The following is a 57,264-nucleotide window of genomic DNA, read 5'->3' as shown; positions in this document are numbered from 1 at the left end:
CCCTGCGCCGCATAATAGGCCATGGCGCGGCGATTGACGACGTCGAGCACGTCGAGGCGGCCCACGCCGCGCAATCGGCCGCGAAGGTCCGTCAGCATGAATTCGATCAGCTGTTCCGCCTGTTCGCGCTGCTGCTCCGCCTCGCGCTGGGCGCGGATGGCCATGATCAGCGCCACCGCCAGAACCAGCACCGACAGCGTGGCCAGCGCCGTGGCGATCGCCACGCGGCGGAGCCGCCGCTGGACGTGCCGCTGGACCAGCAGGTCGAGCGGCACGCCGATGACCCCGGCGACCAGCTTCAGATAGGCGAGGAGACGGCCGTCGCCATGGCGCGTGAAGTCGGCCGCCGCGGGTTCATCGACGGCGCCAAACGACCGCGGCTGGCAGATGCCCGGCGGAAAGGCGGTTTGCGGCGTTCCCCTGACCAACGCGGCGAGGACGGGGCGATCGGGATGCAGCTGGCGGAATCGCCGGATCTCCAGGTCCACCCAGGCAGATTCGCGCGCGGCCGGCGAGCAGAGCACGATCAGGCAGGCGGACGCCGCCAGCGCCTCGTCCACCGCACCGCTCAGGCTGGCGGACGCGGCGAGCTCGCTGCGATCCATGAAGATCGGCGTCAGGCGGCGCGGCGCGACTCCACGCGCGGTCGAACGGCCGACCAGATGCCGGGGCACGCGATACCCTTCCAGCCAGCGATGGATCGCGCGCGCGATCGGCGCGTCGCTGTGGCTGTAGCTCAAGAATGCGCGATATTCCGGCTCAACGGCGACCTCGGGCTCCGCCGGTGGTGTCTCGCCTGGCGCGCTGGTGCCCATATCGCCCTCACGCGGCACGGACTCCCGGCCTTGGAACAAGGCACGCTGCTCCGCCCCCGCGCAACCCTGCGGTAACGCGGCCGGTGAAGGCAAGTGCAAACCCCGAACAACCGCAAATTGCGGGGGCAGCCGGCCCCGGCGCCCCGGTCCCGGACGATTTCCGCCGGAGACATGCCGTCGGCGTGCGGCACGGCCGTCACGCATCCGCGCGCGCCGATCGCGAGCCGAGTTGATCGTCGACCGCGCCGAGCAACAGCCTGGCGGCGTGCGCCAGCCTCGGCCGGTCCATTTCCAGGAAGCGCGCGGCGTGACGCGAAAAGTCGGCGTCGTTGCCGCGCCGCAGGGCGATCAACGCGCGGATCCAGTGCAGCCCGGCGACCAAATCGGGATGGGTATCCGCCGGGCCGATCGAAGGCCCTTCGCACGCGCGCAGATCAACCTCGGGGATCGCAAGGTTCATCAGCGCCTCGTCCATCAGCGCGGTGCGCTGGGCATCGGTCAGGGCGACCGGGGTCCGCCACGTGACGGGGATGGCGAGCGTCCATTCCGCGCACGGGTCGGCGGCCGCGCGCAGCAGCGTCAGCACCTGATCCAGCGTCACCTGGGCCGGAACGGAATAGCTGTAGGTGCGGATGACGTTGCGCACGAGATGCAGGCAACGAAACCCCATGTCGTGACCGAATTCGCGCTCGAGACGGCAGCACAGGCGGATGGCGGCGAGCAGGCGGTTGATCGCGCCCTGAAGATCGCCGGTGCGGTAGGCAAGATACGCCTCCGCCGGCAGCTGGAACGAGGCGGACGCGATCTGGGCATGTATCGACACCTCCGGCGCGGACGCGATCGCCTCCGCGCGCGCAAAGAGGTCGCCGGCCTCCACCATCAGCCCCTTGCGGACAGCCACCAGGCCGCTTTCGCGAACCTCCTCCGCGGCGATGATCGCGGTGACATCGGCCAGTGGCAGCGACGTGGCGAGTTTCATCAGGTAAGTGCTGCTGAAATCGCGGGCTGCATCGACCGGTGCGGTCGTGACATCGTGCTTGAGAAACGCACGCCGGGCGTCGGCCAGCCGGCGATCCGCAGGGGGACGCGGCGCAAGACCGCGCGGGTGGGCCATGGTCGTCATCAGTTGCATGCCAACGCTCCCTTCATCGCTTGGGGCTTGAGGTTCAGGTCCGCCGTCAGGTCGACGCCCAGCGGCATGCCGACGGCAAGGACGTCCGCACGCGCCAGCCGCGCCAGGAAATGCGCGACGCCGGCGCTGCCGATCATCAGGTCGGCGGTGGGGATGTGCGGGTTCTCGACCATCCAGGAGATCCCGTGCGCGTCGCGGCGCTGCAGGCCGATCAGCGTTGCGGAAATGCGCCGCGCGCGTGCGAGCCACTGCGGGTCGTCGAGGACCCGCGCGGCCTCCAGGTAAATCTCGCCCAGGCCGGCAAGGCCGTGGCACTGGCTGAGATTGGGATGACAGGGGCTGAGCGCGTGCGCACCCAGCGCATCGCGGGCAAGGTCTGCCCAGCGCGCGTCGCGATCGAGCGCGTAGAGCGCAAGCAGCGCCAACGCGATCCCCGGCCCGCCATGGCACCACCAGTGCCACGCATCGTCGGGGTCCTGCGCACGCGGCCACCAGCTGTGCGCTCCGTTACGTCGCGCCTGTCGAACCAGCCATTCCCCACCGGCCCGTGCCGCCGCCATGGCGTCGCGGTCCCCCCGGGCGCGGGCGTGCACCGCCAGGAAGTGGACGATTCCGGCGACGCCATGTGCGAACCCGGTATAGACGGTGCCCTCCATCCCGCTGACCCCGTCGGGCCATGCCCAGCTGCCGTCGGCGCGCTGACGATCGATCAGATAGCGCGCGCACTGGTCGGCATAGCGCGCCAGCCCCGGCAGGCGTGCGCCATACGCGGCCTGGAGCGCCGCCAATCCCTGGCCGGCTGCGCCATGCGTCAGATCGGGCCAGTCGAGCGGGCCGGAAAACACCTGGTCCAGATAGGCCTCGAACCAGCGGCCGCGATCGATGAGGCCGGCGTCGACCGCCTCGACAAAGGCGAGCGCGACCCCCGCCTCGCCAAAATGCAGGCCGGGCATCTGATCGTCGGGCGTCGCCGCATGCGCGAGCAGCCAGTCCACCGCGCGTTCGGCGAAATCGCCGACCTGCGCGGCGCGCGCGCCCAGCCGCACCAGCCGCGCCGCGCCATAGAGCACGCCCGCGACGCCGCGGTTCGCGCTGCGGAACAGCCGATAAGCCTGCGGCACCGACAGGCTGGCGTCATGGCCCAGTGCCTGGAGTTCGGGGGAGAGCGGCAATCCCGTGCGATCGTCGCGCAGACCGCCCGCGACCAGCCAGCTCAACGCACCGTCGAGCAGGGCGTCGTCCGCGCGGTCGGCGAGCGAGCTGATCGCGACCGTTCGCGCATCGATCCGGCGCAGGCGGGCCTCGACCTCGGCAATCGCCGGGCGGTCGGCCGGATCGGCGGCGAGCAGATCGACCGCCAGCGCGACCAGCGCCGACGGCGCACCGCTCAGCATCGCAAGGCGACCGGCAAGATCCGCATCCGCCGCCAGCGACATGCGCCTGGGATCGAACCCGGTGATCGCATTGGCGATCAGCGCGCCGACCGCGTACAGATCGTCGGCAAACGCGGCCGCGCCGCCGGCCTGTTGCTCGGGCGAGATGAAGCCCATCGTCCCCTGCATGAACAGCGCGTCGCGCTCGCCGACGGGAGCCGCCATTTCGAGGTCGAGGAGCCAGGTCCGGCCATCCGCACCGACGCGGACGTTGCGGGGCGACAGGTCGCGGTGGACGACCCCGCGGCGATGCAGGTCGCCGAGCGTCGCGGCGAGCCCGATCAGGTCGCCGATCAGCTGTTCGCGATGCGCGATATCGGCGCGATCATAGCGGCGGGCGGGTCGATCGGAAAAGTCGCGACCCTCGACATGATCGATTGCGAGGAACAGGCTGTCGTCGCGATCGAACACCATATGGTGCCGCGGAATGGCGACATCGTCGCTGAGCCACGCGGCGAGCGCATGCTGATGCGTCAGGCGGTCCCACATGTCGCGTCCCTTGGGGTCCGACATGCAATGGCGTCGGCCTTCCTTCAGCACGATCAGGCCGCATTGCTCGGCGGACCGCATGTCCGCGGCGAGGAACACCGATCCCTTGGAGTGCGCGCTCAGCGAATCGAGCAGGAGGAAGCCGGGACCGATGAGGCGCGAGGCGAGCGACGCGTCGGTTGTCGCGGCGGGTGCCAATGAGCGCGCGGAGGTCGATCCCCCGGCGGCGGGCCAGGCCGCGAACGGATTGGCAATGCCATCGGGCGCGACGAAAGGGACGCGATATTCGGCCCCCGCAGGCGCCGACCCGGCGGCCAGATTGCCGAGCCGGTCGCGCGTGAATGCCGGGTCGAACTGCCCGAAACGCGCATACAGCGTTTCGCCGAGCGGCAGGTCAGTGACGATCCGGGGCCCCGACAGGCCGGAAAGCAGGGGCAGGAGCGCCCGGGCCAGCGTCAGCGCCAGCGTGTCGGACGCGGGATAGATCGTCGCGAACTTTCCGATCTGGGTCGCGCCGAACGTCCCCTCGTTCAGCTCGCCGAGGATGCGTGCATCGCGGGCGATCTTGAACGGCGTGTCGTGCGCGCGCAGCACCGGCAGGATGCGCGCGATCACCGTCGGTGCCTCCACCTGGATCGACGAGATGTGCAGCTTCCAGCCGAAATCGCGGTCGGGCCTGCCCACCGCCGCCCAGACGCCGGTGTCGCGGACCTCAAGGCCCCTTGACGTCAATTCTGCCAGATAGTCGGTCGGCTGCATCTTTTCAGTCCCTCGTCATGACATCCGGGTGCCCGCCGGACACCCGGATGCCGGCGGTCAGCGCATGAAGCTGGCGAACCGCTGGTTGATCTCCGCCTGGACCCGCTCGCCGATTTCGGCCGGGTTGATCACCAGGCTGCCGGGATCGGTGCGCAGGCTGCTCGTCGCGCAGCTCACACCGCAGCTCACGCCGCAGCTGCCACCGCAGCTCACGCCGCAGCTTCCCCCGCAGCTGCCGCCGCAGCTGGCGCCGCAATTCTCCGCCAGGCTGCCGGGCGAGAAGCGCCCGGTCGCCAGGCCGACGACCAGGTCCTCGGGGTTGATGCGCAGGATCGCGGCCTTTTCCTCACGCGAGAGGAAGCCGACCGATCCGAGCGTCTCTTCGGTCTTCCAGACGAGATTGTGGAAGAATTTGGGGTCTTCCTTGGCCTGCCGGATCAGGTTGGCCATTCCCTCGATGTTCTTGCCTTGCATGATGTGTCCTTCCTCTGAATGTGCGTCTGCGACCCGACATTCAGGAGGGAGGCGATCCGGTTTCGATGGAGACCGGTCGTCTCGTTCGCTCCGACACCGTAACTGCACGGTTGCGGCGGGGACGAATGTGACCAAGATCACGCCTGGAGGATTTTTTCGGTCGTCGTGCTGGCCGACCGCGAGCGGGGAACGGTTATCCCGCGCGTTTCAGGGCCAGCGGGGCAGCAGCCGCCGCCGGTTCGACGGGCACTCCGGCTGCGTCACTTGCCAGGCGCTGAAGCAGGTCGCCGGCGGGCATCGGCCGGCCGATGAAATAGCCCTGCGCCATGTCGCAGCCGATCGACTTCAGGAAGTCGAGGCACGCGCTGTCCTCGACGCCTTCGGCCACGACCTTGAGCCCCAGTTCGTGCGCGAGGTTGATCGTCGAGCGGACGAGCACCCCGTCGCTGCGATTCTGGTGGGCGAACTGAATGAAGCTGCGATCGATCTTCAATTCATTGAGCGGCAGCTGCTTGAGATAGGTCAGCGTCGACTGGCCGGTGCCGTAATCGTCCATCGAGATCGCAATGCCCATGGCGCGGAACGACTGCAGCGCGGCGACCGCGCGATCGGGATCGTTCATCGTCGCCGATTCGGTCACTTCGAAAATGAGCGAGGCGGGCGCAACTCCGCTGCGTTCGATCAGCCCCCGCAACGCGGTGATGAACTCTTCCGAACTCAGCAGCTTGGCGGAGATGTTGACCGCACCGTTGATCGCATGGCCCTTAACGCGCCAGGCGCGCAGGTCGTCGATCGTCTGGGCAAGCACGTGCAGGGTCAGCTTCGCGATGCGATCATTCTGCTCGGCGAGCGGGATGAACAGGTCGGGGCGAAGGAAGCCGCGGACCGGGTGCTGCCAGCGCACCAGCGCCTCGACACTCGCGATCCTGCCCTCGCGCAGGTCAAGCTTCGGCTGATAGGCGACCTGGATCTCGCCGCGTTCGATCGCCTCGTCCAGCTCGCTCAGCAGCGACAGCTCGCGGTCGATCGCCTCGTCGTCCTGGGACTGGTGGACGTACCACCCGGTCCCAAGCGCAAAGGCCTGTGCCGCGGCGAGGCCGGCCTGGGCAACGGTGCGATCGACATGCGCCACCCCCGCGTCCTCGGCAAAACCGATGGCGAGGGTGACGTCGACGCGGCGCCCGGCGACATCGATCGGGCTGAGCATCGTGGTGCGCAGCGTCGCCACGCGCTGTTCGATGTCGGTCCGGTCGTAACAACGCCAGGCGAGCACCCGATCCTCGATACGATAGACGGTCGCCCCCTGGGACACGAGCGCGACCCGGTCACGAACGCGCCGGACCAGCTCTGCCGTCGCCGCACCGCCCAGGCCCGCCGCGATCTTTTCGAAATCGCCGACATAGGCGGTGAGCACGCCTTCGCCCCGATAGGTCTTGAGCGCGTCGATCAGCGCATGACGATTGGGCAGCCCTGTTTCGGGATCGTGCAGCCTGCGACGGCGCGCAGCGGCGGCGGCGCGCATGCAAAGCGTGGCAATCCCGGCACAGGCGATTGCGACCAGTGCGGGGGCAAGCGGGAAAATCCAGTCGAGGCGCGCGTCGACGAGCAAGGCCGCGCCGACCAGCACGGTCGGGCCGCCGACAATTGTCACGGCCAGGGTGCGACGCGAACGCGCATTGAGGATCGCGACCCCCAAACCCAGCCCGACCAGCAGCGGAAGCGGCCAGCCGCCCTCGCGCGGGCGCCCGTTGCGAAGCGTTTCCGCCGCCAGCGCCTGGATCACCACGCCGGGGATGACGCCATGCCTGGGCACCGCGTAACGATCGCCCAGCTCGACCGCGGTCGCGCCGATGACGACACTTTTGCCGCGAAGGGTGGCGGGGTCGAAGCGGCCGTCACGGATGTCGATGAAACTATGCCTGGGGATCGATCCCGGCTCGATCGCGAAGTCGATCGGAAAATCGGTATCGGCCGACCCGTTGACCCCCGCGATCATGGCGGAAAGGGAAGGGCGCGGCGTGCCGTCCGTCACCGTGCCGAGCAACATCCGGCGCACCAGCCCGTCTGCGTCCGGCTGGACGGTGACTGCCGCAAGCGCGGCATGCGCCCGAAAGGCGGGGATCGGGAGCGAATCGGTCCAGCTGTCCGCATTGCTGCCGGTCCGCTGGCTGAAGGTCGGCAGGACGACCTTTCCGTCGGCGCGGGCGATCGATGCGGCGAAGGCTGCATCTTCGGCCGGTACAGAGGCCGAGGAGACATCGACGTCGAACGTTATGTTGGTTACGCCAGCCGCGTGAAGACGATCGACCGCGCGCGCATATTGGCCGCGCGGCCAGGGCCAGCGATCGATCGCCCCGATGCTGCGTGCATCAATCTCGACAATGTGAAGTTCGCCCGATGCGGGATGGGCGCGAAGCTGCCAGCTGAGTTGCCGGATCACCCGGTCAACGCCGACCCCCCACCCGAGAATGCCGGTCGCGAGGGCGAGCGCACAGCTCAACGCCGCCGCGGCCAGCCGCCAGTGATGGTTCAATCTCTCGTGCAAGTGCGTGCCAACCTTCGGCGCGCATCGTAGCACCCGGGTGCTAACGGCGCGTCAACAGGGCGACGGTGTGAGGTTACCGGTCCTTGCCCTTGCCGCCGCCGTTGCCATTGCCGCCCGCGTTACCGTTGTCGTTCTCGCCGGCGCCGCCGTTGTCGTTGCCACCGGCGTTACCGTTGCCGTTCCCACCGGCGTTGCCATTGCCGTTCCCACCGGCATTGCCGTTGTCATTGCCACCAGCATTGCCGTTGCCGTTCCCGCCAGCATTGCCGTTGCCGTTCCCACCGGCATTGCCGTTGCCACCGGCGTTGCTATTGCCGTTTCCGCCAGCATTGCCGTTGTCGTTCCCACCGGCGTTGCCATTGCCGTTGCCGTTCCCACCGGCGTTGCCATTGCCGTTCCCGCCAGCGTTGCCATTGTCGTTGCCACCGGCATTGCCGTTGCCGTTCCCGCCGGCATTGCCGTTGCCGTTCCCGCTGGCATTGCCATTGCCGTTCCCACCGGCATTGTCATTGCCGTTGCCGCCAGCATTGCCGTTGTCGTTGCCACCAGCATTGCCATTGCCGTTGCCACCGGCATTGCCATTGTCGTTCCCACCGGCGTTCCCGTTGCCGTTGCCGCCGGCATTGCCATTGCCGTTGCCACCAGCATTGCCGTTGTCGTTGCCACCAGCATTGCCGTTGTCGTTCCCGCCGGCATTGCCGTTGCCGTTGCCGCCAGCGTTGCCGTTGTCGTTCCCGCCGGCGTTGCCGTTGCCGTTCCCGCCGGCATTGCCGTTGTCATTGCCACCGGCATTGCCGTTGTCATTGCCGGCAGCGCTTCCGTCGCCGTTGCCGCCGTTATTGCCGCTGGCGTTGCCGTCCAGGCTGTTGGCCACACCGTCATCAATCGTTGGGGCGCGCACATCGGCAATCACCGCGCGGATCGTCGCTGCCTCGATACTGGCGATCTGCATCGCGGTCGAACCGCCGACCAGGCCATTGGTCACCTTCCCGAGATCCGCTGCGGTGGCCGTGATCGGGCTGGTGATCATCTGAACCTGCTCGATCTCGACCGCGCTATCCACGCTTGCGGGCGTCGTGACAGCGACCTGGCCGTCGGTGTTGGAATCGATCTGTGCGGCGTCATCGGCCTCGGCCGGGGTGGGCGCAGCCCCGCCCGGCGCACTGCGCTGGGGCGAATCGATCGTCCGCGTATCCTGGCCCTGCACGGTCAGTCGATACCGGTCCGCGGCAGACACGATCGCCACCACACCCGGACGAATCAGTTCGCGCGCGCCGCCGTCGCTCGTCGCGGTTTCCACGGCTCCTTCGACGACCTGAAGCGACGATCCCTGGTCGGTGACGGTGATGGAGAAGGTCGTGCCCTTCACCACCGCGGCCAGATAGGGGGTGCGCACGCCGAAATGCGGATTGGGCTTCTTCTCGATCTGGAAGATCGCGTTGCCCCAGTCCTGCAGCACGTCGACGACGCCGCGCTCCGCCGTCGCTTGCGGGATGCGCACGCGGCTGTTGGCGTTGACGGTCATGAAATCCTTGCCGCGCACCACCACGACGCGTCCGCCCGCACCAGTCGCGACGGTGGCACCTTCGGCGACCGGCGTGCCGCGTTTCGCCGCGTGCTTGCCGGCCGCGTCCTGGATCGTCACCGGCCCGGATGCTTCGCTGACGGTCCAGCCGTTGCCCTGGGCCAATGCCGCCGGGCTGGCGGACATCAGGAATGCAATTGCGGCGATCTGAGCGAACCGATTCATGGTCAAAACCTTTGTATGGAGTTTGCCATTTATCGGGCGAGGCTTTCGCGGATGTTTTCATGCCTGGTTAACGCACTGATCTCTTGAGGAAGTTGTAACGCTTGGCACGCTATTGCGGCGGCGAAGGTTGACCATGTCCACGATCCGCAACACCCTCTGCGCGCTCGCCCTTTTCGTTGCGCTTCCGTTCGGAGCCCCTGCTTTCGGACAAAATGCGCTCGACCGCGTGCAGCCGCCCGCCACGCGCGAGGAGCGCGCGCCGGCCGACACCCGCACCGAAAGCGAACCCGTTCAGGTCGATGTCGACCAGCCGGCAACGGCGGCGTCCCCGTCAAGTCGCGCGGTGATGGTGGGCGCGATCGCCCTAAAAGGGCTGCGCAGCCTGGCCCCGGCCGATTTCGCCGACCTGCTCGCCACGCGGGTGGGGCGCACGCTGACCCCCGACGCGCTTGCCCGGCTGGCTTCCGACATCGCGGAACGCGCCCGTGCGCGGGGACTGGTGTTCGCGTCCGCCTGGATCGGCGTCCAGCAGATCGAGAATGGCGTGCTGACCATCGAGGTCGACGAGGGCCGGATCGAGGAGATCCGCTTCGACGGTGCCGAGGACCGGGCGGTGCGCGCGGCGCTGAGCCCGCTGATCAGCGACGCGCCGGTGCATGTCGGCGCGCTTGAACGGCGGTTGCTGATCGCCGGCGATATCGACGGCGTGCAGATTCGCAGCAGCCGGTTCGTGCGTGAGGGCGGGCGAGGGATACTGGTCGTGCGCGTCGTCCGTGACCGGATCGCCGGGCGGCTTACGTTCGCAAACGAAGGGACCCGGCCGATCGGCCCCGAACAGCTGACGCTCGACGTCGATTTCAATGCGCTGCTGGCCACCGACGATTCGCTGACGCTGACCTGGTCGGGAACCGCGATCGAGCCGAACGAGCTGCAGTTCGGCCGGATCCGCTATGAAAAGCGCATCAACCGCAGCGGGACCGAAGTGTCGGTGACGGCGACAGGATCGGGCGCGCGCCCCGGTGCCTACCTCGAGCCGTTCCGGATCCGCAGCCATAGCTGGTATGTCGGCGGTGCGGTTCTTCATCCACTGTGGCGGCGTCGCTCGACAAGCCTTTGGTTCGAAGGCGAATTCGGCGTCCGTAACCTGATGCAGTCACGCGCCGGCCAGCTGGTTCGCGACGATCGCATGGCCACCGCGCGCGGCACGATCTATGGCCATCGCGACATCGCCGGCGGCCGGTTGCGTATCAGCGCGAGCGTGTTGCAGGGCCTCGACCTTTTCGGCGCGACCGATGCCGGCGATCCGATGGCGTCGCGGCGCGATGCGGATGCGACCTACACCACGGTCAGCCTGTGGACCGACTGGTCGCGCGACCTTGGCGGCAATGCGAGCGTGAGGCTGGCGGCGCTGACCCAGCTTTCGTCGCAACCCCTGCTCATCGCAGCCGAAATCGGGCTGGGCGGCACCGGTTTCCTGCGCGGATATGACTGGTCGGAACGCAGCGGCGATCAGGGCGCGATGGGCCTGGCCGAATTGCGCTACGCGATCGACCGCCCATTCGGCATCGCACGACGGGCCCAGCTTTACGCCTTTGTCGACGGCGGCAGGGTGACGAACCTGCGCAGCGGCTTCGGCAGCGGTTCGCTCGCCTCGGCCGGCGGCGGGATCAGGGCGGATATCACCCCGAAATTCGGGGCAAGCCTTGAAGTTGCCGCCCCGCTGACCGGACGACGCTACGACACCGGCGATCGCACGCCGAAGATCAATTTCAGGCTTGTGCGGTCCTTCTGAGCGTTTCCGGGCGATGACGTCATCCGGGCGAGGCCGCCGCGCATCCCGACCGCGCGCCTAGCGCCGGACGTCCCGCGCGCCCGAATGGAACAGCGCGATATCGGCGCGCCCGAACAGGCTCGCATCGCCGGGCAGGGTGTGTTTCAGGCAGGCCAGCGCCAGTCCCGACGCGGCAATGCCCTGCAAGTCCTGGCCGCAATGCAGGCCGTGCAGGATGCCGGCCGCAAACGCATCCCCCGCGCCGATCCGGTCGACGATGCCGTCGACCACGACCGCGTCGGTCTCGTGGCCTTGCGCGGGCGTGTCGATCCGTGCGGACAGGGCGTGGCGGTCGCTGGTCTGGACCTCGCGCGCGGTCGACGCGATGTATCTGAGACCGGGAAACGTGCCGAATGCCGCTTCCGCCGCACGGCGGCGGCCGTCGGGATCATTCCCGTCGAATGGCTTGTCGAGCAGCAGGCTGACATCGCGGTGATTTCCGAACAGCATGTCGGCCGCGGCAATGAGCGTCGACAGCGTCGCGCGCGGATCGCTGGTCCAGCGTTCCCAAAGCTTTGACCGATAGTTGCAGTCGAACGATACCGGGATTCCCGCCGATCGCGCGAACGTCACAGCGTCGATCGCGGCCTGCGCGGCGTTCGGCCCAAGCGCCGCAGTGATTCCGGAGACGTGCAGCCGCGCGGCGCCGGTCAGCAGGCTGGGCCAGTCGAACGCATCGGCGGGCGCATCGGCAAAGGCCGAGGCGGTGCGATCGTAAATCACCTCGGCCGGGCGCATGCCACTGCCCGGCGACAGGAAATACAGACCCATGCGTCCGTCCCCGCAGGACACCCGGCTGCAATCGACGCCACGGGCCCGCACCGCGGAGACGGCCCCGCGCCCCAGCGCATTGTCGGGGACGATGCTGATCAGCGCACTGGCATGACCCAGGCAGGCAAGCGCAACCGCGACATTTGCCTCCGCGCCGCCGACCTCGACATCGAAACGGCCGCTCTGCATCAGCAGCTCCCGCCCCGGCGCAGCCAGCCGCAGCAGGAGCTCGCCGAAGCAAATGATCTGACCGGCGCTCATGCAGGCTTTCCCCCCTTTTCAGGCGTGTTCGCACACACCCACACCATTTGACATTTGAACGAACCGGTTATCGGTTCAATCCCATCGGCAAATCGCGTCTACGAAATGCCCGGAAACCTGTCCAATGCCGAACTTCGCCGCCTCGACCAAAAGGCGACCGGCCTGAAAGGTTTACTGAGAGGGAAATTCGTTTTTTGTTATAGATAGTTGGATGCTTTTATTGACATCGAGTGCGAGGTTTGAGCAGGACGTCTGGGGGTAATTCCGCGTAACTGTCCTTTGCGAACCGGCCCGATTCAAAATGTGGCGGATGGGGTGGGATTCGAACCCACGGTGAGCTTGCACCCACGGCGGTTTTCAAGACCGCTGCCTTAAACCACTCGGCCACCCATCCGTCCCGGCGTGGCCATTTGATCGGCTTTCGGATCGCGCGCAAGCCGCATGTCGCGCCCTGAGCCAAACGGGGGTTCATCGCGCGCGCGGGCTGTGGCAGGGTACTGGGATGTTAAGAAAGCTGCGTTCATCATTTCGCCCGTTCACGCTTGCCGCGGTCGGTGCGGCGACGCTCGTTCTGGGCCCGGCCGCGCCCGCGCAGGACGATGCGGGCTTCGCGCGCTACCTGGAGGAACTGCGCGGGCAGGCGACCGCCGCCGGGGTGTCGCGCGCAACCGCCGACGCGGTCTTCCCCACGCTGACGCTCAACCCGCGCGTGATCGAGCTCGACCGCGCGCAGCCCGGCGGCGGGTCGACCGCGGCGATCCCCGCATTTGCGCCCTATCGCGCGCGGCATGTCGATGCGGCGCGGATCAGCCGCGGGCGGGTCGCCTATCAGGCCAATCGCGCGCGCCTTGCCGGGATCGAGCGCGACACTGGCGTGCCCGAATCGATCATGGTCGCGATCTGGGGGCATGAGACCAATTATGGCGGCTATACCGGCGATTTCGACCTGCCGCGCGCGCTGGCGACGCTGGCCTATGAGGGGCGGCGGCGCGAGCTGTTCGCGGGCGAATTCATCGCGACGCTCAAGCTGATCGATCGTGGCATCCCGCGCGAACGGCTGAAGGGCAGCTGGGCCGGGGCGACCGGCTATCCCCAGTTCCTGCCTTCCATCTACCTGCGCGTGGCGCGCGACGGCGACGGCGACGGCACGGCCGATATCTGGCGCAGCGAAGCCGACGCGCTCGCGTCGATCGGCAATTACCTCGTCGACGCGGGCTGGCGGAAGGGCCAGCCCTGGGGCGTCGCGGTGAACGTGCCGGCGACGCTGGACCGCGGCGCGCTGGGCAACGCGACCGTCTCGCCGCGCTGCCCGCGCGTGCATGAGCGGCACAGCCGGTGGCGGACGATGGCGGAATGGCGGGCGCTGGGAATCGTACCGCAAAATGGCGCATGGCCCGCCGACGACGTGCTGGCGACCCTGCTGGAGCCCGACGGGCCGGGGCAGACCGCGTATCTGCTGACCGGCAACTACCGGGTCATCCTCGATTATAACTGCTCCAATTTCTATGCGCTTTCGGTGGGATTGCTGGCCGATGAAGTCGCGCGTTGACCTGACATTGGCGGCGCTGCTGTCGCTGGGCGCGGCCACTGCGGCAGCACAGGACACGCCCGCCACGCTTTATCCCGCAGACGCGGCGGACAAACCGCGCGGCAGTTCGGGCGAAGGTGCTGCCGCGCGCCATGACGAGGTCGGGCCGGTCGGCGTGCAGTCCGACCTGGCCGGGATGCGGGTCGTCCATCCCGCACTCGCCGCAGGCGACGTGGTCGAGGTGACGGCGCTTGGCAACGGCCACAACGTGCTGGCGATCGTCCAGGCCGGCGCGGCGGACCGCGGGCGGATCGCGTCGATTTCCCCCGCGCTGGCCGACGCGCTCGGCATCGCGGCGGGCGATGCGGTGCGGCTGCGCAAGGTGGTGGCCTCGGCGGCCGATCGCGCGGCGTTGCGGGCGGGTGGCAAGGCAGCGGCGCGGCTCGACTCACCGCCCGCCTTGCTCGCCGGACTGCGCGCGACGCTGGCCGCGCGCGCCCAGCCGGCCGCATCGGCACCGACGCCTTCGGTCACCGCGCCGACCCGCAGGCGGGCGACCCCGCCCGTACGGTCGGTGGCGAAACCGACGCGTGTCGCGGTTCCCGCGGGAACCGGCTATTTCGTGCGCGTTGCCGTGCTGTCCATCCGCGAAAGGGCCGACAGCGTGGCGCGCGAGCTGGACGGTGAGGTGGTCGCGGCGGGCAAGCTTCATCTCGTTCGAATCGGGCCCTTGCCTGATCGCGCGGCGGCTGCGAAAGCTCGCGAACGGGCGGTCGCGCGCGGGTTCAAGGACGCGCTGATCGTCGCTGCGCCCTGACGTCCACTTTCATTCGAGTTCCCGATTGCCATGAAGAAATTGTCGCTCGCCACGCTCGCGCTGCTCGCTACCCTGGCGCCTGCCACCGCGCAGACGCCGCCCTTCCAGACCCCGGCCCCGGTCGCGTATCTGGAGGACCTGTCCTCGGGTGCGGTGCTGTATGCCAAGGACGCCGACCGGCGGATGCCGCCCGCGTCGATGGCCAAGATGATGACCGCCTATGTCGCGTTCGACCTGATCAGGAAGGGCGAGATCAAGCTCGACCAGATGATCGAGGTGCGGCCGGAAACCTGGCGCAAATGGCATGGGCCGGAAGCGGGATCGACGATGTTCCTGTCGCCCGGCGAGCGGGTGAGCGTCGAGAACCTGCTCTATGGCATCGTCGTCCTGTCGGGCAACGACGCCTGCGTCGTGCTGGCGGAGGGCATTGCCGGAACCGAGGAAGCGTTCGTCAACCTGATGAATCAGCGCGCGAAGGAACTGGGCCTGGCCAACAGCCAGTTCGGCAATTCCAACGGATGGCCCGACGAGGGCAGGACGTTCGTGACCGCGCGCGACCTCGCCCGGCTTGCCACGCGGACGATCCAGGATTTTCCGGGCCTCTACAAGCAGTTCTACAGCAAGGACAGCTTCACCTGGGGCAAGACGCTGGGGAAGGGCGATGCGATCACGCAGGCCAATCGCGATCCCCTGCTGGGCCGCGTGCGCGGTGCCGACGGGCTGAAGACCGGACATACCGAAGAGGCCGGATACGGCTTTACCGGGTCGGCCGAACAGGAAGGCCGGCGGCTGGTGATGGTGCTCGCCGGGCTGAACAGCTTCAACCAGCGGATCGAGGAATCGGTGCGCTTCATGGAATGGGGTTTCGGTGCGTGGAAATCGCGCCCGATCGTGAAGGCCGGGCGGCGGGTGGAAAGCGCCGATGTCCAGCTGGGCGCGGAGTCGACCGTGGGGCTGGTCGCGCCGCGCGACCTGGCGGTCACGCTGCCGGCGGGCCTGTCGCCGCAGTTGAGCGCCAAGGTGGTCTATGACGGCCCGATCAAGGCGCCGATCCGCAAGGGCCAGCAGATCGCGCAGCTGGTCGTGCAGGCGCCGGGCATGGCGCCGCAGTCGTTGCCGCTGGTGGCCGAAGCCGATGTGGGCGAGGCGGGCTTTTTCGGGCGCGCCTGGGCCGGGCTGAAGTCGCTGTTCGGCGCTTGAACGGCCGCTTCATCACGCTGGAAGGCGGGGAGGGGGCGGGCAAGTCGACCCAGGCCCGGTTACTGGTCGACGCGCTCGCCGCGCGCGGCATCGACGCGGTGCTGACCCGCGAGCCGGGCGGCAGCGCGGGCGCGGAGGCGGTCCGCGCGCTGTTGATGCAGGGCGATGTCGGGCGATGGAGCGGGCGCAGCGAGGCGCTGTTGTTCGCCGCCGCGCGCGCCGACCATGTGGAACGGCTGATCCAACCGGCGCTGGCGGCCGGACGCTGGGTGGTCTGTGACCGGTACATCGACAGCACGCGCGCCTATCAGGGTGCGCAGGGCATTGCCGACGCCGATATCCTCGCGCTCCATGCCTTTGGGTCGGGAGGTTTGATGCCCGATCGCACGCTGCTGCTCCACGTCGATCAGGCGACCGGCACGGCGCGGATGCGCGCGCGCGACGGCGGGGCGATCGACCGCTTTGCCGAGCGCGACGCGGGGTTTCATCGGGCGGTCGCCGCCGGGTTCGACCGGATCGCCGCGGCGGAGCCTGCGCGTGTGCGCCGGATCGACGCCGGCGATGCTCCCGACATCGTCCATGCCGCGATCATCGACATGATCGCCGACCTGCTGCCATGACGTTACTGCGCGGCAATGCGGCCGCGATCGCGGCGTTCGACGCAGCGATGACCGGGGGCAAGCCGCATCACGCATGGCTGATCGCCGGGCCGCAGGGCGTGGGGAAGGGTGCCTTCGCGCGCGAGGCGGCGCGGCGCATCCTGACCCGCGCGGCGCCGCTGCCCAATATCGACGATCTGATCGCGGCGGGGTCGCACCCCGATTATCGCGAGCTGGTGCGCCTCCCCAAGGATCCGGAGAAGCCCGAACAGGACATCGCCCGCAGCATCCGGATCGATCAGGTCCGCGCGCTGCAGCCGGTTCTGGCGACCAAGCCGGCCTTGTCGCCCGTGCGCGTGATCGTCATCGACGCGATCGACGACCTGGAACGCCCCGCCGCCAATGCACTGCTCAAGAATCTGGAGGAGCCGCCGACGGGGACGATTTTCCTCCTGGTCAGCCATGCGCCGGGCCGGCTGCTGCCGACGATCCGGTCGCGATGCCGGCTGCTGCGCTTCGCGGCGCTGGGCGACGACGACATGGCGGCGGTGCTGCGCGAAGCGGTGCCGGAGGCGAGCGAGGCCGAGATCGCCGCGCTGGTGCGCGCCGGCGCGGGATCCCCGGGCCGCGCGCTCACCTTTGCCGGGCTCGACATGGCGGCAATCGAGCGCGACCTGGCCGAGATCGCGCGGACCGGGGACCCGGACAGCGTGATCCGGGTGCGGCTGGCCGGGGCGCTGTCGGGCAAGGCGGCGCAGGCGCGCTATGAAGCCTTTCTGACGCGGACGCCGAGCTTCATCGCGGAGCAGGCGCGCGGCCGATCCGGAGGGGCGCTCAAGACCGCGCTCGACGCCTATGCCCGAACGCGGTCGATCGCAGCCGCCGCGATCGGCCTGTCGCAGGACGTGGTGACGACCGTGTTCGAGCTGGCCGCCGAAGTCGCGACGCTGGCGCCGACGGGGCTTCAACCCGGCGAGACGATGCACTAGGGCAAGGCGATGGCCGACCCCTATTACATCACCACCGCGATCCACTATCCCAATGGCCGCCCGCATATCGGCCACGCCTATGAGATGATCGCGGCCGATGCGATCGCGCGTTTTCAGCGTCAGGCGGGGCGCGACGTGCGGTTTCAGACCGGGACCGACGAACATGGCCTGAAAATGGTCCAGACCGCGCGCGCCCAGGGCAAGGAGGTTCGTGCGCTTGCCGATGAAATGTCTAACCATTTCATTGAAATGGCCGACAGTCTTGATATTTCGTGCGATCGCTTCATCCGCACCGTCGAACCCGATCATCACCGCGCGAGCCAGGCGATCTGGCAGGCGATGGCGGACGCCGGCGACCTGTATCTCGACCGCTATGAAGGCTGGTATTCGGTCCGCGACGAAGCCTTTTACGAGGAAAAGGAACTCGTCGAAGGGGAAGGGGGCGTCAAGCTGTCGCCCCAGGGCACGCCGGTCGAATGGACGACCGAGGAGACGTGGTTTTTCCGCCTGTCGAAATATCAGCAGCCGCTGCTCGACTTCTACGCCGCCAACCCGGATTTCATTCGTCCGGACAGCCGCCGCAACGAGATCCTGCGCTTCGTCGAGGGCGGGCTGGTCGACCTGTCGGTCAGCCGCACCAGTTTTGACTGGGGCGTCCCCGTGCCCGGCAGTCCGGGGCATGTCATGTATGTCTGGGTCGACGCGCTGACCAACTATCTGACCGGAGCGGGTTATCCGGACGCGCCACAGGGTGACCGCTACTGGCCCGCCGACCTGCACCTGATCGGCAAGGATATCGTGCGCTTCCACACGGTTTACTGGCCGGCGTTCCTGATGTCGGCAGGGCTGCCGCTGCCGCGCCAGGTGTATGGCCACGGCTTTCTGCTCAACCGCGGCGAGAAGATGTCCAAATCGACCGGCAACGTGGTCGATCCGATCGCACTCGCCGAATTGGTGGGCGTCGATGCGCTGCGCTATTTCCTGCTCCGCGACATCAGCTTCGGCCAGGACGGCACGTTCAGCGACGAGGCGATCGCGACCCGCGCCAATGCCGACCTCGCCAACAGCTTCGGCAACCTTGCCCAGCGCACGCTCAGCTTCATCGCCAAGAATCTGGATGGCGCATTGCCCGACGCGGGGCGGGGCGACCCGGCCGACAGCGCACTGCTGACCCAGGTCAACGATGCGATCGCCGACTTTGCGGTGCAGTTCGCCGATCTGGCACTGTCGCAGGCGATCGAGGCGTGGATGCGTGCGGTATTCGCGTGCAACCAGTATATCGATGCGCAGGCACCCTGGGCGCTGCGCAAGACCGATCCCGAGCGTATGCACGCGGTGCTCGGCACGCTCGTCCGCGCGATCCGCCAGCTTGCCATCGCGATCCTGCCGGTCATTCCGGGGTCGGCGGGCCGGCTGCTCGACCAGCTGGGTGCGGCGGCGCGCGATCACGCCGCGCTCGAGGATCGCGACTGGTACGTGCGCCAGCAGGCGGCAGGCTTCCGTCTTTCGCCGCCGACCCCCATTTTCCCGCGCATCGTCCTGCCCGAACCGGAGGCGGTGTGAAGCTCGCCGACAGCCATTGCCACCTCAATTACAAGGGGCTCGTCGAGCAGCAGGGCGGGGTGCTGGCCCGCGCGCGCGATCGAGGGGTCGTTGCGATGCTCAACATCTCGACACGCGAATATGAGTGGGACGACGTACTGGGCGTCGCCGAGCGCGAGCCCGATGTCTGGGCGACGATCGGCATTCATCCGCATGAAGCCGACGCGCATCCGCATGTCGACACCGAGAAGCTGGTCGCACGCGCAGCGCATCCCCGGGTGGTCGGGATCGGCGAGAGCGGACTTGATTATTATTACGAGCATAGCGACCGCGATCGGCAGAAATCGGCATTCCGTGCGCATCTGGCGGCATGCCGTCACACCGGTTTGCCGATCGTGGTGCACACCCGCGATGCGGAGGACGACACCGCCGAAATCCTGACCGACGAGCTGGGGAAGGGGGGCTTTCCCGGCGTTATCCACTGCTTCACCGCCAGCGCCGCGTTCGCGCGGATCGCGCTCGACCTCGGCTTCTACATCTCGATCTCGGGGATCGTGACGTTCAAGAATGCGCGCGCGCTTCAGGACACGGCGAAATGGCTGCCGCGCGACCGGCTGCTGATTGAAACCGACGCACCGTTCCTCGCCCCGGTGCCCCATCGCGGCAAGCCGGGCGAGCCGGCGTTCGTGGCCGACACCTGCCGCTTTCTGGCCGAGCTGCGCGGCGAAGATGCCGAGCAGCTGGCGGACGCGACGCGCGCGAATTTCCACCGCCTGTTCGCCAAGACGCTGGCAGGGGCGCCCGACGGAAGCGGCACGGCGTGAAGCTGCGGCTGCTCGGCTGCGGGACATCGTCGGGGGTGCCGCGCATCGGCGCCGACTGGGGACGGTGCGATCCCGACGAGCCGCGCAACTGGCGGACGCGCACCGCTGGCCTCGTGTCGACCGAGCGCACCCGCGTGCTCGTCGATACCGGGCCCGACATGCGCCGGCAGCTGATCGACGCACGCGTGGCCAGCGTCGACGCGGTAATCTGGACCCACGCGCACGCCGATCATGTCCACGGCATCGACGATCTGCGCCAGCTGTTCCACAACTCGGGCGCGCCCGTCCGCTGCTTTGCGCGTGCGGCGACGATCGAGGATCTGCGCGCCCGCTTTGCCTATGTCTTTCACGGCCGCGCCGGCTATCCACCTGTCGCGACGCTCGATCCGCTGCCCGACCGGATGGAGATCGGCGACCTGGTCGTCACCACGGTCGATCAGCCGCACGGCGCGATCACCAGTGCCGGGCTGTGCTTTGCCCATGAAGGCAAGCGCATCGGATATTCGACCGATTTCAGCGGAATGACCGACGACATGCGGCGCGTGTTCGACAGTATCGACGTCTGGGCCGTCGATGCGCTGCGTCGCGAACCGCACCCGACGCATCCGACGCTCGATCAGGTCGTGGCGTGGGTAAGCGAGCTTGGCGTGCGGCACGCGGCGTTGATCCATATGGACAACAGCATGGATTACCGAACGCTCTGCGCCGAACTGCCCGAACATATCCGGCCCGGCCATGACGGGATGGAGTTGATACCGTGAATGAACAACAGGCCATCGGGCTGATCGGCAGCGTCGGGTTCCTGGTGCTGGTTCTCGCGTCGCTGGCGGCACGCCGTCCCAATATGTCGCTTGTCCTCCGTTCGGCGCTGGGCTGGATTGCGATCGCGGCGGTGGTTGCGATCCTCGTCGCGTTTCGTGGCGAGATTGGCGGCTTCGTCAACGATGTCGGGGCGCGGCTTGGCTTTGCCGATCAGCGCACGCGGGGCGGCGCGTTGCGCATTCCGGCATCCGATGACGGCCATTACTGGGCCAATGTGCGAATCAACGGCGTGGCGCGCCGGATGCTGATCGACAGCGGCGCGACGACCACGTCCTTGTCGGTGGCAACCGCGCAGGCCGCGGGAGTCGCGATCGATGATAGCGGACTGGTCGCGGTCGTCGACACCGCCAACGGTCCGGTGGAGGCACGGCGCGCGCGGATCGACCGACTGGAGGTCGGGCCCATCCAGACCGAGGACCTTGGCGTGCTGGTCGCGCCCAATTTCGGCGACGTCGATCTGCTGGGCATGAACTTCCTGTCGCGCCTTGGCAGCTTTCGCACCGAGCAGGGGGTGCTCGTCCTCGAACCCGCCGGCACCGCGGCGTCAGCGGAGGGGTCGAACTGAATGCGCTTCGCCATTTTACATAATGTATATTATCGGACTTTGCGATATGGCGCTGAGGCAGGCCCGGGATCGTCACCGCGCCCCGTCAAGCCCCTCTCTCGTGTCGCACGGGTAACTTGCCCCGCCAATGCGAGCGTCGGCGCATGATCGAACGCCTTGTCGCCATCATGGCGCGACTGCGCGATCCCGAGCATGGCTGCGAATGGGACCTCGCGCAGACTTTCGCGACGATCGCGCCCTACACGATCGAGGAAGCCTATGAAGTTGCGGACGCCATCGAGCGCAACGACATGGCGGACCTCCAGGACGAACTGGGCGACCTGTTGCTGCAGGTCGTCTTTCACAGCCGCATCGCCGAGGAAGCCGGCGCGTTCGACCTTGCCGACGTGGTCGCCGCGATCAGCGACAAGATGGAACGGCGCCACCCGCACATCTTCGGCGACGGAACCAACCCGGGCTGGGAAACGATCAAAGCACAGGAACGTAAACAAAAGAAGAACGATCCGAGTGCGCTGGCGGGTGTTGCCGCCGGCCTGCCCGCCCTGCTGCGCGCGGAAAAGCTTCAGAAGCGCGCCGCGCGCGTCGGCTTCGACTGGCCCGACGCACAGGGCCCGCGCGCCAAGGTGGTCGAGGAGATCGCCGAGCTAGACGAAGCTACGTGCGACGATCAGCGCGCCGAGGAGTTTGGCGACCTGATGTTCGCGCTGGTCAATTGGGGACGCCATCTGGGGATCGATCCCGAGACGGCATTGCGCCAGGCCAACATGAAATTCGAACACCGGTTCCGCGCAATGGAGGCCCTGGCGGACGGCGATTTCGCTGCGCTCGGGCTCGATGCCCAGGAAGCGTTGTGGCAGCGGGTCAAGGGCTGATCCGCCGTCCCGCGCGTCAGAATTCCTCGCCGGGGTCGACCCCCCACAGGCTTGCCTGCTCGATATAGCCCGTCCGGCCGCGCACGTCGAACAGGCACCACCCCGCGCGGCATTCGTCGAGCTTGCCGACCACGCCCGGTGCGGCACGCCAGTTGATCTTTGCACCGGGGCCGGGCGTCGCCCGCATCGGCGTCACGCCGCCGATCACGACCCCGGTGCGCTGGCTGCTCAACAGATTGACCAGCATCCATCCCTGGGTGCCGTCCGGATCCTCGATCTTGCGCCAGTCCTTGTAGATGTCGACGACGCGGATCGGCAGGTTGTCGCGCCGATAGAGCCATATCGCCGGATAGTTGCGCCCCGGCCCGGTACGCATCATGGCCCGGTCGGCGGCGATCGACGCGAAATAGGGCGTCTTGCGCCGCTGGGCGTCCGCAGCCCCGCCGATGCCGGGCAGCACGAGCAGGACGGTCAGCAAGCGCCAGGGAAACCGCCACGCCATCGGCTCAATCCCCCGTCAGGATACGATCGACCAGCTGCTTGACGGTCGGCACGAAGCCGTTGGAATAAAAGGGATCGCGCTTGAACTGATAGGCGGCATGGCCGGCAAACATCAGATTTTGTTCGGTGTCGCCGCCATGCGCGATGTCCTGAAGCGTCTTCTGGATACAGAAGCTGCGCGGATCAACCGGCCGGCCGGTCGAATTGGTTTCGGTATCGGCCCAGGACGAAAAGGCGCACTGGCTGAGGCAGCCCATGCAGTCCGCCTGGTCCTTGCGAATTTCCGCCTTTTCGGCGGGCGTGACGAACACCAGCGTATTGTCGGGAGTCTTCAACGCTTCGGTAAAGCCCAGCCCATACCATTCGCGCGCGCGGAGCAGGTCGCCGCGCGTCACCCAGAAATTCTTGCCGCGCACGCCCACGTCGAGCTGGAAGGTGTGATCGCCGGCCTGCTGCGTCGAAAACGGGATCTGCCGTTCCGACCGCGCTTCCAGGTTGCGCAGGAACGGGTTGCGCACCGCAGAGGAATAGAAGCCGGTGGGCGAGAATTTGTGCAGGAGCACGTCGCCTTCCTCGATCGTCATCAACCGGGCTTTCCAGGCGTCGGGGATCGGGCTTTCCTGCGTCAGCAACGGCCGGGTCCCGAACTGGAAGGCGATCGCGCCCAGTTCGGGATTGTCGATCCAGTTCGACCAGTCGCGCAAATACCAGACGCCGCCGGCCATCACGATCGGAACATCGTCGGAAATGCCGCCCTCGCGCATCGTCTCGCGCAGCGCCTTGACCCGCGGATAGGGATCCTGCGGCGCGCGGGGATCCTCGGCATTGCTCAGCCCGTTATGCCCGCCGGCCAGCCACGGATCCTCATAGACCACCGCCGCCAGCCATTCAGACGCCTTTGAATAAGCGCGCTTCCACAGCGCCCGGAAGGCGCGCCCGGAACTGACGATCGGCAGATAGTTGACGCCATAGGACGCCGCAATTTCGGACAATTTGTACGGCATCCCCGCGCCGCAGGTGACGCCCGCAACCATGCCACGCGTGCGTTCGAGCACGCCGTGCAGCACGCGCTGCGCGCCACCCATTTCCCACAGCACGTTGATGTTGATCGCCCCGCGCCCGCCCGCGATCTCGAACGCGCGCCGGACCTGCTGGACCGCGCCCTCGATGGCGTATTCGATCAGCTCCTCATGCCGTTCGCGGCGGGTAAGTGCGCGGTATATCTGAGGAATGATCTTGCCGTCGGCGTCGTAGCTGTCGGCATTCACCGCCGATACAGTCCCGATCCCGCCAGCCGCGGCCCATGCCCCCGCACTCGCGTGATTGGTGGCGGCAACCCCCTTGCCCCCCTCGATCAGCGGCCACACTTCCCGACCATGATAGGTGATCGGCTTGATGCCCTTGAACAACGACTTCTCCTGTAAAACCGGCGCGACGATAGCGGCATCACGAAAACGAATCGAGCAATTCCTGCAAAGACAGGCGCGGGCGACTCATGTCGACAGGTCGATTCCGCCGATCGCCCCGCCATAAAGCTTGCCATAGGCTGCGATCATCGCTTGTTCGTCGAACAGTGCGCGGGCCCGTGCGAGGTTCGCCGCGCCGATGCGCGCGCGGGCGGGCGCGTCGTTGGCCAGTGCCTGGAGCCGGTCGCGCAGATGCACCTCGTGGCGGTCGATTCCCATATAGGGCAGGTTCTCCGGCGCGACCATTTCGGGGATGTCGCCCAGCGGCGGCGCGACGACGGGCAACCCGCTCGCCATCGCCTCCATCACCGAAATCGGCTGCTGCTCGCTGCGCGACGACAGGGCGAAGATGTCGAAGAGACCGATATAGCGGTGCGGTTCGGGCAGGAATCCGGGCAGGTGGACCTGGTCCCCCATCCCCATCAGCTCGGCCGCCTGCACGATCGCCGCGCGCTCGGGCCCCTCGCCCGCGATGACCAGCCGGGTACGCGCACCGACCACGCCACCGGTGGCGCGGACGAGGAGCGCTAGGTCCTTGACCGGGCGCAGACCGGCGATGGCGCCGATGACGACTTCTCCCGGCCGTCGTTTGAACCCCGGAATGGCGTTGGCGCGCGGCCGGGCGGTGGCATAGCGGTCGACCGGGATGCCGTTGCTGATCCGCGCGACGCGCGACGCGGGCTGCTTCCACGCGCGCGTCGCGATCCGCGCCAGCGTATGCGATGGCACGACCAACCGGTGCGCCGCCGCCAGCGCCAGCCGGCGATAGGCGTTGCGCATTGGGTTGAGGCCATTGGCCTCGTCGTCGTTGAAGCCGTCTTCGTGATGGATGACCGGCGGCATCCCCTTGCCGAACACCCGGCGCGCCATCACCCCGTCGATCGCGCCCCAGTTATACGTCAGCACCAGGTCGAAACGGCGCATGAACCGCGCGATCGCCTCATAGCGCGCGACCGACGGACGCCCGGTCAGCGGCGGCGGGTCCTGCGCGATTTCATAGGCGATGCCCGGCGCGATCGCATCGCGCGCGCCCAAAGCGCCCGGCACGCCGGAGACGATGACGTGGCGTGCGCGGTCGCCAAAGGCGTTCATCAGCCGGACGGCACGCGCCTCCTTGCCGCCCAGATCGAAGCTCGAATGCAGATGCAGGATGCGGACCGGCATCGGGTTCAGGCACGCGCGCCGCTGGCCAGCCGCGCGAGCAGCCCGTCGACCGCCGCGACCGCCGCCGGCTCGTCGAGCGTCGGGGCATGGCCGGTGTTCGGAACCGTCACGAGTTCGCCCTGCGGCAGTCGATCGCGCATCCGCCGCGCGACCTCATCACTGAGAATATCCGAGCAGGCTCCGCGCAGGACGAGCACGGGCACACCGGCCAGCGCATCGAGCGCCCCCCACATGTTGAGCCCCGCCTCATTGCCCGGCACCCGGAACGGTTCGGCGATGCGCATGTCGTAGTCGAGCACGATCCGCCCGTTGGAATTGAGCCGGTACAGCCGCTTGGCCATGCCCAGCCAGTCCTGGATCTCATAGGTGGGATAGGCGTCGGCATTCGCCTCCGCCACCGCGCGCGCGGCATGCATCCAGGTCGGGTGCCAGCTGCCCTTACCGACATAGCCGCGGATGCGCGCGAGGCCCGCCGGGTCGATCTCCGGCCCGACATCGTTGAGCACGGCGCCGACCACCCGCCCCCGTTCGGCCGTCGCCAGCAGCATCGCCAGGATGCCGCCCAGCGACGTTCCGACGAGCACGATCCGCGGCAGGTCGAGCTGGCGTAGCAGCACCTCCAGATCCTGCAGATAGGTGAGCGGGACATAGGTCATCGGGTCGCGCGCATAGGCGCTTTCGCCCCGCCCGCGCAGATCGACGACGATCAGCCGCCAGTCACCCGCCAGCCGCGCCGCCAGCCCGTCGAAATCGCGGGCGTTGCGCGTCAGGCCCGGCATGCACAGCAGCGCCGGGCGATCGTCCGGCCCGGCATAGTCGCGATAATGCAGCCGCAGACCGTCGTTCGACCACCAATAGCCGTCCTGCCAGGCGGGTGCGGGCCCGGCCGGGTCGGTCGGTCGCGAACCGTGGTTGCGTTGCGTCGCCATGCCACCCCATATCGCCGCATGTCCAAGCCCCCGCAAGCGCCCGTGTCCTTTCATCCCGAACGCACGATCCTCGAACTCGGCGACGGCTTCTACGACCCGGTGCGACCGGCGGCGTTCCCCGCGGCGATCCTGCGTTTCCGCAACGACCGCCACGCCGCCGCGATCGGCCTCGACCAGCTCGACGATCGCGCGTGGATCGATCATTTCGCGCGGTTCACGCCACTGCCGGGCAGCCTGGAGGCGCCGCTGGCGCTGCGATATCACGGCCACCAGTTCCGCGTGTACAATCCCGACATCGGCGACGGGCGCGGTTTCCTGTTCGCCCAGCTCCGCGACGGTGCCGGCCGTCTGCTCGACCTGGGCACCAAGGGTTCGGGCCAGACACCCTGGAGCCGCTTCGGCGACGGCCGGCTGACGCTCAAGGGCGGCGTGCGCGAGGTGCTGGCGACCGAGATGCTCGAGGCGCTGGGGGTCGACACATCCAAAAGCTTTTCGCTCGTCGAGACCGGGGAGGCGCTGCATCGCGGCGACGAGCCCTCCCCCACCCGGTCGAGCGTGCTGGTCAGGCTGAGCCACGGCCATATCCGGATCGGGACGTTCCAGCGTGTCGCCCAGTTGCGCGACGAGGAAGCGATGCGGCGGCTGATCGCCTATGTCCTGCGCCACTTTTATGGCGAGGAAGCGGAAGACCCGTCGGATGCCGCCCCGCGCCTGCTCCGCCATGTCGTCGGCGCGACCGCGCGGCTGGCGGCGGGGTATATGGCGGCGGGCTTCGTCCACGGCGTGCTCAATTCGGACAATATCAACGTCACCGGCGAAAGCTTCGACTATGGCCCGTGGCGGTTCGCGCCGACCTGGGACGCGGCGTTCACCGCGGCCTATTTCGACCATGGCGGCCTGTACGCCTTCGGCCGGCAGGCGGAGGCGACCCACTGGGATGTGATGCAGCTCGCGGTCAGCCTGCGCATCGTCAGCGCGGCCGAGCCGTTGATCGCGGCGCTCGATGTGTTCGAGCCCGAATATCGGGCCGCGTTGCGCGACGCGCTGCTTTGGCGCCTGGGGCGCACGCCCGGCGAACCTGACGACGGGGACGCGCTGGCCCGCGCGCTCGACGCTGCATTGGCGCAAAGCCAGGTGCCGATCGACCGATTCTTCTTCGACAGCTTCGCGCGCGACATTCCCGACAGCTACGGCCCGGCATTCGACGGCGTGCGTGCGCCGTTGGCGCGTCACGCCCCGCGCAGCGCGCGCAACGATCGCTACTGGCACGGCGATGCGCCGTGCGCGCTCGACATCGCGGAGGTCGAGGCGATCTGGGCACGCATCGATCAGGCCGATGACTGGTCGGCGTTCCACGCGAAGATCGACGCGATCCGCGCGATGGGCGCGGCGCTGGCGGACGGGTAAGTGCCTGCGTTCGCCAGGTGACTGGCATCGGCGGCAAATCTGGTGCATGAGCCCGGCAACTGGCCGCAGGATGCTGAATGCCGCAGGAACTGATTTCGACCGAGCCCGCCACCGGCGCGGTGTTGTGGCGCAAGCCCCACGGAAATGCCGATACAGAAGTGGGGATCGCGCGCGCCGCGTGGGCGGAATGGGCCGCACGCCCCTATACGGTGCGGGTCGAGACGATGCGCCGCTTTGCCAATGTCGTGCGTGCCCGCGCCGACGCGATGGCCGACCTGATCGCCCGCGAAACCGGCAAGCCGTTGTGGGAATCGCGCACCGAAGTCGAAACCGTGATCGGCAAGGTCGACATCTCCGTCAACGCGCATTCGGAACGGACCGGCCAGCGGCGGATGGAAGCGCCGATGAACGGCCGGGTCGCGCTGCGTCACAAGCCGCACGGCGTGCTGGCGGTGCTGGGGCCCTACAACTTCCCGGCGCACCTGCCCAACGGCCACATCGTGCCCGCGCTGCTCGCGGGCAATGCGGTCGTGTTCAAGCCATCGGAAAAGACCCCCGCGGTCGGCGAGATGCTGGTCGATTGCTATCGCGCGGCGGGCGTGCCGGAGGGTTGCGTCCGCCTGCTGATCGGCGGACCGGAAGCGGGCAAGGCACTGGCGGGCCATCCCGACATCGACGGGCTGCTGTTCACCGGATCGGCGCGCACCGGCATCGCGCTCAACCGGATGTTCGCCGAGCACCCCGAAAAGATCCTCGCACTCGAAATGGGCGGCAACAACCCGATCGTCGTGTGGAGCACCCCGGACCTCTACACCGCGGCCGTGCTGGTCGTGCAGTCGGCGTTCACCACCGCGGGCCAGCGGTGCGCCAACGCCCGGCGGCTGATCGTCGACGAGCGGCTGGCCGATCCGCTGATCGCGGAGATCGAGAAGCTCGTGGCGCGGATGATCATCGGCGAACCCCATGCCGACCCGGCCCCGTTCATGGGTCCGGTGATCGACAACGACGCCGCCGACCAGCTGACCGAGGCGTTTGTCGGGCTGCTGACGCGCGGCGGCCGGCCGATCCGCCACCTCCACCGCCTGATCGAGGGGCGGCCGTTCCTGTCGCCCGGCATCATCGACATGACCCATGCGACCGATCGGCCCGACGGCGAACTGTTCGGCCCGGTGCTGCAGGTGTTTCGCACCGCGACCTTCGACGAGGCGATCGCCGAGGCCAACAACACCCGCTACGGGCTGTCCGCCGCGCTGATCAGCCAGGAGCCGACGCTGTACGAGCAATTCTGGTCGAACATCCGCGCCGGCGTGGTCAACTGGAACCGCCCCACCAACGGCGCATCCTCGTCCGCGCCGTTCGGCGGCGTCGGCTGGTCGGGCAACCATCGGCCGAGCGCCTATTATGCGGCGGATTACTGCGCCTATCCGGTCGTGTCGTCCGAAGCCGAGCTCGCCCGGGCGTCGATCGGCATCGGTCTGCGCGACGGGTGACGTCCAGCGCCAGTCCGGCGTGATCCGGTCCGCGTCGGGCGCGGAAAAGTTCTGCTACGGTGACACCAAGCATCGATCGATTGCAACTTGCGCGGCGGCGGCGCATCTCGAACGGCATGACAGAGGCGCACTCCGCTACCCGCGACGGCCGGGTCATCCTGGTCGGGGCCGGCCCCGGCGATCCGGGGCTGCTGACGCTGCGTGCCGCCGATGCTCTCCGCATCGCGGACGTCGTCGTCCATGACGGCCTGATCGACCCGCGCATGCTCGACCTGGCACCGCGGGCGGCGGCGCGGATTTCGGTGGCCAAGCAGCGCGCGCGCCATACCCTGCCGCAGGAAGCGATCAACGCGCTGCTCGTCGCGCACGCCCGCCGCGGCGCGACCGTCGTCCGGCTGAAGGGCGGCGATCCGTTCGTGTTCGGCCGCGGCGGCGAGGAGGTCGAGGCGCTGCGCGACGCGGGCATCCCGGTCGAGGTCATTCCGGGCGTATCGGCGGCGCTCGGCTGCGCGGCGCAGGCGATGCTCCCCCTCACCCACCGCGACTGGTCGAGCACGGTCAGCTTCGTCGCCGGCCAGTGCAAGGGGCTGTCGGAACAGGACTGGTCTGGGCTGGCCGGCAACGGCCGGACGCTTGTCATCTACATGGGCGTCGCCACGGCTGCACAGATCGCGGAGAAGCTGATGGCCGACGGGGTTGCCCCCGATATGCCCGTCGCGGTGCTGGAGCGCGGCACCCATGCCGATGCCCGCGCGCTGCGCACCCTGCTCGCCGATCTCGGCGCGATGGTCGCGCGCCAGCGCGTCGCGTCGCCGGCCGTCATCGTCGTCGGCGAGGTGGCGCGGCTGGCCGATGCGCAGGATCAGCTGGGGCAATGGGCAAAAGCGGCGGAGGCGCTGGCGTGAAGATCCTGACCGGCAATGACCTGAAGACCGGCGATGTCGTGTGGTGGACCGGCAGCGGGTGGTCGCGCCACGTCGCCGACGCGATCGATGTCGCCGAACATGGCGAGGCGATCGCGCGCGAGGAGGAAGCCGCGCGGCGCGTGAACGTGCCCTATGTCATCGATGCCGTGCTGGCTGGGGATGGCCCGCGTCCCGAGCATATCAAGGACCGGATCCGCGCGCTCGGGCCGACGGTGCGCGCCGACCTGTCGCTCAAGCCTGCCGACCCGCAAGCCGGCAGCTGGGTGATCTGATGCGCGCCGGGCACCTGGCCGTGCTGGCGCTCGCGTGCGCGGCACCCTCGTTCGCACCTGCCTCCGCCCTCGCGCGAGCGCCCGGCGAGGCGCGCGAAACGCGACATGTCACGCAGACCTATCTGCGCGCGAAGCCCGGACTGCGCGCCGATCTGATCGCCTATTTGCGGGCCAACTGGTTCGCGATGGACCGGATCGGCGTCGAACGCGGCCTGTTCACCAGCTATGCGCTGCTGGAGCGTGGCGACGAAAGCCAGGCCGAGTGGGACGTGATCGTCACTGTCGGCTATCCGACCGAAGCGGGCTACGACGCGCCGGGTGTCGCCGAGGCCTTTCAGGCCATCCGCGCGGCACACCGCGAAGTGAAGATCGGCGGGCGCGGTTTCGCCGAGCTGGGCGAAATCGTCCAGCACCACCCGCTTGCCGTGGTCACGCACAACCCGTGACCCGCCGACGCAGATAGAGGCCCGAGCCGATGTACCGATACGACCAATATGACCAGGCGATCGTCGATGCCCGCGTTGCCGAATTCCGCGATCAGGTGGAACGCCGCATCGCGGGGCAGCTGACCGAGGACCAGTTCAAGCCGCTGCGGCTGATGAACGGCCTCTATTTGCAGCTGCACGCCTATATGCTTCGCGTCGCCATCCCCTATGGCACGCTCGACAGCCGGCAGATGCGGATGCTGGCGCACGTCGCGCGCAAATATGATCGCGGCTACGGCCATTTCACCACGCGCCAGAACCTGCAGTATAACTGGATCAAGCTGGCCGACGCGCCCGACATCCTCGCCGATCTGGCGACGGTCGAGATGCATGCGATCCAGACCAGCGGCAATTGCATCCGCAACATCTCGTCCGACCAGTTCGCCGGTGCGGCCGCGGACGAGCTGACCGATCCGCGGCCATGGGCCGAGCTGATCCGGCAGTGGAGCACGTTCCACCCCGAGTTCACCTACCTGCCGCGCAAGTTCAAGATCGCGGTGATCGCGGCGGCGGAGGATCGCGCGGCGATGCGTCTGCACGATATCGGCATTCAGATCGTCGCGCGCGACGGCGAAATGGGCGCGCGGATCTTCGTCGGCGGAGGCATGGGTCGCACACCCATGATCGCGCCGGAAATCCGCGATTTCGTGCCGCTCGGCGACCTGCTGAGCTATCTGGAGGCCTGCCTGCGGGTCTACAACCGCCATGGGCGCCGCGACAATCTCTACAAGGCGCGGATCAAGATCCTGGTGCACGAGATCGGCGCGGACGAATATCGCCGCCAGGTCGAAGCCGAGTTCGTCGCGGTCAAGGCGCTGGGCATCGATCCGCCGGCCGCCGAGTTCGATCGCATCGCGGCATTCTTCGCGCCGCCGCCCTTTGAACAGGGTCTCGACGACACGGTCGACCGCAGCGATCCCGATTTTGCGGTGTGGATCGACCAGAATGTGAAGGCGCACAAGCAGCCGGGCCATGCGATCGTCAACATCTCGCTCAAGCCGGTGGGCGGCATTCCGGGCGACGCGAGTGCCGACCAGATGGACGTGATGGCCGACCTTGCCGCGCGCTACAGCCATGACGAGCTCCGCGTCACGCACGCCCAGAACATCGTGCTGCCACATGTGCGCAAGGCGGACCTGCACGCGATCTGGCAGGCGCTGGCGGCCGCCGGGCTGGCGGAGGCTAATCTGGACCTGATCAGCGACATCATCGCCTGCCCGGGCCTCGACTATTGCAGCCTCGCCAATGCACGCTCGATCCCCGTCGCGCAGAAGATCGCGACGCGTTTCGCCGACCTCGACCGGCAGCGCGACCTGGGCGAGCTCAAGCTCAAAATCTCCGGCTGCATCAATGCGTGCGGCCATCACCATGCCGGCCATATCGGCATTCTGGGCGTCGACCGGAAAGGCGTCGAAAACTACCAGCTGTCGTTCGGCGGATCGGGCGCGGAGGACGTCAGCCTCGCCCGCATCACCGGACCGGGATTTACCGAGGACGGCGTCGTCGACGCGGTCGAAAAGGCGACCGAGGTCTACATCGCGCATCGCGAGGCGGGCGAGCGTTTCGTCGACACCTATCGTCGGATTGGCATGGAGCCGTTCAAGGAAGCAATCTATGGATAAGTTGTTGCGCCTGCGCGACGACGAGCCGCACGAGGAGCCGGCGGTCACGCTCGACGCCTTTCTGGGTCAGTCGAATGCGACTGCGGTCAGGGTCGAGGCCGGCGAGGATGTCCGCGCGCTCCTTCCCTTTCTCGACCGGCTGGCGTTGGTCGAGATCAGTTTTCCGAGCTTTCGCGACGGTCGGGGCTATTCGGCGGCACGCATCCTGCGCGAGGCCGGCTATGGCGGCGAGTTGCGCGCCGAGGGCGACGTGCTCGTCGACCAGATCCCGCTGATGCGGCGGTGCGGCTTCGACAGTTTCGCGCCGGCCTCTCCGGTCGATCAGGCGACGCTGGCCGCGGCGATTGCGCGGCATGACCATGTTTATCAGGCCGCGGCCGATGAACGCGTGCCGGTGTGGAAGCTGCGCCATGGCTGACCTCGACATCCGAGCGGTCGACCGGATCGATGTCGCGCCGCGCTTCATTCCGGCGGATGCGCTGCGCCTGAACGACCGGTTTCGCGGGGAGGATGCCGCGACGATGCTGCGGACGGTGCTGGGCAACCGGATGCTCGGCGACGTCGCGCTGCTTTCATCCTTCGGCGCCGAATCCGCGGTGCTGCTGCATCTGGTCGCCACGGTCGATCCCGCGATCCCGGTCCTGTTTCTCGATACCGGCAAACATTTTCCGGAGACGCTGGCGTATCGGGATCTGCTCGCAGACCGGCTTGGGCTGCGCGACCTTCGCAATCTGACCCCCGATCCCGCCGCGCTCGCTGCTCGTGACGCGGCCGACGAACGCTGGTCCTACGATCCCGACGGCTGTTGCGACCTGCGCAAGGTCCACCCGCTCACCCGCGCACTGGGCGGCTTCGACGCGACAATTACGGGGCGCAAGGCGTTTCAGGCGGATACCCGCGCCGCGCTCGAACGGTTCGAGATCGACGCCGCCGATGCGCAGGGTCGGTTGAAGCTCAATCCGCTGGCGACGTGGCATCGGGCGGACCTCGACGCCTATTTCGTCGCGCACGACCTGCCGCGCCATCCGCTCGAGGCACAGGGCTATCCCTCGATCGGCTGCGCACCGTGCACCAGCCCGGTCTCCACCGACGGGGATGACGTCCGCGCTGGACGGTGGCGCGGCTTTGCCAAGACCGAGTGCGGCATCCACCTGCCCGCAGGTGCCGCCAAGCCGGCGGCGTAAGCCGGGCGTCAGCGGCCCTTGAATTCGGGCGGTCGCTTCTGGAGGAAGGCCATGCCGCCCTCCACCGAATCCGCGCTGCCCCGCGCCCTGCGCTGCGCCTCGGCCTCCGCCAGCATCGCTTCGGCATGGCCGGTGTCGAGCGCGCGCCAGACCGCGCGGCGCATCAGGCCGAGCGCGACCGTCGGGCCGCGCGCAAGCCGCTGCGCCAGCGCCAGCGCCTCCTCATCCAGCCGTTCGTCGGTGACCACCCGGTGGATCAATCCCCATTCCAGCGCGCGTTCGGCCGACACCCGTTCGCCAAGCATCATCATTTCCATCGCGCGCGCGCGCCCGACGATACGCGGCAGCAGCCACGTCGCGCCGCCGTCGGGCACCAGCCCGATATTGACGAACGCCTGAAGGAAATAGGCGGTCGGGCTGGCGATGCAGAAGTCCGCGGTAAGCGCGAGGCTGCTGCCGATGCCCGCGAACGCCCGCCCCTCCCCCCGGATCAGCACCGCGCGCGCTCCGTCGAGCCCGGCGAGCGCATCGCGGATCTGGTCGAACATCGCCGTCGGCGCGGCATTCAGGCGATCCGGGCGATTGAGCGCGATGACCAGCACATCGCCATCGCGTTCGACCCGGATCATCGCTTCGCTCATCACCCTGCCTCCAATTGATCGTTCCCCGCCCCCTATGCCATACTGCATCTTCGAAACAATGTCGGATGGAGAAGATCATGGCCACCGCGATCAAGTCGCCCGCGACTATGAGCGACGCGGAGCGCGATGCGCGCCAGCAGCTCGCGGCCTGTTACCGCATTTTCGACATGCTCGGCTGGTCAGAGATGATCTACAACCACATCACGCTGAAGGTGCCGGGCGAGGACGGCGCGTTCCTGATCAATCCCTTTGGCCTGCACTTCAGCGAGGTAAAGGCGTCGAACCTGGTCAAGATCGACATCGACGGCAACAAGCTCGACCTGAACCCGCACCCGGTCAACCTCGCCGGCTTTACCCAGCATGCGCTGTTCCACCGCCACCTGCCCGACGCGCATTGCATCATGCACACCCATACCACCGCCGGCATGGCGGTGAGCGCGGTCGAAGGCGGCCTGCGCCCGACCAACTTCTATGCCTGCAACTTCGTCGGCCAGATCGCATACCACGATTTCGAGGGGGTGACGGTGCGCGCCGAGGAGGGCGAAAGGCTGATCGAACATCTGGGCGACAAGCGCGTGATGCTGCTGCGCAACCACGGCATTCTGGTGATGGGGCGCACACTGCCCGAAGCCTTTATCAAGCACTGGTCGCTACAGCGCGCGTGCGAGATCCAGGTCGCGACCGCGTCGATGGGCACGCCGATCGAGGTTCCCGCCGACGTCGTGGCCATCCATCAGCGCGACCTGCACAAGGTGCAGATCCCCGGCGGCGCGGGCGCGGCGGATTTCGCCGCGATGGTGCGATTGGTCGACCGCATCGACCGCAGCTGGCGCGACTGATCGGGCGCGGGTTTCTCGCCGTCCGATCCTGCGCTATCCGGAACCGCGATGACCCGTTTCACCGTCAACAACCAGCCGGTCGAATACCGGCTCGATCCCGCGACGCCGCTGCTTTGGGCACTGCGCGACGCGTCCAACCTGACCGGAACCAAATATGGCTGCGGCACCGGCGATTGCGGGGCGTGCACCGTGGATATCGACGGCCAGGCGGTGCGATCGTGCCAGGTGACGATCGCGGCGATCGAGGGGACGTTCGTCACCACGATCGAGGGCCTGTCGCGCGAACGCGACCACCCGGTCCAGCAGGCGATGATCGCGGCCAACGTGTCGCAATGCGGCTATTGCCTGCCCGGCATCGTCATGGCGGCGGCGGTCCTGCTGAGGCGCAATCGCGACCCGTCCGAAGCCGACATCGTCGACGCGCTCGGCAACCTGTGCCGGTGCGGCATCTATCCACGCCTGGTCGACGCGGTCCAGATGGCGGCCCGGATCGCGCGGGGCGACGAGACTATCCCGGTGCCGGCCCAGCCGGGCATCGACCCGCGCGACGCGGCGCGCAGCGTACCGGCCCTGCGGCCTTGAGCTTTCCTTTCTGATTGCTGTCAACGCAATTCAGAAACGGGTCATCGCAGCGTGGGTAGACGACAGGCATGTGGCGATCGTGCCACGGAGACGTGACGATGCGAAATATCCTCTTGAGCCTGTTGATCGGCGCCACCGCGCTGACCCCCATCGCTGCCACTGCCCAGGATCGTGACGGTCGTGGCGGGCGTGGCGGTCGCCCCGAACGTGCCGAGCGCGTCGACCGCGGGGGTGCGCCCCGCGCCGCCGAACGCCGCGAAGCGGGCGAGGAACGTCCGGCCTTTAGTCAGCAGCGAAACGAAGCGAGAGCCGAGCGCCGCGAATTTCGTCAGGAGCGCCGGGAATTCGGCGAGGATCGGCGCGCCTTTCGTCAGGATCGTGCCGACGATCGCCGCGACTTCGCCCGCGAACGTCAGGATGACCGGCGCGATTTCCGTCGTGGCGAGGTGACGCGCGAGGCGTTCCGCGCGGATCGCCAGGACGATCGTCGCGACTTCCGTAACGAGCGGCGCGACGATCGCCGCGACTTTGCCGGCGAGCGGCGCGAGTTTCGCAACGACCGTCGCGAATTCCGCGATTTCCGCAATGACCGGCGCGACGTTCGCGATGATCGTCGCGACTTCCGCGACAACCGCCGCGATTTCCGGGATGACCGACGCGATTTCCGTAACGATCGTCGCGACTGGAACGGCCGCCGCTTCGGCGACTGGCGCGACGACCAGCGGTATCGGCGCGGTTGGGATGACCGGCGCGACTGGAATCGCGGCTGGCGCGGCGACAATCGGTACAACTGGCGCGACTGGCGCGGCCGCAATCGGAACCTCTATCGCCTGCCGCGCTATTACGCGCCGAACGGCTGGAATTACGGCTATCGCCGCTTTTCCATCGGCCTGACGCTCGGCTCGCTGCTGTTCGCTCCGCAATACTGGATCGACGATCCGTTCTACTATCGCCTGCCGCCGGCCTTTGGTCCGTACCGTTGGGTGCGCTATTACAATGACGCGTTGCTGATCGACATCCGGTCGGGTCGCGTCGTCGATGTCGAGTACGATATCTTCTGGTGACGATCGCCGGATGGCGAAGCGCGGAGGCCCGGCGGCGACGTCGGGCCTCTTGCGTTTCGGGGGCGGCTTTGTGCAGGGTCGGCGACGATGTTCTGGTCCCGCCGCCGCAAAGCCCCTGCCCGTCCCGGCCCGCCGTCGCCGGCGCGCCGTGACATCGGCGTGCAGGTTGCGGCGCGACTGGCCGCGACCCCGGGCATGCGCCGCGTGCCTGTCGACGGCGCACAGATGTTCACCCACCCCGACTATCTGTCGCCGGCGCAATGCCGGCTGCTGATCGACCTGATCGACGCGGGCCGCCGCAAGTCGACGCTGTTGTCGACCAGCAACGACCCCTATTTCCGGACGAGCGACAGCTGCGACCTCGACCGCTGGTCGCCCGACGTCCAGCCGATCGACGAGGCGATCGCCGACCTGCTCGGCATGGAACCGCGGCAGGGCGAGACGATCCAGGGCCAGCGATATGCGCCCGGCCAGCAGTTCCGCGCCCACCACGACTATTTCAACGAAAACGAGCCCTATTGGGAAACGATGAGGCCGTTCGGGGGCCAGCGCACCTGGACGGCGATGGTCTATCTGAATGACGTATCGGATGGGGGATCGACCTGGTTTCCAAGGCTGGGCGTGCGTTTCAAGCCCGAACGCGGCCTGCTCGTCGCCTGGAACAACATGGGCGAAGACGGCAGCCCCAACGATGCGACGCTCCACGAAGGGGTCGCGGTCACGCGCGGGGTCAAATACATCGTCACCAAATGGTTTCGCGAGGGCAGCTGGATCAAATGATCCCCGTGCTGGACCGCGCCCGCGCGATCGCCTAGCCCCGGTGGCAGCCATGTCAGCGATCCTCAACATCCGGCAATCGATCCTCGGCCAGCCCTGGCAGTGGCGCGGCCTGGCGAACGACGCGGGCGGCGCGGATTACACGCCCGACGATCTGGTCACCCAGCTGTTGCTGGCGCGTGGCTGTGCGCGCGAGGATCTCGATCGCCATCGTGCGCCCAGCATTCGCGCATTCATGCCCGACCCGTCGATCTTCCGCGACATGGACCGCGCGGCCGAACGGATCGCAGACGCCGTCGCCGCGAACGAAAACGTCGTGATCTTTGGCGATTACGACGTCGACGGCGCGACATCGGCGGCGCTGCTGATCCGCCTGTTGCGCGACCTGGGGCTGGCGGCGCGCGCCTATATCCCCGACCGGCTGATGGAGGGCTATGGCCCCTCGGGCGAGGCGCTGGTGCGGTTGAAGCGCGAGGGCGCGGACCTGATCGTCACGGTCGATTGCGGCGCACAGGCGTTCGAGGCGCTGGAGATGGCGCGCGACGCCGGAGTCGACGTGATCGTCGTCGATCATCACAAATGCGCAGCCGCGCTGCCCGTCGCGCATGCGGTGGTCAACCCGAACCGGCTGGATGAGGCGGAAGGCGCCGAACACGGCCACCTCGCCGCGGTCGGCGTCGCGTTTCTGCTCGGCGCGGCATTGCTGCGGGTGCTGCGCGCGCGCGGCTGGTTCGCTGGCGGCCGGGCCGAGCCCCGCCTGCTCGACCTGCTCGACCTGGTGGCGCTCGGCACGGTCGCCGACGTCGCGTCGTTGCGCGGGCTCAACCGCGCCTTTGTCGCACAGGGGCTGAAGGTCATGGCCGCCCGGCGCAATATCGGGATGAACGCGCTGATCGAAGCTTCCCGCCTGACGCGCGCACCGAGCTGCAGCGACCTGGGCTTCGCGCTGGGCCCGCGGATCAACGCCGGCGGGCGCGTCGGCCGCGCCGACCTGGGCGTACGCTTGCTGACCACCGACGATCCCGACGAGGCACGACGAATCGCCGCCGAGCTCGACCAGCTCAATCAGGAGCGCCGGACGATCGAGGGCGAGGTGCAGGCGACCGCCGAGACGCTGGCGGGCGGAACGGCGCATGCGGTCGCGGTCGTCGCGGCGCCGGGATGGCATGCCGGCGTAATCGGCATCGTCGCGGGGCGGCTGAAGGAAAAGCTGGGTCGGCCGGCCATCGTCATCGCGATCGACGAACAGGGCATCGGCAAGGGGTCCGGACGGTCCGTCGCGGGGGTCGACCTGGGTGCGGCGATTCTGGCGGCGAAGGAAGCCGGTCTGCTGATCGCCGGCGGCGGCCACGCGATGGCGGCCGGGCTGACCATCGCCGCCGACCAGGTCGATGCGCTCACCGCGTTCCTCGACACGCGCCTGGGCGAAGCGGTTGCGCGTGCCGGGATCGGGCGCGCCCTGCTGGTCGACGCCGTGCTTGCGCCGCGCGCGGTCAACCCGGTGCTGGTCGATGCGCTGGAACAGGGTGGGCCCTATGGCATGGGCTGGCCCGCACCGCGCGTCGCCGCGGGCCCGGTGCGCGTGGTGAAGGCGGATGTGGTCGGCACCGGCCATGTCCGCGCCATCCTGTCGGGCGACGACGGCGCGACGCTCAAGGCGGTGGCGTTTCGCAGCGCCGACACGCTGCTCGGCCAGGCGCTGCTGGCCGCCCCGCCCCATCGCCGGCTTTGGGTGGCGGGACGTGCGCGGCGCGACGATTGGGGCGCGCGCCCGGCCGCCGAACTGCATCTCGACGATGCGGCATGGGCGGAGTAGGCGGTCGAAAAGGATCGCTTGACCGCCGCGGATCATTTTTATAGGTGCGCCCGACCAGCCAAGGCATGGCCCCTTCGTCTAGCGGTCTAGGACGTCGCCCTTTCACGGCGAAAACACGGGTTCGAGTCCCGTAGGGGTCACCATCGTCAAGCTGAGAGTATCGGAACTGCGCCGTTCCGCATGATGTGGTGAAAACGGCTTCCAAAATTTATCCCACAGACCATAGGCGCCCATCCCGAGCAAATCCCCGCTTGTTGCCGCCGGGCGAGCGTTCAGCCGGATCGATCAGATCAGCGCGACCAGCGCCGCCGGGCTGCTGCCGCCGGCCTTCAAACACGACGCCGGCGATCTGCAGCCGGACCAGCCCAACGAGCGGGTCGACCGCTTGTTTGGCTTGACCCGTTGCTCCCGGCCATAGCACGTTCGATCGGCGCAAATCGCGTTGACGTGAGCAACCAGGAATAAGATGCGGGCAGTCTACCTCGTCGATGACGACGATATCATTCGGAATCTGCTGCGGGATGTCCTTTCGGGCATTCCGGACCTGCTGCTGTTCCCCTTCCGCGCCGGGAATGATTTCATCGCTGCCCTTCCCGATTTGGCAGGCGGCGTGCTCATGTTGGACATGAAGATGCCCGGCATGAGCGGCCTTGATGTCCTTGAGGCGATTCACCGTCAGGAAGGTCGTTTCACCACCATCCTGATGACAAGTCGGCCGGCTGTCGCCGATGTCGTAAAGTGCATCAAGATGGGCGCTTACGACTTTCTCGAAAAGCCGATCGATCCGGACGCACTGGTCGACTGCATTGAATCGGCACTTGAGTCGCTCTGGGAAACGCGCGCGAAACTCGCAGCCAGGGCGGAGGCAATGAAACGCATCAACCGTCTGACCGATCGCGAACTGGGAATACTCGACCTTATGGTTGACGGGTTGCCCAACAAGGTGATCGCCGACCGCCTGTCGCTCAGCACGCGCACCGTGGAGGTTCACCGCGCCAGTCTGATGGCGAAAATCGGCGCGGAATCATTGTCCGCCGCGGTTCGCATGGCGGTTCTTGCCAACCCGTATATTCTGCAGGAATTGCCTTAACCGCAGTTTGCGGAAACTACGTACGCCCCCCAAAACGCTCTGGTTACGGCCATCGCCCTACGCTTCCCGACACAGTTTCCGGGATAGGGATGAGGCAGATATGAGCATCAAGGGCAAGGGCCAGGTCGGGGGTGCCGTCATACTGGGCGCAATGGCCGTGTCCGTTATTTTCACCAGCGTGCAGATCGACAAGATCCGCTTCGGCGGCGACATGGATCGGCGCAACCAGCAGGTCAGTGACCTGACCGCGGATATTCTTCCGCCGCCCGAATATGTGATCGAACCCTATCTCGAGGCGACGCTGCTGGTCGCTAACCCGTCGACGCTTCCCGACCGACAAAAGCGCCTTGCCGAGCTCGAGCAGCAATTCAATGATCGCTATGCGTACTGGAAATCATCGGACCTCCCGCCTGCACTGAAAGAGCAGATCCTGAATCGATCGGGTGCGAAGGCAATAGAATTCTGGACCGAACTGAATCAGCGGCTTCTGCCCGCCGTCGCCGGCGGCAATATGGACCGAGCACAGGCCAGCTATGCGCGTCTCACCGATGACTATGTCAGCCATCGTGCAGAGATCGACAAGCTGGTGGTCGCGGCTGGCGAGGCCCAGACTCGCCTGAGCGAGGATAGCCACGCGACTCTCGCGTCGACGATCCTGTGGCTCAGCGTGCTCGGCGTCCTGATCGTCGCCATGCTGGTCGGTGGAATCTTTTATCTGATCCGCAATGCGCTGAACCCGCTATCGGCAACCGCCGACGCCATGCGCCGGATGGCAGAGGGCGATTTCGACGTCGCGGTCGAAGGAAACGGCCGCAAGGATGAAATCGGCACCATGGTCCAGGCTATCGAAGTGTTTCGGGCAGCGTCGAAGGCGCAGGCCGAGGCCGAAAGCAAGCAGCGTCAGGTCGTGGAAGACCTCGCTGCCGGTCTGCGCCAGGTCGCCGATGGCAACATGACCCATCGCATCGATCACCCATTTGCAAATGAATATGAAACCTTGCGCACGAGCTTCAATGAGACGGTGGAAGGACTTGCGACCATTCTCGCGCGCGTGTCAGGCTCTGCATCCAGCGTTCACACCGGCGCTTCCGAAATCCGCGCCGCGTCCGATGATCTAGCGCTCAGGACCGAACAGCAGGCGGCAAGCCTTGAGGAAACCGCGGCGGCCATGAACCAGGTTACCCGCATGGTTCAGGAAACCGCGCGCAGTGCCGCGGAGGTCAACGGCTCGATTGCCCAGGCGCACCGCGAAGCGACCGAGGGCGGACAGGTTGTGCGGCGCGCAGTCAGCGCAATGGGCGCGATCGAGAAATCGTCTCAGGAAATCAGCCAGATCATCAACGTGATCGACGGTATCGCCTTCCAGACGAACCTTCTCGCGCTCAATGCCGGGGTGGAAGCCGCCCGCGCCGGTGATGCCGGAAAGGGGTTCGCGGTGGTCGCGAACGAAGTACGCGCGCTTGCCCAGCGCTCCGCCGACGCCGCCAAGGACATCAAGGGCCTGATCATGACCAGCAGCGAGCAGGTCAGCGACGGCGTGACGCTCGTCGGCGAAACCGGCTCGCTTCTCGAGCGCATCGTCGAACGCGTCGGCGCGATCAGTGCGCTGATCACCGCGATCGCCGAATCCGCCGAAGTCCAGTCGGCCAACCTGCAACAGGTAAATGGCGCAGTGGGCGAGATGGACAAGATGACACAGCAGAACGCCGCGATGGTTGAAGAATCGACCGCCGCCGCACGCAGCCTGGCCGGGGAAGCCGACGAACTGTCCAGCCTCGTCGCCCGCTTTCGCACGGGCAGTGTCGAGGAAATGCCGGTAGCGATGCCGGCCCCGGTCCGCCGTAGCCGCACGCCGCGCCGCGCGCCGGTCGTGCAGGGCAACCTCGCGATGAAGCCCGTGGATGACGAGGACTGGTCGGAATTCTAATCGGTCGCCGGGGGCAAGGAACAGGATCATGCACATCATTGCGCTACCCGCGCGGTGCGACGCGACGGCGGTCGACGCAGTTCTTCCCGAGCTGATCGCCGCACTCGCATCCGGCCCGACCACGATCGACGGCAGCCATGTCGTGCAGATCGGACAGGCTGGCCTGCAGCTGCTCGTCAGCGCGCGGAAAAGCGCGGATGCTGGCAACCGGGCCTTGTCGATCATCGCGTCGGATCCGCTGCGGGACATTGCGTCCGTTACCGGCCTCGACACGCTTCTTTTCGGGGCGGCGGCATGACGAGCGACGAAATCCAGGCAATCTTCTTCCTTGAATGCGAAGAAGCGCTGGCGGCTGCCGAAACCGCGCTCGATGCCTGCCGTGCCGGCAGCTACGATGCCGAGACGATCAACGCGATTTTCCGAGCGGTACATTCGATCAAGGGGGGCGCGGGGGCATTCGGGTTCACGGCGCTTCAGCACTATACGCACGGGTTCGAGACACTGCTTTCGGACGTTCGCGACGAAACCGTCACCCTCGGACCGGAACTGGTCGACCTGATGCTGCGCGCGCTCGACGTGCTGAACGATCACGTTGCTTCGGCACGCGGCAATGACGGACCGCCCGACGATGCAGCATTGCTGAAGCAACTGGCTGCAGCCCAAAGCGGTTCAGCTCCTGGACAGCCCACAGAAGGGGTAACGCACGCCGCTTCGACACCCGTTCCCGCCGTGAGCGATGTCGCCGATCTCGACTTCGATCTTGACGCCATGCTCGGCGACATCGCTGCGGAAGTTGCGCCGGAACACGGCGGCCGTTCGGCACATATCCGACCACTTGACGCCGCAATGCAGAATGGCGGGGAGCCGGTTCTGCTGCTGCGCGAGCTCGTTCGCTTGGGTGCGATCTGTACCGCGGTAGACTGCGCCGCCGTACCCGCGCTCGAACAGTACCGCAGTGCCGCTGCCTGCCTCGCCTGGACATACAGCCTGCCGGACACGGTATCCGACGATGCCGTGATGGAGATATTCGACTTTTTCGGCGACGATTTCGTCATCTCCATCGCTAGCGGTGAAGCGCAGCAACATGCGGAGCAATCCTCCGAATCGACCGTGTCGATGGCGGCGTCGTTGGCCGCGATCGACGCTGCCATCGCCGGACCAGAAGTTGCAGTCCCGGCGGTCGCCACGACGCCGTCCGTTCCGGAAACCAAGTCCGCCCCGGTCCCCGCGGCCGCCGCAGCGGCACCGGCGGCAGGCGGCCAGTCGATCCGCATCGACCTGATCAAGCTCGACCGGCTGATCGATGCCGTCGGCGAACTGGTGATCGCGCAGGCCATGATGGCCCAGCGGCTTTCCGGTCACGGACTGGCCGGGATCGAGGAACTGGCGATGCTGGACGGGCTGACCCGCGACATCCAGGAAAGCGCAATGGGCATCCGCGCGCAGCCGATCGGATCGGTATTCAGCCGCGTGCCGCGTATGCTGCGCGAACTCGAGGGAACGACCGGCAAGCGCGTGACGCTCGAAGTGAGTGGAGAGGCGACCGAGCTCGACAAGACCGTCATTGAACGGCTCGGTGAACCGCTCACCCACCTCATCCGCAACGCGGTCGATCACGGTATCGAACCCCCGGCGGATCGGGTCGCCGCCGGCAAGTCACCCCAGGGGACGCTGCGCCTGTCCGCTGAACATCGCAGCGGTCGCATTGTCATCCGTGTCAGTGATGACGGAAAAGGCATTGATCGCGAACGCGTGCTGGCAAAGGCGGTCGAGCGCGGGCTGGTTTCTGCGGACGCCACACTGTCGAGCGAAGAAATCGACAACCTTATCTTCGCGCCCGGCTTCTCCACTGCGCAGACCGTATCGAACATCTCCGGCCGCGGCGTCGGAATGGATGTGGTGCGCCAGAATGTGAAGGATCTGGGCGGTCGAATCAGCATCGAATCGACTCCCGGCGCGGGCAGCGTTTTCACGCTCGCTTTGCCGCTCACGCTGGCGATATCCGACGGGATGATCGTCACGGTCGGCGATCAGACGCTGGTCGTGCCGCTTGCGCATGTGGTCGAGAGCCTGCGCCCTGAACCGGGCGACGTAAAACGGCTGGGGACCGATCGCACGATGCTCGACGTGCGCGGTAAGTTCATCCCGATCCTTCCGCTTGACCGGGCGGTAAACGCGAACGGCGCGGTCGCCGATCCGTGCCAGTCGGTGCTGATCGTCGTCGATACCGAGATCGCCGGAAGGGCCGCGCTTCAGGTCGATGCGATCTGCGACCAGCGCCAGTTTGTGATCAAGAGCCTCGACACCCATTACCGCCCGGTCGACGGGGTGGCCGGCGCGACCATATTGGGGGATGGTCGCGTTGCACTCATCGTGGACGTGGACGCGCTCGTGTCGAACGCGGTCACAAGCCCGCTCAGGGCCGCCGCATGAACGCCGCGCTCGCCCTCGACCGGATGCCGGGAATCAGTCCCGACGTCTATCGCACCGCCGATTTCGAAGCTGTGCGCGACATCGTGCACGGCGAGGTCGGCATCGTCCTGCCAAACGGCAAGGCGATGCTGGTCTATTCGCGCCTTGCGCCGCTCGTCCGCAACGCCGGCTGCGGCACCTTTGCCAATTATGTGAAGCGGATCGAAAGCGACCAGACCGAGCGCAAGCGGGCGATCTGCGCGCTTACCACCAACCATACCTTCTTCTTTCGCGAAGGCCATCATTTCGATCACCTGCATGACGATGTCCGACCCGCGTTGCAGCGCAAGCTGTCGGCGGGGCAGCCCGTGCGCATCTGGTCCGCCGGCTGCTCGAGTGGTGAAGAAACCTGGTCGCTCGTCACGACGATGCTGGGGGAGGACCGCGGCGTGGGACGCCGCATGGCGGAAAGCGACCTGATCGTCCTGGCAAGCGACATTGCCGACCACGCCCTCATCAGCGCGCGTCAGGCGACCTATTCCGCAGCATCGCTTGAAGCTGTGCCCGCACCCCTGCGCAAGCTGTGGTTCGACGAACGGGACGGCCTTGCCACGGTATCGGCCGCCGCGCGCGCGGTCGTGCGCTTCCGTACGCTCAACCTGCTCGGTCCTTGGCCGATGTCGCGCCAGTTCGACGTCATCTTCTGCCGCAACGTGATGATCTATTTCGATCAACCGACCAAGGAACGGCTCGTCGCCCGCTTCGCCGAACAGCTGCTCCCCGGGGGCACGCTCTACATCGGACACAGCGAACGCGTGACGGGTCCCGCCGCCGCCCTGCTCAGCCCGATTGGACCCACCATCTATCGAAAGTCCGCACGATGAGCATCCGGGTTTTGATCGTCGATGATTCGCCGACCATGCGCGCGTTGCTGAGCGAGTTGCTGCGCCGCGAAAGCGACATTGAAGTGGTCGGCACCGCAGTGGATGCCGCCGATGCACGCGCCCAGATGCGGTCGCTGAATCCCGACGTGGTGACGCTCGACATCGAAATGCCGGGCATGGGCGGGCTCGACTTCCTGGAAAAGATCATCCGCCTGCGCCCCACGCCGGTCGTGATCGTGTCCGGGCTGACCCGCGACGGGGCCGATGCCACCGCCCGCGCGCTCTCGATCGGGGCGGTCGATTGCTACGCCAAACCGCAGGGCCGCGCCGGGGAATTGTTGACCAGCGACGGGGGGAAGCTTGCCGACCTGATCCGTGCCGCCGCAATGGTGCGCAACGCACCGCGGCAGGCCAAGGCCCCGGCGCCTGTCATGCCGTCGCTTGGCACGGCGCGGGGTGCCGCGCGACTGATCGCGATCGGTGCGTCGACCGGGGGGGTAGAGGCGCTTCAGCAATTGCTTACCCGCTTCCCCGCGGACTGCCCGCCGGTCGCGGTGGTCCAGCACATCAACGGTCATTTTGCCGAAGCGGTCGCGCGGCGGCTTGATGCGCAATGCGCAGCCCGCGTTGTCATCGCGGAGCCCGATGTAACAATGCAGCGCGGACACATCTATCTGGCCGGCGGCAATGAACGCCACCTTCAGGTGCGCAGCGGAAGCCAGCTGTACACCCGTGTCCGCCCCGGCGAAAAAGTGGGCGGCCATCGTCCAAGTGTCGATGTCCTGTTCCACTCGGTCGCCGAAACGCTCGGTGCCGATGCGGTCGGCATCCTGCTGACCGGCATGGGAAGCGACGGGGCACGGGGTCTGCTGGCGATGGCCCGGGCAGGAGCGCAGACCATCGTTCAGGACGAAGCGACCTGCACCGTATTCGGCATGCCCAAGGCGGCAATCGCGCTGGGTGCTGCGGGTGTCGTCGCCCCGATTCACCAGATCGCCGATTATGCACTGGCAAGGGCAGCCTGACATGTTGATGACCGCCACCCAATCCTGCCCGAAAATGGCCCGCCTAACCGTCATGCAGGGTCAGGTACGCGTCAGCGACAGCGCGCGCGTCGAACTCACCACTGTGCTTGGCAGCTGCATCGCCACCTGCCTTTTCGATGCCCAAGCGGGCGTCGGCGGCATGAATCATTTCCTGCTTGGCGAGCCCAAGGCTTCGCAGGCTTCGGCGGCGGTCGACGAACATTACGGCGTCTATCTGATGGAAGTGCTGATCAACGAAATGCTCGCCTATGGTGCGACACGTTCGGGACTGCGCGCCCGGATTTATGGCGGCGCCAACATGCACAGCGGCATGGCGCGCATCGGCACCGCGAATGCACAGTTCGCCAAAGTGTTTCTGGAACGCGAACGCATCGCGCTCGTCCATGCCGACCTTGGCGGAGTGCGTGCGCGCCGCGTCGATTTTCGCCCTGCATCGGGCCAAAGCCGCTGCCGGGTCGTCGCCGAAGCCGTTGCCCCCGCCCACCTCCCCATGCCGCGCCACGACGTATCGAGCGGCGACGTCGAACTCTTTTGATCAAGCGAGACCGGACATGACCATGACCTGCACCCGCATCCTTACCGTCGATGACAGCGCCAGCATGCGCGCGCTGCTGAAACACGCGCTGACGGCGGAGGGATTTGTTGTCGATCAGGCCGTCGACGGCATCGATGCGCTGAGCCGGCTTTCGGTGGCTGATTACGATGTGGTTATCACCGACATCAACATGCCCAATCTCGACGGATTCGGCCTGATCGAGCGGGTGCGCGGCCAGGGTCTGCATCAGGGCCGACCGATCCTCGTGCTCACAACTGAAAGCTCCGACGAGAAGAAGGCGCGCGCGCGTGCTGCCGGGGCGACTGGCTGGATCGTCAAACCCTTCGATGCCGCCAAGCTGGCGACCGCCGTTCGCCGAGTCGCCCACTGATCACCTTTGCGCAGGGAGAAGGAAATGACTCGTCAGCTCATCACGTTCGAAGTCGAGCAACAGGTGTTCGGCATCGACATCATGGCCATCCGCGAAATCCGTGCATGGACGCCGACCACGCGCCTGCCGCATGTGCCGCATTTCGTCGTTGGCGTCGTCAATCTGCGCGGCACGGTGTTGCCGGTGTTCGACCTCGCGGCACGGCTGGGTTGGCATCCGTCAGAACCGACCAGCCGGCACGTCATCATCGTGACCCAGGTGGAGGGCCAGTTTCGCGGACTGATCGTGGACTCGGTCAGCGACATCGTCACCATTGGCCCAGACGCGCTGCAGCCGCCACCTGCCACCACCAACGACAGCGTCGTGCCGTTCCTCGAAGGCCTCGCCGCGATCGACGACCGCATGGTGATGGTGCTCGACCTGCGCGAACTCACGCAGGGTCAAGACATCGCCGAGGCCGCGTAGCCAGAAACAGTAACGATCACCATTCGGGATACATCACATGACCGCCAAGAAAGTACTTATCGTCGACGATTCAATGACCATGCGCGCGCTGTTCACGAACGCGCTTGAGCGCAGCAAGGATCTGGTGGTGGTCGGTGCAGCGAACGGAGCCGACGAAGCGCGAGATATGATTGCCGAACTGCGCCCGGACGTGCTGACCCTGGATGTGGAAATGCCCGGCATGACCGGCATCGAGTTTCTGGAAGAATTGATGACCTCGCGGCCCGTACCGGTCGTGATGCTCTCCACCCTTACGCAAAAAGGCGCTGACGTTTCGTTGCGTGCGATCGAACTCGGCGCGGTCGACTGCTTTCCCAAACCGGCGCGCGCCACGCCCGACGAGTTTGAAAAGATCGTGGGCAAGCTGTGCAAGACCGTGCTGACCGCGGCCAGCACAAATCTTGCTGCACGCCGCGCGCAGAAAGCCGCCCGGCCTGCCGCCGGCCCGGGCACATATCACTGGGACGGATCGCTCGTCGCGATCGTCGGTGGCATGGGCGGCATCGAGGCTGCGTCCGAAATGCTCGCCGGCTTCCCTGCGAACTGCCCGCCGACCATCCTCATGCTCGCGATCGACGAAGGCTTCGGCGTGCCCTTTGCTGCCAAGCTGTCCAGATCGATCGCGCCAAAGGTGAAGCTGGCGGCGGATCACGAACCGCTCGAACAGGGCACCGTATATATCGCGGTCGATCCCACACGGCATGTTGTGATCGATCGCTGGCCGGGTGGCACAATGCGCCTGGTTGATCGCGAACCGGTAAATGGCTGTCGTCCCTCTGCAGACCTGCTGCTAGGTTCGATCGCAAAGACCGCGGCAGGCAAATGCCAAGCCGTGATCCTGTCGGGTGGTGGCAGTGATGGTCGCGCCGGAATGGCCGCGGTTCATGGATCGGGCGCGAGATGCTTCGGTCAGTCAGTCGAAACCGCGCTCGTCGCCGACGCCATCATCGCAGCGTCCAGCGCCTGCCCCCTCGTCAGTGTCGCACCAGCCGATCTGGCGGCCGCTATCACCCAGGCGCCTGTGGTGCAAAATGCAGCATGACCTTTCCCGCCTGCGCCGCGAGTGGGATCGCCTCATCGCTTCCGAACTGCGTGCGCTGAGTGCGCAGATCGATGCGTTGGGCGCAATTCTGTGCGACGATTTAGCGGTCGTCTCGGCGCATGGTAACACGCTGCAGCAGATCGACCGCATCGCCCAGGAACAACGCTGCCTGGCCGATCTCGTCGACGCGACGTGCCGCGACCATGCCGTCAGCGGCTTGACCCTCGACAATCTCGCGGCCCGCCTCGCCCGCGCCGCCGTTGCGTCCGATGTCGGCTGCGCCGTCCCCGCCGCACAAGAGGTTCGACCATGACCGGGCAGCCGTTGAACGTCCTGATTGTGGACGATTGCGAAATCGTTCGTAATCTTCTCGCGAGCCTTCTCCCCTCTCCGATATTTCGACCCTGGTTTGCGGAGAACGGACGACAGGCGCTGGCTTGGCTCGAACTTCAAGAATTCGACATAATGTCTACCGATTACAACATGCCGACCATGGACGGCCTTGAACTGGTTGCGATGGTGCGCGGTAATTCACGCCATGACAGGATGCCAATTCTGATGATATCGAGCGAGCAGAACCGTGCGATTCACGATCAGGCGATCGCTTATCGCAATGTGCACTGGTTGCCCAAGCACGCGGCGATGCTCAGTTACCAGCAGGCGCTGATCGCCGGTATCGACAGCGCAGCGAGTGAACGGCCAAATCGAAACTGCGCGGCGGCGTGAGCCCTCGCTCCCCTATCCTCCGCTGCCCAAACTTTCGAGGATATGCTTGCCTGAATGTGCCGGAATGTCGAACTGGGATGGTGCCGCCGTCTCGGACAGGTCAGCGGCTCCACGCCTGGACGACGAAACGAACGATGATCGAGACGCCCTGCCCTACGAAGTCGCGCCTTCTTGCGTTATCGAGCGTCAGCGCGCGGGATAGCGGTCGGCGTCGGCCTCGAAGGCAATGCGGCGTGTGACGCGGTCGATTCCCGCCCGGATGTCGCCGGCGCGCGGATCGATGTCGGCGGCGCGCTGATACGCGCGCAGCGCATCATCCAGCGCCCCCGCCGCTTCGGCACAGAGCGCAAGATTGAACGCGATCGACGGATGGCCTGGCAGCTCGGCATCGATGCCGCGCCATGCCGCACAGGCAGCGTCGGGGTCGCGTTCGGACACGAGGACCGCGGCCCGGAAACGCTGGCCGATCTCTTTCGGCATCTTCGACCGGCCTTCGCGATACCGGATGCTTTCGCGCACCGCATAGGGCGCGATGTCGCGGCGAAAAGCGGCGGCATGGCTGGCGATCTGCGCGCCGATCATGTCCTCGACCGTCCGCTCGGGTCGTTCGCCCGGACACCAGCTCAGCTCGGCCCGCTCGGGACGTGCGGTACGGTAGACGACGACATCGTCGGACACCCGCGTCAACCGCAGGGTGACGTCGACCGCGACGATTCGCTGACGGCACAGCGTGTCGACATCCGCCTCCTTCAGGCATTTGCCCTCCCGCGTGCCGCCCTCGCGCTCGACGCACTTGCGCACCTTGCGCTTGACCTCGTTCTCCTCGACATCGGTGGCGACGGTGCCGGTGATCACGCCATCCGCGCTGGGCGCCTCGCCGCCGCGATACCTGCTCGCGCCCGAGATGACGGTGAAATAGCGGGTGCCGTCGATATCGGCGCGGTCCAGTGCCTCCTCGATCGCAAAGGCGAGCTGCGCGCCGTCCGCACCCGCGACCCGGTCGACCGCCATTCGGGTGAGGAAACTCGCGTCGCGGTTGGGCGCGGGATAGCGCGCGAGGAAGTCGGCGGTCTCCGCCTGCGCGCCGGGGGCCATGGCGAGCGCCGCGATGGCGCCGCCAAGCACGACCATGCGCCGCCGCCGCAGATCCCGCCGTCCCGCATACGCCCCGCGTGCACGCGCCATGTCGATTCCCCCCGGAATGTCGTTTCGTACCGATGATGATAGCCGATCCGGCGAGCGGGAAAAGACTGTCGCGCCGGGCGATCGGGTGACGCCATATTGTCACCACGTCGGGCTAGCGTCGCGCCGTTAGCCACCGGAGACCCCCATGCCCTTCATCGAAACCCGCGACGAGACCGAGCTGTACGTCAAGATGTGGGGCGATGGCCCGCCCGTCGTGCTGGTCCATGGCTGGCCGCTCAATGCCGACAGCTGGGACGCGCAGGCGCTCGGCCTGGCGGAGGCGGGCTACACCGTCATCGCCTATGACCGGCGCGGGTTCGGCCGCTCCGAACAGCCGTGGCACGGCTATGACTATGACACCTTCGCCGACGACCTGGCCGACGTACTCGACGCGGTCGATGTCGAGGATGCCGCGATCATCGGCTTTTCGATGGGGGGCGGCGAGATCGCGCGCTACATGAGCCGGCATGAGGGTGCGCGGGTCGTCAAGGCCGGACTGATCGGCGCGGTCACCCCCTTCCTCCTTCAGACCGACGATCATCCCAACGGTGCGCCGCAATCGGTGTTCGACGGGATGATGGCGGGCGTGCGCGCCGATCGTGCCGAATTCATGCAGGGTTTTCTGAAGGGCTTTTTCGGGCTGGAGAACAACCCTGAGGCGTTGAGCGACAGCGCGGTGCATCATCACTGGAACATGGCGATGATGGCGGGCCTTCACCCGACGCTGCAATGCATCGCGGCGTTCGGCACCACCGACTTTCGCGCGGACATGGCGGCGTTCACCGTACCGACGCTGATCGTTCATGGTACCGCCGACAGCATCGTGCCGATCGACATCACCGCGCGCGTCGCCGCGACGATGATCACTGATGCGACGCTGATCGAATATGACGGCGCGCCGCACGGGCTGGCGGCAACGCATGCCGACCGCCTGACCGAGGACCTGATCGAGTTCCTCGACGGCTGAGGACGAAGCGTCGCCCTGGCGCAGGCCGGGGCGACGCCCTTTTTCAGAACAGGGCGCGCGGGGTATCCTCGTTCATCATTGCCTGACGGACCAGCGGGATCGGCGGGCCGCCATAGCTGAGGAAGCGGTCGTGGAAGCCCTTCCACGCCTCGCGCCCGCCATTCTTCGCGGTCCAGTCGGCGCGCAGCTTGCGGATCATCAGCTTGCCGAGCGTGTAGTTGAGATAGGCGGGATCATAGGTACCACGCGCGGCCTGTTGCCGCGCGTTACCTTCGTCCTGGAAACATTCGTCGCGAAACATCGCCTGCGACTGCGCCTGCGTCATGCCGCGCGCGTGCAGCCCGATCGCGGACAGGAACCGGCAGTTGCGCAGCAGCGCGTTGGACAGCTGGCCGATATGCGTCTCGGGCGTGCCGCGCAGCCCGGCCTCCCACATCATCTCCTCGGTATAATGCGCCCAGCCCTCGGCAAAGGCGTAGCCGACGAACAGCCGGCCAAAGAGCGATTCCGAACGGTTGGCGTGGAGGAATTGCAGGAAGTGACCGGGAAACACTTCGTGCACCGTGGTGAACAGCAGGTCGGGCTCGCCGGGAATATAGGCCGCCTGCACCGCCGGCGACCAAGACGGATCGGGCGGCGAGATGTAGTAGATCGACGGAATATTCTTCTCGAAGGGTCCGGGCGGGTCGATATAGGCCGAGTTCTGCCGGTTATAGGGCGGACTTTCGCGGACCAGCGCTTCCTCGGTGCCGGGAATGGTCACCAGGTCCTTTTCGATCAGGAAGGCGCGCAGTTCGGGGATCTGGCGACGGGCCGCGGCGACCGGCCCGCCCTCGGGCTTGATCGCGTTGATCTCGCCCATGCATTGCGCGATCGATTTGCCCGGCGCGAGCTTGGCGCATTCGGCGCGCAGCATCGCCTGGTTGCGGGCCAGGTCGGCGCGACCGACGCGTTCCAGCGCGTCGAGCGAGATGTCGACGGCTTCGGTCGCCTTCAGCATGCGCGCGAAGCGTTCGGGCCCGAGCGCGAAATCAGTGGTCGCGTCGGCCTTGCTGGCCTCGAGCCAGTCGCCCAGCCCGCGCGTCGCCTTCGCCGCGGCCATGGCGGCGGCGTCGAACTCGCGCTGCAGCGTCGGGTCCTTGACCTCGGCAAAGGCCGCCTTGGCATCGCCGGTATAATAATCGGCAAAACCGCGGAAACCGGCCACCCCATAGTCGACAAAGCTGACCGGCAACGGAAGCTTCAGGTTCGCCTTGATCTGCTCCACCGCGCCGGGCACGCCCTTGAGGAAACGGGTGAGCGCCTGCAGCCGCGTCGCCGGATCGGCATAGTTGCGCGCGACATAGACGTTGGGATCGAGCCCGCCGATGTAGAAGGCGGGGTTGCGATGCGGCTGATCTGCATCCTCCAGCCAGAACAGCTGGCCTTCCGCCACCTTGGCCAGGTAATCGCGCTCGAAACGCTGCTGGGGGGTCAGATCGCGAAACCGGCCGGCCTCGCGGATCGTCACCTTCAGGAAGTCCGCGCGCGCCTTCAGTCCGGCATCGCTCCAGTCGGGCAGCTTGCCGTCGAAATCGTGGCGGCCCTGATAGACCGCGAACGCCGGGTCAAGCGTGAACCAGCGCTCGATCGTCCGGTCGACAAACGCCTGCCAGTCGGCCGAACCAGGTGCAATCACCGCAGTCGCCTGCCCGTCATTGCCGTCGCCGCCGGGCGAGCAGCCGAACAGGGCCAGCGCCGCTGCCGAAACCACCGCTGCGCGCAGATATTTCCGCATCCAATCCTCCGATTCGTTGCCAACATGCTGACAGGTCGGGGGATGAAGGGCCAGCACGGACAAGCCACGCTTGTTCGCGGCCCCAGCAAAGCGTGGTTGCCGCCGCCCCCGCGATACCGGTAGAGCGCGGGCGAGATGGTTGCTGTCGCCCACCCCTTTCGCGTCCACAACTTCCGCGCCTACTGGGTGGCGCGGCTGGCCACGACCCTGGCGCAGGTCGCGATGGTCGTCGTGATCGGATGGCAGGTCTACGATATCGCGCGCCGCACCATGGGGATCCGCGATGCCGCGATTCAGCTAGGCCTGATCGGGGTCGCTCAATTCCTGCCGCTGCTCGTCCTGTCGCTATGGGCCGGATGGGTCGCCGACCGGGTCGATCGCCGCTGGGTGGCGCGGGGTGCGGTGGCGCTGGAGGCCGGATGCGCGCTCACCCTTGCCTGGCTGACCTGGTCGGGCACGATCACGCTCGGCGCGCTGTTCGCCGTCGCCGCCCTGCTGGGCGTGGCGCGTGCCTTTGCCGGGCCAGCGCTGCAGGCGCTGTCGCCCAATCTGGTCGCACCGGCGGTGCTGCCGACCGCGATCGCGCTCAGTTCGATCGCGTGGCAGTCGGGTTCGGTGATCGGTCCCGCGATGGGCGGCTATCTCTATGCCGCCGCGCCCTGGCTGCCTTACGCAATTTCGGGCGGGCTTTTCCTGCTGGCCCTCGTCATGCTGATGCTGATTTCCGCCGTTCCGCGCGCGGCGATCCGGGGCACGACCAATCCGTGGGCGCAGATGGTCGACGGGCTGCACTATGTGCGCCGCAACCGGCTGGTCTTCGGTGCCATCTCGCTCGATCTGTTCGCGGTGTTGCTGGGCGGCGCGACCGCGATGCTCCCGGTTTATGCCCGCGACATCCTGATGGTCGGGGCCGATGGGCTGGGCCATTTGCGCGCCGCCCCGGCGGCGGGCGCAGTCGCGATCGCGCTCGTCTTTTCGTGGCGGCCGCTGCGTCGGGATGTCGGGCGCAAGATGCTGCTGGCGGTGGCCGGGTTCGGCGTTGCAACGGTGATTTTCGGGGCGGCCGGTCCTTTGCTGCAACGCTGGCTCGGACCCGACGCAGTCGGCAGCGACGTCGCGCCCGCCGTCCTGGTGTCGCTCGCGGCGCTGTTTGTGCTCGGCGCGGCCGATATGGTTTCGGTCTATATCCGCCAGTCGCTGATCCAGCTGCACACGCCCGACGAGATGCGCGGGCGCGTCGGTGCGGTGTCCACCCTGTTCATTTCGGGATCGAACGAGCTCGGCGAGGCGGAGAGTGGCTTCCTCGCCGGTCTGATCGGACCGGTGGCCGCGGTCGTGGCCGGCGGGATCGGCGCGGTCCTGGTGACGATCGCCTGGGCGCGGATTTTCCCAGAGCTGCGCCGCGCGCGGACCTTCGATCCGCCCGAAACATTTGAATTTGTCCCCGTAAAGGAGAAGCCGGCATGAAGGCGAACACGATTCTGGCGACGATCGGCAACACCCCGCACATCCGGGCGAGCCGCCTGTTTCCCGACGCGGAAGTGTGGATCAAGTCCGAGCGGTCGAACCCCGGCGGCTCGATCAAGGACCGCATCGCGCTCGCCATGATCGAGGCGGCGGAGGAAGCCGGCGCGCTGAAGCCCGGCGGTACGATCGTCGAGCCGACCAGCGGCAACACGGGCGTCGGGCTTGCCATGGTCGCGGCGGTCAAGGGCTATCGCCTGATCCTGGTAATGCCCGAGAGCATGTCGATCGAGCGTCGCCGCCTGATGCTCGCCTATGGCGCGACCTTCGACCTGACTCCGCGTGAAAAGGGGATGAAGGGCGCGATCGAGCGCGCAACCGAGATCGTTCAGTCGACGCCGGGCGCGTGGATGCCCCAGCAGTTCGAAAACCCGGCCAACATCGCGGTGCATGTGCGCACCACCGCCAATGAGATCCTGGCCGATTTCGCCGAGTCGCCGATCGATGCGATCATCACCGGGGTCGGCACAGGCGGGCATATCACCGGCGTGGCCGAGGCGCTGAAGCCGCATTGGCCGGCGCTCAAGGTCTATGCGGTCGAACCCGCCGCCTCGCCCGTCATTTCCGGCGGTCAGCCCGCGCCGCATCCCATCCAGGGGATCGGCGCCGGCTTCGTCCCCGCCAATCTGCACACCCCCGCGATCGACGGCGTGATCCAGGTCGATGCCGGCGAGGCCAAGGAAATGGCGCGCCGCGCCGCGCGTGAGGAGGGGATGCTGGTCGGCATCTCGTCGGGCGCGACGCTCGCGGCGATCGCGCGCAAGCTGCCCGAACTGCCCGCGGGATCGCGCGTGCTCGGGTTCAACTACGACACGGGCGAGCGGTATCTGTCGGTGCCCGACTTCCTGCCCGAACATTGATCCGGAACGATCGCGCCGACGACGGCGAAATCGCGTGATGCGTGCCGATCCCAGCGCGGGGCTGTCCGTGCCGCTGCGCGCCGCGATCGCACTGGTCGGCAGCATCGCGGTCGTGCTGCCGGCGGTCATCGTCACGGCAGTGCCGCCCGCCCGGCCGCCATCGCAGGCTGCGCGCGCGGCCGAGGCCCGGGTCATGCCCAAGGTGGTGGTGCCGCCGGTCGAGCCGATCCGGCTGCGCGAGCTAGCCCCGCGCGACGCGGTTGCGCTCAATGCGTCGGTTCCGTTTTCTGACGCACCCAACCCCGCCGCGCGGCCGTTCCGTTTTCGCGGTGCCCCGGAGGACCGTTCGCGCGCGATCGACTGCCTGGCGGCGGCGATGCTGTACGAAGCCGGCGATGATCCCGACGGCCAGCGTCCGGTCGCGCAGGTCGTGCTCAACCGGGTGCGCCACCCCGCCTTTCCCAAATCGATCTGCGGCGTGGTGTTCCAGGGATCGGACCGGCGGACAGGGTGCCAGTTCACCTTCACCTGCGATGGCGCGCTCGCCCGTGCCTATGCGCCGGCGCAATGGCGTCGTGCCCGCGATCTGGCGGCTGCCGCAATCGACGGTCGGGTCGACCGCCGCGTCGGGCATGCCACGCACTACCACACCGACTGGGTCGTGCCCTATTGGAGCGCGAGCCTGGACAAGATCGTCGCTGTCGGCACGCACCTGTTCTTTCGCTGGACGGGATGGTGGGGCACCCCTGCGGCGTTCCGCGGCAATGCGAGCGGTGTCGAGCCGCGTATCGCGCTGCTTGCCCCCTATTCGGCAAGCCATGAGGGCGCGGAGTCGACGATGGCCGAGGATCCCGGCGCCAACATGATCGACGCGGTACCCGGCGGCGCGGTTACGTCCGCACCCGATCCGGTTGCGGACTTCGATACCTTTCTGGTCGCGCTGGATCCGCGTCTCGGTGCGTCGGCATATCCGGACTATGCGCGGCGCGTCTGCGGCCCACGCGACAGCTGCAAATTGCTGGGATGGCGCGACGCGGCACTGGCGCGCGAGGCGATCGCGAAGGATGGCGTGCTGTCGCCCAGGCTCCTCGCCACGATGTCGTTCAGCTATCTGCTTGACCGCAAACGCGGCTTTCAGCGTATCCTGTGGAACTGCGCCGAGTTTCCGCGCGACAATCCGCGTGACTGCATGCGACGCGGGCTGGCGGCGG

General features: G+C 67.3%; 54 protein-coding genes and 2 tRNA genes (1 of these 56 only partly in view). 41 read left to right on the top strand and 15 right to left on the bottom strand.

Annotated elements, in window-relative coordinates; genetic code table 11:
- The 6 genes from AX676_RS03610 to AX676_RS17640 form a co-directional block, all read right to left on the bottom strand.
- A protein-coding gene (locus tag AX676_RS03610) for a toll/interleukin-1 receptor domain-containing protein (RefSeq protein WP_066480880.1) crosses the window boundary here: on the bottom strand, positions 1–815 show its 5' portion. Its footprint begins 802 nt before the window's first position; the window shows 815 of its 1,617 coding nt (coding positions 1–815); it begins with the start codon at positions 813–815; its stop codon lies beyond the left edge, outside the window.
- A gap of 196 nt (positions 816–1,011) precedes the next feature.
- Positions 1,012–1,947 carry a hypothetical protein gene (locus AX676_RS03605; protein WP_066480878.1) on the bottom strand — a complete coding sequence of 312 codons (936 nt, stop codon included), beginning with the start codon at positions 1,945–1,947 and terminating at the stop codon, positions 1,012–1,014.
- Positions 1,938–4,628, bottom strand: coding sequence for a class III lanthionine synthetase LanKC N-terminal domain-containing protein (locus AX676_RS03600; RefSeq protein WP_066480877.1), 2,691 nt, complete (start codon positions 4,626–4,628; stop codon positions 1,938–1,940). The genes AX676_RS03605 and AX676_RS03600 overlap by 10 nt, the downstream gene beginning before the upstream one ends.
- Before the next feature lie 57 nt (positions 4,629–4,685).
- Positions 4,686–5,102 carry a hypothetical protein gene (locus tag AX676_RS03595; RefSeq protein WP_066480873.1) on the bottom strand — a complete coding sequence of 139 codons (417 nt, stop codon included), beginning with the start codon at positions 5,100–5,102 and terminating at the stop codon, positions 4,686–4,688.
- Between the two features lie 193 nt (positions 5,103–5,295).
- A complete protein-coding gene (locus AX676_RS03590; RefSeq protein WP_197417049.1) occupies positions 5,296–7,647 on the bottom strand; it encodes an EAL domain-containing protein in 2,352 nt (783 codons plus the stop codon).
- Between the two features lie 73 nt (positions 7,648–7,720).
- Complete coding sequence (locus AX676_RS17640; RefSeq protein WP_066544101.1) at positions 7,721–9,397, bottom strand: FecR family protein; 1,677 nt, start codon at positions 9,395–9,397, stop codon at positions 7,721–7,723.
- Positions 9,398–9,530: 133 nt separating this feature from the next.
- Between AX676_RS17640 and AX676_RS03580 the strand changes: the two genes are divergently transcribed.
- A complete protein-coding gene (locus AX676_RS03580) occupies positions 9,531–11,189 on the top strand; it encodes a ShlB/FhaC/HecB family hemolysin secretion/activation protein (RefSeq protein WP_066478716.1) in 1,659 nt (552 codons plus the stop codon).
- Positions 11,190–11,246: 57 nt separating this feature from the next.
- Here the strand turns inward: AX676_RS03580 and AX676_RS03575 are convergent, their stop codons facing one another.
- Positions 11,247–12,260 carry a sugar kinase gene (locus tag AX676_RS03575; RefSeq protein WP_066478713.1) on the bottom strand — a complete coding sequence of 338 codons (1,014 nt, stop codon included), beginning with the start codon at positions 12,258–12,260 and terminating at the stop codon, positions 11,247–11,249.
- A 304-nt stretch (positions 12,261–12,564) separates the two neighbouring features.
- Positions 12,565–12,654: transfer RNA gene (locus tag AX676_RS03570), tRNA-Ser, on the bottom strand.
- A 108-nt stretch (positions 12,655–12,762) separates the two neighbouring features.
- On the opposite strand from AX676_RS03570, the gene AX676_RS03565 reads away from it, so the two are divergent.
- From AX676_RS03565 to mazG, 10 genes are all read left to right on the top strand, one after another.
- On the top strand, positions 12,763–13,809 hold the full coding sequence (locus tag AX676_RS03565; RefSeq protein ID WP_066478711.1) for a lytic murein transglycosylase: 1,047 nt from the start codon (positions 12,763–12,765) through the stop codon (positions 13,807–13,809).
- Positions 13,793–14,605, top strand: a complete 813-nt coding sequence (locus AX676_RS03560; RefSeq protein WP_066478708.1) for an SPOR domain-containing protein — start codon at positions 13,793–13,795, stop codon at positions 14,603–14,605. The genes AX676_RS03565 and AX676_RS03560 overlap by 17 nt, the downstream gene beginning before the upstream one ends.
- A gap of 30 nt (positions 14,606–14,635) precedes the next feature.
- Entirely contained in the window at positions 14,636–15,805 is a 1,170-nt protein-coding gene (locus AX676_RS03555) for a D-alanyl-D-alanine carboxypeptidase family protein (protein WP_066478706.1), read from the top strand.
- Entirely contained in the window at positions 15,802–16,425 is a 624-nt protein-coding gene (gene tmk, locus AX676_RS03550) for a dTMP kinase (protein WP_066478703.1), read from the top strand. The genes AX676_RS03555 and tmk overlap by 4 nt, the downstream gene beginning before the upstream one ends.
- Positions 16,422–17,393 (top strand): AAA family ATPase, encoded by a 972-nt coding sequence (locus AX676_RS03545; protein ID WP_066478702.1) that lies wholly within the window; start codon positions 16,422–16,424, stop codon positions 17,391–17,393. Before tmk ends, AX676_RS03545 begins: the two co-directional genes overlap by 4 nt.
- 9 nt (positions 17,394–17,402) lie before the next feature.
- Positions 17,403–18,956, top strand: coding sequence for a methionine--tRNA ligase (gene metG, locus AX676_RS03540; protein WP_066478701.1), 1,554 nt, complete (start codon positions 17,403–17,405; stop codon positions 18,954–18,956).
- Positions 18,953–19,759, top strand: a complete 807-nt coding sequence (locus AX676_RS03535; protein WP_066478700.1) for a TatD family hydrolase — start codon at positions 18,953–18,955, stop codon at positions 19,757–19,759. The genes metG and AX676_RS03535 overlap by 4 nt, the downstream gene beginning before the upstream one ends.
- On the top strand, positions 19,756–20,520 hold the full coding sequence (locus AX676_RS03530) for an MBL fold metallo-hydrolase (RefSeq protein ID WP_066478695.1): 765 nt from the start codon (positions 19,756–19,758) through the stop codon (positions 20,518–20,520). The genes AX676_RS03535 and AX676_RS03530 overlap by 4 nt, the downstream gene beginning before the upstream one ends.
- Entirely contained in the window at positions 20,517–21,146 is a 630-nt protein-coding gene (locus AX676_RS03525; protein WP_066478693.1) for a retropepsin-like aspartic protease family protein, read from the top strand. The genes AX676_RS03530 and AX676_RS03525 overlap by 4 nt, the downstream gene beginning before the upstream one ends.
- 143 nt (positions 21,147–21,289) lie before the next feature.
- Positions 21,290–22,018: a nucleoside triphosphate pyrophosphohydrolase gene (gene mazG, locus AX676_RS03520; RefSeq protein ID WP_066478691.1), complete on the top strand. Its 729-nt coding sequence runs from the start codon at positions 21,290–21,292 to the stop codon at positions 22,016–22,018.
- Between the two features lie 16 nt (positions 22,019–22,034).
- Here mazG and AX676_RS03515 read toward each other — a convergent pair whose 3' ends face one another.
- The 4 genes from AX676_RS03515 to AX676_RS03500 all read right to left on the bottom strand — a co-directional run bounded on the left by AX676_RS03515 (position 22,035) and on the right by AX676_RS03500 (position 26,078).
- Entirely contained in the window at positions 22,035–22,520 is a 486-nt protein-coding gene (locus AX676_RS03515; RefSeq protein WP_066478689.1) for an SH3 domain-containing protein, read from the bottom strand.
- 4 nt (positions 22,521–22,524) lie between these two features.
- The gene (locus AX676_RS03510; RefSeq protein WP_066478687.1) at positions 22,525–23,928 is read right to left on the bottom strand and encodes an NAD(P)H-dependent flavin oxidoreductase; all 1,404 of its coding nucleotides are present in this window, start codon (positions 23,926–23,928) and stop codon (positions 22,525–22,527) included.
- Positions 23,929–24,012: 84 nt separating this feature from the next.
- Entirely contained in the window at positions 24,013–25,149 is a 1,137-nt protein-coding gene (locus AX676_RS03505) for a glycosyltransferase family 4 protein (protein ID WP_066478684.1), read from the bottom strand.
- 5 nt (positions 25,150–25,154) lie between these two features.
- Positions 25,155–26,078 (bottom strand): alpha/beta fold hydrolase, encoded by a 924-nt coding sequence (locus AX676_RS03500; RefSeq protein WP_066478682.1) that lies wholly within the window; start codon positions 26,076–26,078, stop codon positions 25,155–25,157.
- 18 nt (positions 26,079–26,096) lie between these two features.
- Between AX676_RS03500 and AX676_RS03495 the strand changes: the two genes are divergently transcribed.
- The 8 genes from AX676_RS03495 (at position 26,097) to AX676_RS03460 (ending at position 33,464) form a co-directional block, all read left to right on the top strand.
- A complete protein-coding gene (locus AX676_RS03495; RefSeq protein WP_066478679.1) occupies positions 26,097–27,485 on the top strand; it encodes a protein adenylyltransferase SelO family protein in 1,389 nt (462 codons plus the stop codon).
- Positions 27,486–27,562: 77 nt separating this feature from the next.
- Positions 27,563–28,975 (top strand): succinylglutamate-semialdehyde dehydrogenase, encoded by a 1,413-nt coding sequence (astD, locus tag AX676_RS03490; protein ID WP_066478677.1) that lies wholly within the window; start codon positions 27,563–27,565, stop codon positions 28,973–28,975.
- 116 nt (positions 28,976–29,091) lie between these two features.
- Positions 29,092–29,880, top strand: coding sequence for a uroporphyrinogen-III C-methyltransferase (gene cobA / locus AX676_RS03485; protein ID WP_066478675.1), 789 nt, complete (start codon positions 29,092–29,094; stop codon positions 29,878–29,880).
- The gene (locus AX676_RS03480) at positions 29,877–30,173 is read left to right on the top strand and encodes a DUF2849 domain-containing protein (protein ID WP_066478761.1); all 297 of its coding nucleotides are present in this window, start codon (positions 29,877–29,879) and stop codon (positions 30,171–30,173) included. The genes cobA and AX676_RS03480 overlap by 4 nt, the downstream gene beginning before the upstream one ends.
- Positions 30,173–30,619 carry a hypothetical protein gene (locus AX676_RS03475; protein ID WP_066478672.1) on the top strand — a complete coding sequence of 149 codons (447 nt, stop codon included), beginning with the start codon at positions 30,173–30,175 and terminating at the stop codon, positions 30,617–30,619. Before AX676_RS03480 ends, AX676_RS03475 begins: the two co-directional genes overlap by 1 nt.
- Positions 30,620–30,648: 29 nt before the next feature.
- Positions 30,649–32,280 (top strand): nitrite/sulfite reductase, encoded by a 1,632-nt coding sequence (locus tag AX676_RS03470; protein WP_066478669.1) that lies wholly within the window; start codon positions 30,649–30,651, stop codon positions 32,278–32,280.
- Positions 32,273–32,698 carry a DUF934 domain-containing protein gene (locus AX676_RS03465; protein ID WP_066478665.1) on the top strand — a complete coding sequence of 142 codons (426 nt, stop codon included), beginning with the start codon at positions 32,273–32,275 and terminating at the stop codon, positions 32,696–32,698. The genes AX676_RS03470 and AX676_RS03465 overlap by 8 nt, the downstream gene beginning before the upstream one ends.
- A complete protein-coding gene (locus tag AX676_RS03460) occupies positions 32,691–33,464 on the top strand; it encodes a phosphoadenylyl-sulfate reductase (protein WP_066478663.1) in 774 nt (257 codons plus the stop codon). The genes AX676_RS03465 and AX676_RS03460 overlap by 8 nt, the downstream gene beginning before the upstream one ends.
- An 8-nt stretch (positions 33,465–33,472) precedes the next feature.
- On the opposite strand, the gene AX676_RS03455 is transcribed toward AX676_RS03460, so the two are convergent.
- A complete protein-coding gene (locus tag AX676_RS03455) occupies positions 33,473–34,105 on the bottom strand; it encodes an enoyl-CoA hydratase-related protein (protein ID WP_066544097.1) in 633 nt (210 codons plus the stop codon).
- A gap of 77 nt (positions 34,106–34,182) precedes the next feature.
- On the opposite strand from AX676_RS03455, the gene AX676_RS03450 reads away from it, so the two are divergent.
- The 18 genes from AX676_RS03450 to AX676_RS17010 all read left to right on the top strand — a co-directional run bounded on the left by AX676_RS03450 (position 34,183) and on the right by AX676_RS17010 (position 49,740).
- Positions 34,183–34,944 carry a class II aldolase/adducin family protein gene (locus AX676_RS03450; RefSeq protein WP_066478759.1) on the top strand — a complete coding sequence of 254 codons (762 nt, stop codon included), beginning with the start codon at positions 34,183–34,185 and terminating at the stop codon, positions 34,942–34,944.
- A gap of 48 nt (positions 34,945–34,992) precedes the next feature.
- A complete protein-coding gene (locus AX676_RS03445) occupies positions 34,993–35,526 on the top strand; it encodes a (2Fe-2S)-binding protein (RefSeq protein WP_066478658.1) in 534 nt (177 codons plus the stop codon).
- Between the two features lie 98 nt (positions 35,527–35,624).
- Positions 35,625–36,590: an RcnB family protein gene (locus AX676_RS03440; protein ID WP_066478656.1), complete on the top strand. Its 966-nt coding sequence runs from the start codon at positions 35,625–35,627 to the stop codon at positions 36,588–36,590.
- 87 nt (positions 36,591–36,677) lie between these two features.
- A complete protein-coding gene (locus AX676_RS03435; protein WP_066478655.1) occupies positions 36,678–37,370 on the top strand; it encodes a prolyl hydroxylase family protein in 693 nt (230 codons plus the stop codon).
- A 49-nt stretch (positions 37,371–37,419) separates the two neighbouring features.
- Positions 37,420–39,183, top strand: coding sequence for a single-stranded-DNA-specific exonuclease RecJ (recJ, locus tag AX676_RS03430; protein ID WP_066478654.1), 1,764 nt, complete (start codon positions 37,420–37,422; stop codon positions 39,181–39,183).
- A gap of 67 nt (positions 39,184–39,250) precedes the next feature.
- Positions 39,251–39,326: transfer RNA gene (locus AX676_RS03425), tRNA-Glu, on the top strand.
- 323 nt (positions 39,327–39,649) lie between these two features.
- Positions 39,650–40,273, top strand: coding sequence for a response regulator transcription factor (locus AX676_RS03420; RefSeq protein ID WP_066478653.1), 624 nt, complete (start codon positions 39,650–39,652; stop codon positions 40,271–40,273).
- Positions 40,274–40,373: 100 nt separating this feature from the next.
- Positions 40,374–42,200: a methyl-accepting chemotaxis protein gene (locus tag AX676_RS03415; protein ID WP_066478646.1), complete on the top strand. Its 1,827-nt coding sequence runs from the start codon at positions 40,374–40,376 to the stop codon at positions 42,198–42,200.
- 28 nt (positions 42,201–42,228) lie between these two features.
- Complete coding sequence (locus AX676_RS03410) at positions 42,229–42,498, top strand: STAS domain-containing protein (protein ID WP_066478641.1); 270 nt, start codon at positions 42,229–42,231, stop codon at positions 42,496–42,498.
- Positions 42,495–44,633, top strand: a complete 2,139-nt coding sequence (locus AX676_RS03405) for a chemotaxis protein CheA (RefSeq protein WP_066478639.1) — start codon at positions 42,495–42,497, stop codon at positions 44,631–44,633. The genes AX676_RS03410 and AX676_RS03405 overlap by 4 nt, the downstream gene beginning before the upstream one ends.
- Entirely contained in the window at positions 44,630–45,496 is an 867-nt protein-coding gene (locus tag AX676_RS03400; RefSeq protein ID WP_066478637.1) for a CheR family methyltransferase, read from the top strand. Before AX676_RS03405 ends, AX676_RS03400 begins: the two co-directional genes overlap by 4 nt.
- Positions 45,493–46,521, top strand: a complete 1,029-nt coding sequence (locus tag AX676_RS03395) for a protein-glutamate methylesterase/protein-glutamine glutaminase (RefSeq protein ID WP_066478636.1) — start codon at positions 45,493–45,495, stop codon at positions 46,519–46,521. The genes AX676_RS03400 and AX676_RS03395 overlap by 4 nt, the downstream gene beginning before the upstream one ends.
- Before the next feature lie 7 nt (positions 46,522–46,528).
- A complete protein-coding gene (locus tag AX676_RS03390) occupies positions 46,529–47,077 on the top strand; it encodes a chemotaxis protein CheD (RefSeq protein ID WP_066478753.1) in 549 nt (182 codons plus the stop codon).
- 16 nt (positions 47,078–47,093) lie between these two features.
- Positions 47,094–47,468, top strand: a complete 375-nt coding sequence (locus tag AX676_RS03385; protein ID WP_443025983.1) for a response regulator — start codon at positions 47,094–47,096, stop codon at positions 47,466–47,468.
- Between the two features lie 24 nt (positions 47,469–47,492).
- Positions 47,493–47,933: a chemotaxis protein CheW gene (locus AX676_RS03380; RefSeq protein ID WP_066478634.1), complete on the top strand. Its 441-nt coding sequence runs from the start codon at positions 47,493–47,495 to the stop codon at positions 47,931–47,933.
- A 37-nt stretch (positions 47,934–47,970) separates the two neighbouring features.
- Positions 47,971–49,014, top strand: coding sequence for a chemotaxis protein CheB (locus AX676_RS03375; RefSeq protein ID WP_066478632.1), 1,044 nt, complete (start codon positions 47,971–47,973; stop codon positions 49,012–49,014).
- Positions 49,004–49,327, top strand: coding sequence for a hypothetical protein (locus AX676_RS03370; protein ID WP_066478630.1), 324 nt, complete (start codon positions 49,004–49,006; stop codon positions 49,325–49,327). Before AX676_RS03375 ends, AX676_RS03370 begins: the two co-directional genes overlap by 11 nt.
- Positions 49,324–49,740 (top strand): response regulator, encoded by a 417-nt coding sequence (locus AX676_RS17010; RefSeq protein WP_082731203.1) that lies wholly within the window; start codon positions 49,324–49,326, stop codon positions 49,738–49,740. Before AX676_RS03370 ends, AX676_RS17010 begins: the two co-directional genes overlap by 4 nt.
- A gap of 186 nt (positions 49,741–49,926) precedes the next feature.
- Here the strand turns inward: AX676_RS17010 and AX676_RS03360 are convergent, their stop codons facing one another.
- Positions 49,927–50,925 carry a tetratricopeptide repeat protein gene (locus AX676_RS03360; RefSeq protein ID WP_066478627.1) on the bottom strand — a complete coding sequence of 333 codons (999 nt, stop codon included), beginning with the start codon at positions 50,923–50,925 and terminating at the stop codon, positions 49,927–49,929.
- A gap of 145 nt (positions 50,926–51,070) precedes the next feature.
- Here AX676_RS03360 and AX676_RS03355 point away from each other — a divergent pair, with 145 nt between their 5' ends.
- The gene (locus tag AX676_RS03355) at positions 51,071–51,892 is read left to right on the top strand and encodes an alpha/beta fold hydrolase (protein WP_066478626.1); all 822 of its coding nucleotides are present in this window, start codon (positions 51,071–51,073) and stop codon (positions 51,890–51,892) included.
- 43 nt (positions 51,893–51,935) lie between these two features.
- Here AX676_RS03355 and AX676_RS03350 read toward each other — a convergent pair whose 3' ends face one another.
- The gene (locus AX676_RS03350; protein WP_066478624.1) at positions 51,936–53,669 is read right to left on the bottom strand and encodes a DUF885 domain-containing protein; all 1,734 of its coding nucleotides are present in this window, start codon (positions 53,667–53,669) and stop codon (positions 51,936–51,938) included.
- A 135-nt stretch (positions 53,670–53,804) separates the two neighbouring features.
- On the opposite strand from AX676_RS03350, the gene AX676_RS03345 reads away from it, so the two are divergent.
- The 3 genes from AX676_RS03345 to AX676_RS03335 all read left to right on the top strand — a co-directional run.
- Positions 53,805–55,136 (top strand): MFS transporter, encoded by a 1,332-nt coding sequence (locus tag AX676_RS03345; protein WP_066478622.1) that lies wholly within the window; start codon positions 53,805–53,807, stop codon positions 55,134–55,136.
- Entirely contained in the window at positions 55,133–56,053 is a 921-nt protein-coding gene (cysK, locus tag AX676_RS03340) for a cysteine synthase A (protein WP_066478620.1), read from the top strand. The genes AX676_RS03345 and cysK overlap by 4 nt, the downstream gene beginning before the upstream one ends.
- A gap of 37 nt (positions 56,054–56,090) precedes the next feature.
- The coding region (locus AX676_RS03335; RefSeq protein WP_066544095.1) for a cell wall hydrolase at positions 56,091–57,264 on the top strand (1,174 nt) is incomplete at its 3' end.

The sequence above is a fragment of the Sphingomonas sp. CCH21-G11 genome (genome assembly GCF_001555965.1).
Lineage (GTDB): Bacteria > Pseudomonadota > Alphaproteobacteria > Sphingomonadales > Sphingomonadaceae > Sphingomonas.
The sequence above is the reverse complement of the archived record's forward strand: the minus strand, read 5'-3'. Positions and strand labels throughout refer to the sequence as shown.

Coding starts and splice junctions, on each gene's coding strand:
- AX676_RS03605 (WP_066480878.1), bottom strand. CDS start 1,947: ATGCAACTGATGACGACCATGGCCCACCCGCGCGGTCTTGCGCCGCGT.
- AX676_RS03600 (WP_066480877.1), bottom strand. CDS start 4,628: ATGCAGCCGACCGACTATCTGGCAGAATTGACGTCAAGGGGCCTTGAG.
- AX676_RS03595 (WP_066480873.1), bottom strand. CDS start 5,102: ATGCAAGGCAAGAACATCGAGGGAATGGCCAACCTGATCCGGCAGGCC.
- AX676_RS17640 (WP_066544101.1), bottom strand. CDS start 9,397: ATGAATCGGTTCGCTCAGATCGCCGCAATTGCATTCCTGATGTCCGCC.
- AX676_RS03580 (WP_066478716.1), top strand. CDS start 9,531: ATGTCCACGATCCGCAACACCCTCTGCGCGCTCGCCCTTTTCGTTGCG.
- AX676_RS03575 (WP_066478713.1), bottom strand. CDS start 12,260: ATGAGCGCCGGTCAGATCATTTGCTTCGGCGAGCTCCTGCTGCGGCTG.
- AX676_RS03565 (WP_066478711.1), top strand. CDS start 12,763: ATGTTAAGAAAGCTGCGTTCATCATTTCGCCCGTTCACGCTTGCCGCG.
- AX676_RS03560 (WP_066478708.1), top strand. CDS start 13,793: ATGAAGTCGCGCGTTGACCTGACATTGGCGGCGCTGCTGTCGCTGGGC.
- AX676_RS03555 (WP_066478706.1), top strand. CDS start 14,636: ATGAAGAAATTGTCGCTCGCCACGCTCGCGCTGCTCGCTACCCTGGCG.
- AX676_RS03545 (WP_066478702.1), top strand. CDS start 16,422: ATGACGTTACTGCGCGGCAATGCGGCCGCGATCGCGGCGTTCGACGCA.
- metG (WP_066478701.1), top strand. CDS start 17,403: ATGGCCGACCCCTATTACATCACCACCGCGATCCACTATCCCAATGGC.
- mazG (WP_066478691.1), top strand. CDS start 21,290: ATGATCGAACGCCTTGTCGCCATCATGGCGCGACTGCGCGATCCCGAG.
- AX676_RS03515 (WP_066478689.1), bottom strand. CDS start 22,520: ATGGCGTGGCGGTTTCCCTGGCGCTTGCTGACCGTCCTGCTCGTGCTG.
- AX676_RS03505 (WP_066478684.1), bottom strand. CDS start 25,149: ATGCCGGTCCGCATCCTGCATCTGCATTCGAGCTTCGATCTGGGCGGC.
- AX676_RS03500 (WP_066478682.1), bottom strand. CDS start 26,078: ATGGCGACGCAACGCAACCACGGTTCGCGACCGACCGACCCGGCCGGG.
- AX676_RS03495 (WP_066478679.1), top strand. CDS start 26,097: ATGTCCAAGCCCCCGCAAGCGCCCGTGTCCTTTCATCCCGAACGCACG.
- astD (WP_066478677.1), top strand. CDS start 27,563: ATGCCGCAGGAACTGATTTCGACCGAGCCCGCCACCGGCGCGGTGTTG.
- cobA (WP_066478675.1), top strand. CDS start 29,092: ATGACAGAGGCGCACTCCGCTACCCGCGACGGCCGGGTCATCCTGGTC.
- AX676_RS03475 (WP_066478672.1), top strand. CDS start 30,173: ATGCGCGCCGGGCACCTGGCCGTGCTGGCGCTCGCGTGCGCGGCACCC.
- AX676_RS03470 (WP_066478669.1), top strand. CDS start 30,649: ATGTACCGATACGACCAATATGACCAGGCGATCGTCGATGCCCGCGTT.
- AX676_RS03465 (WP_066478665.1), top strand. CDS start 32,273: ATGGATAAGTTGTTGCGCCTGCGCGACGACGAGCCGCACGAGGAGCCG.
- AX676_RS03460 (WP_066478663.1), top strand. CDS start 32,691: ATGGCTGACCTCGACATCCGAGCGGTCGACCGGATCGATGTCGCGCCG.
- AX676_RS03455 (WP_066544097.1), bottom strand. CDS start 34,105: ATGAGCGAAGCGATGATCCGGGTCGAACGCGATGGCGATGTGCTGGTC.
- AX676_RS03450 (WP_066478759.1), top strand. CDS start 34,183: ATGGCCACCGCGATCAAGTCGCCCGCGACTATGAGCGACGCGGAGCGC.
- AX676_RS03445 (WP_066478658.1), top strand. CDS start 34,993: ATGACCCGTTTCACCGTCAACAACCAGCCGGTCGAATACCGGCTCGAT.
- AX676_RS03440 (WP_066478656.1), top strand. CDS start 35,625: ATGCGAAATATCCTCTTGAGCCTGTTGATCGGCGCCACCGCGCTGACC.
- AX676_RS03435 (WP_066478655.1), top strand. CDS start 36,678: ATGTTCTGGTCCCGCCGCCGCAAAGCCCCTGCCCGTCCCGGCCCGCCG.
- recJ (WP_066478654.1), top strand. CDS start 37,420: ATGTCAGCGATCCTCAACATCCGGCAATCGATCCTCGGCCAGCCCTGG.
- AX676_RS03420 (WP_066478653.1), top strand. CDS start 39,650: ATGCGGGCAGTCTACCTCGTCGATGACGACGATATCATTCGGAATCTG.
- AX676_RS03415 (WP_066478646.1), top strand. CDS start 40,374: ATGAGCATCAAGGGCAAGGGCCAGGTCGGGGGTGCCGTCATACTGGGC.
- AX676_RS03410 (WP_066478641.1), top strand. CDS start 42,229: ATGCACATCATTGCGCTACCCGCGCGGTGCGACGCGACGGCGGTCGAC.
- AX676_RS03405 (WP_066478639.1), top strand. CDS start 42,495: ATGACGAGCGACGAAATCCAGGCAATCTTCTTCCTTGAATGCGAAGAA.
- AX676_RS03400 (WP_066478637.1), top strand. CDS start 44,630: ATGAACGCCGCGCTCGCCCTCGACCGGATGCCGGGAATCAGTCCCGAC.
- AX676_RS03395 (WP_066478636.1), top strand. CDS start 45,493: ATGAGCATCCGGGTTTTGATCGTCGATGATTCGCCGACCATGCGCGCG.
- AX676_RS03390 (WP_066478753.1), top strand. CDS start 46,529: ATGACCGCCACCCAATCCTGCCCGAAAATGGCCCGCCTAACCGTCATG.
- AX676_RS03385 (WP_443025983.1), top strand. CDS start 47,094: ATGACCATGACCTGCACCCGCATCCTTACCGTCGATGACAGCGCCAGC.
- AX676_RS03380 (WP_066478634.1), top strand. CDS start 47,493: ATGACTCGTCAGCTCATCACGTTCGAAGTCGAGCAACAGGTGTTCGGC.
- AX676_RS03375 (WP_066478632.1), top strand. CDS start 47,971: ATGACCGCCAAGAAAGTACTTATCGTCGACGATTCAATGACCATGCGC.
- AX676_RS03370 (WP_066478630.1), top strand. CDS start 49,004: ATGCAGCATGACCTTTCCCGCCTGCGCCGCGAGTGGGATCGCCTCATC.
- AX676_RS17010 (WP_082731203.1), top strand. CDS start 49,324: ATGACCGGGCAGCCGTTGAACGTCCTGATTGTGGACGATTGCGAAATC.
- AX676_RS03360 (WP_066478627.1), bottom strand. CDS start 50,925: ATGGCGCGTGCACGCGGGGCGTATGCGGGACGGCGGGATCTGCGGCGG.
- AX676_RS03355 (WP_066478626.1), top strand. CDS start 51,071: ATGCCCTTCATCGAAACCCGCGACGAGACCGAGCTGTACGTCAAGATG.
- AX676_RS03350 (WP_066478624.1), bottom strand. CDS start 53,669: ATGCGGAAATATCTGCGCGCAGCGGTGGTTTCGGCAGCGGCGCTGGCC.
- AX676_RS03345 (WP_066478622.1), top strand. CDS start 53,805: ATGGTTGCTGTCGCCCACCCCTTTCGCGTCCACAACTTCCGCGCCTAC.
- cysK (WP_066478620.1), top strand. CDS start 55,133: ATGAAGGCGAACACGATTCTGGCGACGATCGGCAACACCCCGCACATC.